This window comes from Pseudomonas gingeri, assembly GCF_013386115.1.
GTDB classification, from domain to species: Bacteria; Pseudomonadota; Gammaproteobacteria; order Pseudomonadales; family Pseudomonadaceae; genus Aquipseudomonas; species Aquipseudomonas gingeri.
Genome location: NZ_JACAOR010000019.1, coordinates 168,198 through 222,883, shown reverse-complemented (window position 1 = coordinate 222,883; position 54,686 = coordinate 168,198). Strand labels below are relative to the sequence as shown.

The 54,686-nt window shown below is 63.2% G+C and carries 56 protein-coding genes and 1 tRNA gene (2 of these 57 cut by a window edge); 36 read left to right on the top strand and 21 right to left on the bottom strand.

The annotated features are described in order from the left end of the window. Window positions 1-532, top strand: partial view of a quinolinate synthase NadA gene (nadA, locus tag HX881_RS32400; protein ID WP_017124588.1) — the 3' portion only. The gene continues 527 nt to the left of window position 1, outside the view; only the last 532 of its 1,059 coding nucleotides appear in the window; its start codon lies beyond the left edge, outside the window; the stop codon is at window positions 530-532. Between the two features lie 75 nt (window positions 533-607). Here nadA and HX881_RS32395 read toward each other — a convergent pair whose 3' ends face one another. Continuing rightward, window positions 608-2,041 carry a M48 family metalloprotease gene (locus HX881_RS32395; protein WP_017124587.1) on the bottom strand — a complete coding sequence of 478 codons (1,434 nt, stop codon included), beginning with the start codon at window positions 2,039-2,041 and terminating at the stop codon, window positions 608-610. Between the two features lie 128 nt (window positions 2,042-2,169). Here HX881_RS32395 and HX881_RS32390 point away from each other — a divergent pair, with 128 nt between their 5' ends. Together HX881_RS32390 and HX881_RS32385 are read left to right on the top strand one after the other, a co-directional pair. Further along, window positions 2,170-2,409, top strand: coding sequence for a sulfurtransferase TusA family protein (locus HX881_RS32390; protein WP_177088630.1), 240 nt, complete (start codon window positions 2,170-2,172; stop codon window positions 2,407-2,409). A gap of 43 nt (window positions 2,410-2,452) precedes the next feature. Further along, a complete protein-coding gene (locus HX881_RS32385) occupies window positions 2,453-3,523 on the top strand; it encodes an AI-2E family transporter (protein WP_017124585.1) in 1,071 nt (356 codons plus the stop codon). Window positions 3,524-3,697: 174 nt separating this feature from the next. Here HX881_RS32385 and HX881_RS32380 read toward each other — a convergent pair whose 3' ends face one another. Both HX881_RS32380 and HX881_RS32375 read right to left on the bottom strand, forming a co-directional pair. After that, entirely contained in the window at window positions 3,698-4,171 is a 474-nt protein-coding gene (locus HX881_RS32380; protein WP_177088628.1) for a peroxiredoxin, read from the bottom strand. A gap of 9 nt (window positions 4,172-4,180) precedes the next feature. After that, window positions 4,181-4,741 (bottom strand): glycine cleavage system transcriptional repressor, encoded by a 561-nt coding sequence (locus HX881_RS32375; protein WP_017124583.1) that lies wholly within the window; start codon window positions 4,739-4,741, stop codon window positions 4,181-4,183. A gap of 327 nt (window positions 4,742-5,068) precedes the next feature. Here HX881_RS32375 and dapA point away from each other — a divergent pair, with 327 nt between their 5' ends. The 7 genes from dapA (at window position 5,069) to HX881_RS32340 (ending at window position 10,098) form a co-directional block, all read left to right on the top strand. Continuing rightward, window positions 5,069-5,947, top strand: a complete 879-nt coding sequence (gene dapA, locus HX881_RS32370; protein WP_017124582.1) for a 4-hydroxy-tetrahydrodipicolinate synthase — start codon at window positions 5,069-5,071, stop codon at window positions 5,945-5,947. Window positions 5,948-5,964: 17 nt separating this feature from the next. Beyond that, window positions 5,965-7,077, top strand: a complete 1,113-nt coding sequence (bamC, locus tag HX881_RS32365) for an outer membrane protein assembly factor BamC (RefSeq protein ID WP_017124581.1) — start codon at window positions 5,965-5,967, stop codon at window positions 7,075-7,077. A gap of 5 nt (window positions 7,078-7,082) precedes the next feature. Further along, a complete protein-coding gene (locus HX881_RS32360) occupies window positions 7,083-7,841 on the top strand; it encodes an MBL fold metallo-hydrolase (RefSeq protein WP_177088626.1) in 759 nt (252 codons plus the stop codon). Window positions 7,842-7,869: 28 nt separating this feature from the next. Continuing rightward, window positions 7,870-8,580, top strand: coding sequence for a phosphoribosylaminoimidazolesuccinocarboxamide synthase (purC, locus tag HX881_RS32355; protein ID WP_017124579.1), 711 nt, complete (start codon window positions 7,870-7,872; stop codon window positions 8,578-8,580). An 84-nt stretch (window positions 8,581-8,664) separates the two neighbouring features. Beyond that, a tRNA-Ser gene (locus tag HX881_RS32350) sits at window positions 8,665-8,754 on the top strand. Between the two features lie 338 nt (window positions 8,755-9,092). Continuing rightward, on the top strand, window positions 9,093-9,572 hold the full coding sequence (locus tag HX881_RS32345) for a Panacea domain-containing protein (protein ID WP_017124578.1): 480 nt from the start codon (window positions 9,093-9,095) through the stop codon (window positions 9,570-9,572). Next, window positions 9,565-10,098, top strand: coding sequence for an ABC transporter permease subunit (locus HX881_RS32340; protein WP_146049258.1), 534 nt, complete (start codon window positions 9,565-9,567; stop codon window positions 10,096-10,098). Before HX881_RS32345 ends, HX881_RS32340 begins: the two co-directional genes overlap by 8 nt. 75 nt (window positions 10,099-10,173) lie before the next feature. Here the strand turns inward: HX881_RS32340 and HX881_RS32335 are convergent, their stop codons facing one another. Both HX881_RS32335 and HX881_RS32330 read right to left on the bottom strand, forming a co-directional pair. Continuing rightward, on the bottom strand, window positions 10,174-10,659 hold the full coding sequence (locus HX881_RS32335; protein ID WP_177088625.1) for a LasR-specific antiactivator QslA: 486 nt from the start codon (window positions 10,657-10,659) through the stop codon (window positions 10,174-10,176). 453 nt (window positions 10,660-11,112) lie between these two features. After that, the gene (locus HX881_RS32330; protein ID WP_017124575.1) at window positions 11,113-12,339 is read right to left on the bottom strand and encodes an MFS transporter; all 1,227 of its coding nucleotides are present in this window, start codon (window positions 12,337-12,339) and stop codon (window positions 11,113-11,115) included. Between the two features lie 263 nt (window positions 12,340-12,602). On the opposite strand from HX881_RS32330, the gene HX881_RS32325 reads away from it, so the two are divergent. Both HX881_RS32325 and HX881_RS32320 read left to right on the top strand, forming a co-directional pair. Then, complete coding sequence (locus HX881_RS32325; RefSeq protein WP_017124574.1) at window positions 12,603-13,526, top strand: LysR family transcriptional regulator; 924 nt, start codon at window positions 12,603-12,605, stop codon at window positions 13,524-13,526. An 86-nt stretch (window positions 13,527-13,612) separates the two neighbouring features. Continuing rightward, complete coding sequence (locus HX881_RS32320; protein ID WP_177088623.1) at window positions 13,613-13,972, top strand: 5-carboxymethyl-2-hydroxymuconate Delta-isomerase; 360 nt, start codon at window positions 13,613-13,615, stop codon at window positions 13,970-13,972. A gap of 52 nt (window positions 13,973-14,024) precedes the next feature. Here the strand turns inward: HX881_RS32320 and cynS are convergent, their stop codons facing one another. Both cynS and HX881_RS32310 read right to left on the bottom strand, forming a co-directional pair. Continuing rightward, window positions 14,025-14,495 carry a cyanase gene (gene cynS, locus HX881_RS32315; protein ID WP_017124572.1) on the bottom strand — a complete coding sequence of 157 codons (471 nt, stop codon included), beginning with the start codon at window positions 14,493-14,495 and terminating at the stop codon, window positions 14,025-14,027. Between the two features lie 34 nt (window positions 14,496-14,529). Further along, window positions 14,530-15,189 carry a carbonic anhydrase gene (locus HX881_RS32310; RefSeq protein ID WP_017124571.1) on the bottom strand — a complete coding sequence of 220 codons (660 nt, stop codon included), beginning with the start codon at window positions 15,187-15,189 and terminating at the stop codon, window positions 14,530-14,532. Between the two features lie 109 nt (window positions 15,190-15,298). On the opposite strand from HX881_RS32310, the gene cynR reads away from it, so the two are divergent. From cynR to HX881_RS32280, 6 genes are all read left to right on the top strand, one after another. Next, window positions 15,299-16,180 carry a transcriptional regulator CynR gene (gene cynR, locus HX881_RS32305; protein ID WP_017124570.1) on the top strand — a complete coding sequence of 294 codons (882 nt, stop codon included), beginning with the start codon at window positions 15,299-15,301 and terminating at the stop codon, window positions 16,178-16,180. A gap of 365 nt (window positions 16,181-16,545) precedes the next feature. Next, window positions 16,546-17,928: a glutamine synthetase family protein gene (locus tag HX881_RS32300; protein ID WP_017124569.1), complete on the top strand. Its 1,383-nt coding sequence runs from the start codon at window positions 16,546-16,548 to the stop codon at window positions 17,926-17,928. Window positions 17,929-18,126: 198 nt separating this feature from the next. Continuing rightward, on the top strand, window positions 18,127-18,804 hold the full coding sequence (locus HX881_RS32295; RefSeq protein ID WP_017124568.1) for a class I SAM-dependent methyltransferase: 678 nt from the start codon (window positions 18,127-18,129) through the stop codon (window positions 18,802-18,804). Between the two features lie 143 nt (window positions 18,805-18,947). Beyond that, window positions 18,948-20,081 carry a ribonuclease D gene (rnd, locus tag HX881_RS32290; RefSeq protein WP_177088621.1) on the top strand — a complete coding sequence of 378 codons (1,134 nt, stop codon included), beginning with the start codon at window positions 18,948-18,950 and terminating at the stop codon, window positions 20,079-20,081. Further along, window positions 20,078-20,371, top strand: coding sequence for a YcgL domain-containing protein (locus HX881_RS32285; RefSeq protein ID WP_042934650.1), 294 nt, complete (start codon window positions 20,078-20,080; stop codon window positions 20,369-20,371). Before rnd ends, HX881_RS32285 begins: the two co-directional genes overlap by 4 nt. A gap of 126 nt (window positions 20,372-20,497) precedes the next feature. Continuing rightward, window positions 20,498-21,430: a D-2-hydroxyacid dehydrogenase gene (locus HX881_RS32280; protein ID WP_017124566.1), complete on the top strand. Its 933-nt coding sequence runs from the start codon at window positions 20,498-20,500 to the stop codon at window positions 21,428-21,430. A 138-nt stretch (window positions 21,431-21,568) separates the two neighbouring features. Here the strand turns inward: HX881_RS32280 and HX881_RS32275 are convergent, their stop codons facing one another. Beyond that, the gene (locus tag HX881_RS32275) at window positions 21,569-22,162 is read right to left on the bottom strand and encodes a nitroreductase family protein (RefSeq protein WP_017124565.1); all 594 of its coding nucleotides are present in this window, start codon (window positions 22,160-22,162) and stop codon (window positions 21,569-21,571) included. A gap of 277 nt (window positions 22,163-22,439) precedes the next feature. On the opposite strand from HX881_RS32275, the gene HX881_RS32270 reads away from it, so the two are divergent. Together HX881_RS32270 and HX881_RS32265 are read left to right on the top strand one after the other, a co-directional pair. Continuing rightward, entirely contained in the window at window positions 22,440-22,889 is a 450-nt protein-coding gene (locus HX881_RS32270; protein ID WP_017124564.1) for a YcgN family cysteine cluster protein, read from the top strand. A gap of 25 nt (window positions 22,890-22,914) precedes the next feature. Then, a complete protein-coding gene (locus HX881_RS32265) occupies window positions 22,915-24,153 on the top strand; it encodes a hypothetical protein (protein WP_017124563.1) in 1,239 nt (412 codons plus the stop codon). Between the two features lie 21 nt (window positions 24,154-24,174). Here HX881_RS32265 and HX881_RS32260 read toward each other — a convergent pair whose 3' ends face one another. From HX881_RS32260 to HX881_RS32250, 3 genes are all read right to left on the bottom strand, one after another. Next, window positions 24,175-24,549 (bottom strand): YgaP family membrane protein, encoded by a 375-nt coding sequence (locus HX881_RS32260; RefSeq protein ID WP_177088619.1) that lies wholly within the window; start codon window positions 24,547-24,549, stop codon window positions 24,175-24,177. A gap of 82 nt (window positions 24,550-24,631) precedes the next feature. After that, entirely contained in the window at window positions 24,632-25,099 is a 468-nt protein-coding gene (locus HX881_RS32255; protein WP_095107241.1) for an RNA methyltransferase, read from the bottom strand. 48 nt (window positions 25,100-25,147) lie between these two features. After that, window positions 25,148-25,855, bottom strand: coding sequence for a glutathione S-transferase family protein (locus HX881_RS32250; RefSeq protein ID WP_177088617.1), 708 nt, complete (start codon window positions 25,853-25,855; stop codon window positions 25,148-25,150). Between the two features lie 105 nt (window positions 25,856-25,960). Between HX881_RS32250 and HX881_RS32245 the strand changes: the two genes are divergently transcribed. After that, window positions 25,961-26,542, top strand: a complete 582-nt coding sequence (locus tag HX881_RS32245; protein ID WP_177088615.1) for a TetR/AcrR family transcriptional regulator — start codon at window positions 25,961-25,963, stop codon at window positions 26,540-26,542. 25 nt (window positions 26,543-26,567) lie between these two features. Here HX881_RS32245 and HX881_RS32240 read toward each other — a convergent pair whose 3' ends face one another. From HX881_RS32240 to HX881_RS32230, 3 genes are all read right to left on the bottom strand, one after another. Beyond that, window positions 26,568-27,470, bottom strand: coding sequence for an HD-GYP domain-containing protein (locus HX881_RS32240; RefSeq protein ID WP_218171823.1), 903 nt, complete (start codon window positions 27,468-27,470; stop codon window positions 26,568-26,570). 145 nt (window positions 27,471-27,615) lie between these two features. After that, window positions 27,616-27,990: a YajD family HNH nuclease gene (locus tag HX881_RS32235; protein ID WP_177088613.1), complete on the bottom strand. Its 375-nt coding sequence runs from the start codon at window positions 27,988-27,990 to the stop codon at window positions 27,616-27,618. Window positions 27,991-28,040: 50 nt separating this feature from the next. After that, window positions 28,041-28,727 carry a spermidine synthase gene (locus HX881_RS32230; RefSeq protein WP_017124555.1) on the bottom strand — a complete coding sequence of 229 codons (687 nt, stop codon included), beginning with the start codon at window positions 28,725-28,727 and terminating at the stop codon, window positions 28,041-28,043. A gap of 162 nt (window positions 28,728-28,889) precedes the next feature. Between HX881_RS32230 and HX881_RS32225 the strand changes: the two genes are divergently transcribed. Continuing rightward, a complete protein-coding gene (locus HX881_RS32225; protein ID WP_177088661.1) occupies window positions 28,890-29,162 on the top strand; it encodes a hypothetical protein in 273 nt (90 codons plus the stop codon). Here HX881_RS32225 and HX881_RS32220 read toward each other — a convergent pair. Both HX881_RS32220 and HX881_RS32215 read right to left on the bottom strand, forming a co-directional pair. After that, complete coding sequence (locus tag HX881_RS32220) at window positions 29,159-29,632, bottom strand: cyclic nucleotide-binding domain-containing protein (RefSeq protein WP_017124553.1); 474 nt, start codon at window positions 29,630-29,632, stop codon at window positions 29,159-29,161. The genes HX881_RS32225 and HX881_RS32220 overlap by 4 nt on opposite strands. A gap of 88 nt (window positions 29,633-29,720) precedes the next feature. Continuing rightward, window positions 29,721-31,772 (bottom strand): S9 family peptidase, encoded by a 2,052-nt coding sequence (locus tag HX881_RS32215; RefSeq protein ID WP_177088611.1) that lies wholly within the window; start codon window positions 31,770-31,772, stop codon window positions 29,721-29,723. Between the two features lie 90 nt (window positions 31,773-31,862). On the opposite strand from HX881_RS32215, the gene HX881_RS32210 reads away from it, so the two are divergent. The 3 genes from HX881_RS32210 to HX881_RS32200 are packed head-to-tail and all read left to right on the top strand — an operon-like array spanning window position 31,863 to window position 33,717. Beyond that, window positions 31,863-32,363, top strand: coding sequence for an MFS transporter (locus HX881_RS32210; protein ID WP_218171822.1), 501 nt, complete (start codon window positions 31,863-31,865; stop codon window positions 32,361-32,363). Window positions 32,364-32,395: 32 nt separating this feature from the next. Then, a complete protein-coding gene (locus HX881_RS32205; protein WP_042934646.1) occupies window positions 32,396-33,172 on the top strand; it encodes a class II glutamine amidotransferase in 777 nt (258 codons plus the stop codon). Window positions 33,173-33,183: 11 nt separating this feature from the next. Continuing rightward, window positions 33,184-33,717 (top strand): DUF2937 family protein, encoded by a 534-nt coding sequence (locus tag HX881_RS32200; RefSeq protein WP_177088609.1) that lies wholly within the window; start codon window positions 33,184-33,186, stop codon window positions 33,715-33,717. A gap of 121 nt (window positions 33,718-33,838) precedes the next feature. Here the strand turns inward: HX881_RS32200 and HX881_RS32195 are convergent, their stop codons facing one another. Continuing rightward, window positions 33,839-34,756 carry a LysR family transcriptional regulator gene (locus HX881_RS32195; protein ID WP_177088607.1) on the bottom strand — a complete coding sequence of 306 codons (918 nt, stop codon included), beginning with the start codon at window positions 34,754-34,756 and terminating at the stop codon, window positions 33,839-33,841. Window positions 34,757-34,908: 152 nt separating this feature from the next. Between HX881_RS32195 and HX881_RS32190 the strand changes: the two genes are divergently transcribed. The 4 genes from HX881_RS32190 to HX881_RS32175 all read left to right on the top strand — a co-directional run bounded on the left by HX881_RS32190 (window position 34,909) and on the right by HX881_RS32175 (window position 38,626). Continuing rightward, entirely contained in the window at window positions 34,909-36,195 is a 1,287-nt protein-coding gene (locus HX881_RS32190) for an MFS transporter (protein WP_017124546.1), read from the top strand. Window positions 36,196-36,258: 63 nt separating this feature from the next. After that, complete coding sequence (locus tag HX881_RS32185) at window positions 36,259-37,011, top strand: 5-oxoprolinase subunit PxpA (protein WP_177088606.1); 753 nt, start codon at window positions 36,259-36,261, stop codon at window positions 37,009-37,011. Next, window positions 37,008-37,712, top strand: a complete 705-nt coding sequence (locus tag HX881_RS32180; RefSeq protein WP_177088604.1) for a 5-oxoprolinase subunit B family protein — start codon at window positions 37,008-37,010, stop codon at window positions 37,710-37,712. Before HX881_RS32185 ends, HX881_RS32180 begins: the two co-directional genes overlap by 4 nt. Then, on the top strand, window positions 37,709-38,626 hold the full coding sequence (locus tag HX881_RS32175) for a 5-oxoprolinase subunit C family protein (protein WP_177088602.1): 918 nt from the start codon (window positions 37,709-37,711) through the stop codon (window positions 38,624-38,626). Before HX881_RS32180 ends, HX881_RS32175 begins: the two co-directional genes overlap by 4 nt. Window positions 38,627-38,789: 163 nt before the next feature. On the opposite strand, the gene HX881_RS32170 is transcribed toward HX881_RS32175, so the two are convergent. The 3 genes from HX881_RS32170 to HX881_RS32160 all read right to left on the bottom strand — a co-directional run bounded on the left by HX881_RS32170 (window position 38,790) and on the right by HX881_RS32160 (window position 42,223). Further along, window positions 38,790-39,968 carry a vWA domain-containing protein gene (locus HX881_RS32170; RefSeq protein ID WP_177088600.1) on the bottom strand — a complete coding sequence of 393 codons (1,179 nt, stop codon included), beginning with the start codon at window positions 39,966-39,968 and terminating at the stop codon, window positions 38,790-38,792. A gap of 178 nt (window positions 39,969-40,146) precedes the next feature. Continuing rightward, window positions 40,147-40,992 (bottom strand): AAA family ATPase, encoded by an 846-nt coding sequence (locus HX881_RS32165; RefSeq protein ID WP_017124541.1) that lies wholly within the window; start codon window positions 40,990-40,992, stop codon window positions 40,147-40,149. 142 nt (window positions 40,993-41,134) lie between these two features. After that, window positions 41,135-42,223: a DUF748 domain-containing protein gene (locus HX881_RS32160; RefSeq protein ID WP_177088598.1), complete on the bottom strand. Its 1,089-nt coding sequence runs from the start codon at window positions 42,221-42,223 to the stop codon at window positions 41,135-41,137. Between the two features lie 129 nt (window positions 42,224-42,352). Between HX881_RS32160 and cysK the strand changes: the two genes are divergently transcribed. The 3 genes from cysK (at window position 42,353) to HX881_RS32145 (ending at window position 45,695) form a co-directional block, all read left to right on the top strand. Further along, window positions 42,353-43,327 (top strand): cysteine synthase A, encoded by a 975-nt coding sequence (cysK, locus tag HX881_RS32155; protein ID WP_177088596.1) that lies wholly within the window; start codon window positions 42,353-42,355, stop codon window positions 43,325-43,327. Window positions 43,328-43,535: 208 nt separating this feature from the next. Next, the gene (locus tag HX881_RS32150; protein WP_017124538.1) at window positions 43,536-44,474 is read left to right on the top strand and encodes an aspartyl/asparaginyl beta-hydroxylase domain-containing protein; all 939 of its coding nucleotides are present in this window, start codon (window positions 43,536-43,538) and stop codon (window positions 44,472-44,474) included. Between the two features lie 357 nt (window positions 44,475-44,831). Then, complete coding sequence (locus tag HX881_RS32145) at window positions 44,832-45,695, top strand: DMT family transporter (protein WP_177088594.1); 864 nt, start codon at window positions 44,832-44,834, stop codon at window positions 45,693-45,695. A gap of 162 nt (window positions 45,696-45,857) precedes the next feature. On the opposite strand, the gene HX881_RS32140 is transcribed toward HX881_RS32145, so the two are convergent. After that, window positions 45,858-46,769 (bottom strand): EamA family transporter, encoded by a 912-nt coding sequence (locus HX881_RS32140; RefSeq protein WP_177088592.1) that lies wholly within the window; start codon window positions 46,767-46,769, stop codon window positions 45,858-45,860. Window positions 46,770-47,005: 236 nt separating this feature from the next. Here HX881_RS32140 and aceK point away from each other — a divergent pair, with 236 nt between their 5' ends. The 4 genes from aceK to HX881_RS32120 all read left to right on the top strand — a co-directional run. Beyond that, complete coding sequence (gene aceK, locus HX881_RS32135; protein WP_177088590.1) at window positions 47,006-48,727, top strand: bifunctional isocitrate dehydrogenase kinase/phosphatase; 1,722 nt, start codon at window positions 47,006-47,008, stop codon at window positions 48,725-48,727. 106 nt (window positions 48,728-48,833) lie between these two features. Next, window positions 48,834-52,745 (top strand): ATP-dependent RNA helicase HrpA, encoded by a 3,912-nt coding sequence (hrpA, locus tag HX881_RS32130; protein WP_177088588.1) that lies wholly within the window; start codon window positions 48,834-48,836, stop codon window positions 52,743-52,745. Window positions 52,746-52,936: 191 nt separating this feature from the next. After that, window positions 52,937-54,058: a beta-ketoacyl-ACP synthase III gene (locus HX881_RS32125; RefSeq protein ID WP_177088586.1), complete on the top strand. Its 1,122-nt coding sequence runs from the start codon at window positions 52,937-52,939 to the stop codon at window positions 54,056-54,058. 168 nt (window positions 54,059-54,226) lie between these two features. Then, window positions 54,227-54,686, top strand: partial view of an RNA polymerase sigma factor gene (locus tag HX881_RS32120; RefSeq protein ID WP_017124532.1) — the 5' portion only. The gene runs 152 nt beyond the window's last position; only the first 460 of its 612 coding nucleotides appear in the window; the start codon lies at window positions 54,227-54,229; its stop codon lies beyond the right edge, outside the window.

Below are 54,686 nucleotides of genomic sequence, written 5' to 3'. Positions count from 1 at the left end.
GGCACCGGACAAGCACCTGGGACGCTATATCCAGAAGCAGACCGGCGCCGACATGCTGCTGTGGGACGGTGCCTGCATCGTCCACGAGGAATTCAAGTCCAAGCAGCTGGAAGACATGAAGGCGTTGTATCCCGATGCGGCGATCCTGGTGCACCCCGAATCCCCCGAGTCGGTGATCGACCTCGCCGATGCGGTCGGTTCCACCAGCCAGTTGATCAAGGCCGCGCAGACCTTGCCGAACAAGACCTTTATCGTCGCCACCGACCGCGGCATCTTCTACAAGATGCAGCAGTTGTGCCCGGACAAGGTCTTTGTCGAAGCGCCGACCGCCGGCAATGGCGCGGCGTGCCGCAGTTGCGCGCATTGCCCGTGGATGGCCATGAACACCCTCGAGCGCACCTTGCAGTGCCTGCGCGAGGGCAGCAACGAGATCTTCGTCGATCCTTCGATCGTTCCCCGCGCGGTTCGTCCGCTCAAGCGCATGCTGGATTTCACCCAGGCCGCGCGCCTGAAGCTGAGCGGCAACGCCTGATAACTGGCTGATCGTTCCCACGCTCTGCGTGGGAACGCGGCCCGTGACGCTCTGCGTCACCTGTGGAGCGGGTCGCTAACCGCCCATCATGTCCTTGACCATGCGTTCCTGGTCGATCATCTCTTTCTGCCGTGCATCGATGCGCGAGGCCAGCTGGAAGTTCGGCGCGCGGCGCTTGGCGAAGTCCAACTGCTGGATCGCCTGCTTGAAGTCGCCGACCAGGGCGAAATACTCGGCCCGGGCCTGGTGCAGGCCGATGATATTGCCGGCCTGGCCGCGGGTTTCGGCGATCTGGTACCAGATATCCGGATCCTCCGAGCGGGTCTTGAGCATGTCCACCAGGATCTTCTCAGCGTCGGCCGGCTTGTTCTGCTTGACCAGCAGATCGACCTTGACCTGTCTCAGCGGGTAGTTGCCCGGAAACAGCGCCAGCATGCGGTCGGTGCGTGCCACGGCATCGGGCAGGTGGCCGCTGCTGATATCAAGCTCGATCTGCGCCAGGTTGTAGATGACCTCGTTGGGGGACTTGGCCAGCAGCGGCTTGAGGTTCTCCCGGGCTTCATTCAACTGGCTGCCCTTGATCTGTGCGATGGCCAGGCCGTAACGGGCAATATCGGACTTGGGGTTTTCGTCCAGCTGGGCGCGGAAACGCTTGGCCGCCAGTCCCGGCGAGTCCTCGTACGAGAGCATCACGCGGGCGCGGATCAGTTGATAACGCAGGCTGTCCTCGATGCCGCCGGGCTTGGCCTGTTCGGCACGGTTGCGGGTGTCGGCGATCCGCGATTCGGTGACCGGGTGGGTCAGGAGGAATTCCGGCGGCTTGGCATCGAAGCGGTAGATGCGCATCAGGCGTTCGAACATGGTCGGCATGTTGCGCGGGTCGTAGCCGGCCTTCTCCAGGTTGAGAATGCCGATGCGGTCGGCTTCCTGTTCATTCTGCCGGGAGAAGCGCTGTTTCTCCTGGAAGGCGGCGGCCTGGGTCCCGGCAATGGTCGCGATGCCCGCGTCGCCACCACCGGCGGCGGCCACGATGATCCCGGTGAGCAGCGCCGCCATCATCGGCAGTTGCATGCGTTGCTGGGCTTCCACGCCACGGGCGAAGTGGCGCTGGGACAAGTGCGCGAGTTCGTGGGCCAGTACCGAGGCATATTCGCCTTCGGTCTGGGCATTGAGGAACAGGCCGCCGTTGATCCCGATGATCCCGCCGGGGGCGGCGAAGGCGTTGAGCTGGTTGCTGTCGATCAGGATGAATTCCAGGCGCCGGTCCTGCACCTGGCTGGTTTCCACCAGCTTGTAGACCGTGGTTTCCACGTAGTCCTTGAGCTGCGGGTCGTTCAGTTGCTTGACCTGGCTGCGCAGGAGGCTCAGCCAGGCGCGGCCCAGTTGATACTCCTGCTGGGGCGAGACGATGGAGGAACTGGCATCACCGAGTGACGGCAGGTCGTCGGCGAAGCCGGGGGAGGCGAGCAGGCAGGCGAGCGTCAACAGGGTGGGGCGCAGAAAAGTCATGCACAGGGCTCTAGTTCGGCAAAGCCCTTACTGTAGCCGCACACCACGCAGACGACCAGAGGTGGCACCGCTTGGGGTATCCTAGACGGCTCGAACAACCGACCCGGCGCGCCGCCAGGAGTGAAGCAATGACCGACGCTGTAGAGTATGACGCCGAGCTGGACGCCAGTGGCCTGAATTGCCCGCTGCCGTTGCTCAAGGCCAAGCTGGAGCTCAATCGCCTGGCCAGCGGCGCCGTGCTCAAGGTCATCGCCACCGACGCCGGCTCGCAGCGCGACTTCCGCACCTTCGCCAAACTCGCCGGGCATGCGCTGTTGCGTGAAGAGGAAGAGGCCGGGGTCTATCGTTACTGGCTGCGCAAGGCCTGATGGCGCGGTCTCAGCGTCGTCGTCGATTTTTTAAGGAATATTGATGTTCAAGGTGTTACGAGACTGGATCCAGCGCTATTTCTCCGATGAGGAAGCGGTGGTATTGGCGGTCCTGTTGTTCCTGGCGTTCACTGCCGTGCTGACCCTCGGCAAGATGCTCGCCCCGGTATTGGCCGGGATGGTCCTCGCCTACCTGATGCAGGGGCTGGTGTTCGGCCTGGAGCGCATGCGCCTGCCGGGCGCGGCGGCGGTTGGCCTGGTGTTCGCGCTGTTCATGGGCGGCCTGCTGCTGTTCATGCTGGTGGTGGTGCCGCTGCTCTGGCACCAGTTGATCACGCTGTTCAACGAACTGCCGGGGATGTTGGCCAAGTGGCAGTCGTTGCTGCTGTTGCTGCCCGAGCGCTATCCGCACCTGGTGTCCGACGAGCAGGTGCTGCAGGCGATCGAAGTGGCGCGCGGGGAAATCGGCAAGTTTGGCCAGTGGGCGCTGACGTTTTCCCTGTCCAGCCTGCCGTTGCTGGTCAATATCATGATCTACCTGGTGCTGGTGCCGATCCTGGTGTTCTTCTTCCTCAAGGACCGGGCGACTATCCGCGACTGGGTCCGTGGCTACCTGCCCCGGGAGCGGGCGCTGATCACCCGGGTGGCGGAGGAAATGAACCGGCAGATCGCCAACTACATCCGCGGCAAGGTGATCGAGATCATCATCTGTGGCGGGGTGACCTATGTCGCCTTTGTCGCCCTGGGACTCAACTACGCCGCCCTGCTGGCCTTGCTGGTGGGCCTGTCGGTGGTCGTGCCCTATGTCGGCGCGGTGGTGGTGACGGTGCCGGTGATGCTGATCGCGCTGTTCCAGTGGGGCTGGAGCGACCAGTTCATCTACCTGATGGCGGTCTACGGGATCATCCAGACCCTGGATGGCAACGTGCTGGTGCCGCTGCTGTTCTCCGAGGCGGTGAACCTGCACCCGGTGGCGATTATCTGCGCAGTCCTGCTGTTTGGCGGGTTGTGGGGCTTCTGGGGCGTGTTCTTCGCGATCCCCCTGGCGACCCTGTTCAAGGCGGTGCTCGATGCCTGGCCGCGCAAGGAACCGATGGTGGCGCCGCTGCTGTAGGGCGGCGTTTTCAGGGGGAGGGCCGTGGGCACTGAGCCTGCTGGAAAGCCCCTTTGTGGGAGCGGGCTTGCCCGCGAAGCTCTTCAGCGGTCTCAGGGGCCTCTTCGCGGGCAAGCCCGCTCCCACACAAGCCTGCTCCCACACACGCCCGACTCCTAAAGGGTAGGGCGTACTTCAGGCCTTGTTCAGCGCCTGTGCCGCGGCCAGCACCGCATCCACATGGCCCGGCACCTTCACGCCGCGCCATTCCTGGCGCAACACGCCTTTGGCATCGATCAGGAACGTGCTGCGGTCGACGCCCAGGTATTCCTTGCCGTACAGCTTCTTCAGCTTGATCACGTCGAACAGCTGGCAGATGGCTTCGTCCTTGTCGCTGATCAGCTCGAACGGAAACTCCTGCTTGCCCTTGAAGTTCTCGTGGGACTTCAGGCTGTCGCGCGAAATACCGAAGATCTCGGTGTTGGCGGCCTGGAACGCGGCGTACTGGTCACGAAAGCCCTGGCCTTCGGTGGTGCAGCCGGGGGTGCTGTCCTTCGGATAGAAGTAGATCACCACCTGCTTGCCCTTGAGATCGGCGAGGCTGACGGTCTGCCCGTTGGTGGCCGGGGCCTGGAAATCGGTTACGGCTTCATTGATGACAACGGCCATGCTGGCTCCTTACATGGGGTTTTGTGGGCGCCACGGTTCGATCAGCGCGTCGAGGTTCATCGCGTCGGCGAAATCCAGGAACTGGTCGCGCAACCAACTGATCTGCACGCCGGCCGGCAGGGTCACGGTAAAGGTGGCATTGAGCATGGTGCCGCCGGTCTGCGGTGCCAGGTAGGTATCGCAGGTGAGGTTCTCCAGCTCGACGTTGTGGTCGATGAAGAACTGGCACAGCTCGTTGATGATGTCCGAGCGGTAGGCCGAACTGACATAGGCGACGTACGGCAGTGCCTGGGGACGGCTTTCCAGGGCGCCGCTGCGGACCACGCTGACGATGAAGGCATGCTTCTTCGCCAGGTTCGGCAGGCCGGCTTCGAGGCGGGCCAGGGCATCCCAGCTGCCGGAAATCTGCAGGACCAGCGCACTGTACTCGCCGTGGCGGGTCAGGCGTGAGGTCACGACGGCGCAGCGATTTTCATGGCTGGCGCGGCACAGGACGTTGGTCAGCTCCATGGGGTTGGCGCCGAGGGCACTGATGACAAGGAATTGTTCGCGGACTGTGGGGGTGGACATGCAGCATTCCTAAAGCGATGAGCGGTCGGTACGACAGGGGCGTCGCGGGTCGGGTTCTGGTGTTCGCCGATCATTGACCTAGCCGCGGATCGAACGCTTGCGCCGGGCTCAGGCACGGGCGAGAGCGGGCAATGGCAAGGCTGGATCGGGTTTCGGGCAGCGAAAAGGGAGGCTGGAACCCGGCACGTGACTGACTCAGTACCGATCAAAGTCTGAAGGGTAGCGAAAAGCAGCGCCAAGGGGAATGCTCATGGCGAGTACTTCGCTTGTACAAGGCTGATGGCGCCAGTACCATTACCGCTCTCTTTTTCCGGCAGGAGCGGTTGCATGATTGCGGGCAGTATGGTGGCACTGGTCACACCCATGGATGCACAGGGTCGTCTTGACTGGGACAGCCTGAGCAAACTGGTGGACTTCCACCTGCAAAACGGCACCAACGCCATTGTCGCGGTCGGCACCACAGGTGAGTCGGCTACCCTTGACGTACACGAACACATCGAAGTGATTCGTCGCGTGGTCGACCAGGTGGCCGGGCGCATCCCGGTGATCGCCGGCACGGGCGCCAACTCGACGCGTGAAGCGATCGAACTGACCACCAACGCGAAAACCGCCGGCGCCGACGCCTGCCTGCTGGTGACCCCGTACTACAACAAGCCGACCCAGGAAGGCCTGTACCAGCATTTCCGCACCATCGCCGAAGCCGTCGATATCCCGCAGATCCTCTACAACGTGCCGGGCCGTACCGCTTGCGACATGCAGGCCGAGACCGTGATCCGCCTGTCGACCGTGCCGAACATCATCGGGATCAAGGAAGCCACCGGCGACCTGGACCGTGCCAAGGCGATCCTGGCCGGCGTGAGCAGCGACTTCCTGGTCTATTCCGGCGATGACGCCACCGCGGTCGAGCTGATCCTGCTCGGCGGCAAGGGCAACATCTCGGTGACCGCCAACGTCGCCCCGCGTGACATGAGCGAGCTGTGTGCCGCCGCGATGCGTGGCGATGCCGTCACCGCCCGGGCGATCCACCAGAAACTGATGCCGCTGAACAAGACCCTGTTCATCGAATCCAACCCTATCCCCGTGAAATGGGCGCTGCATGAGATGGGCCTGATGCCGGACGGTATCCGTCTGCCGCTCACCTGGCTCAGCACCCCGAGTCACGAACCGCTGCGGCAGGCCATGCGCCAGTCCGGCGTCCTGGTTTAATTGAGGAAATACACCGCATGAAGCGATTGGCCGGACTTTCCGCACTTGCCTTGATTATCTCCAGCACCAGCGGTTGTGGCTGGATCTGGGGCCCGGAAGGTTACTTCCGCGACCGCGGCAGCGATTACCTGGAGGCGCAACAGACGCCAGCCATGCAGTTGCCGCCGGATGTCACCACCAGCAAACGCCTTGACCCGCTGCTGCCGATTCCACGCAACGTCGCCACCGAAACCGTCAAGGGCGAGTACGAAGTCCCGCGTCCGCAGCCGTTGCAGGCCGCGGCCAGTGCCAGCGACTACACCTTGCAGAAAAGCGGCGACTCGAGCTGGATCATGGGCCAGCACGCCCCGGCCGAGGTCTGGCCGGTGGCCATGCAGTTCTTCCAGGACAACGGCTTCCGTATCGACTCCCAGCGTCCGCAGACCGGTGAATTCACCACGGCCTGGCAGCCTGCCAGCGAGCTCTCCGCGAACATGGCCAAGCGCCTGGGCACCGGCAACTCCGCCGATACCGAAGCGCGCGTGCGGGTTCGTATCGAGCCGGGCGTGCAGCGCAACAGCAGCGAAATCTACGTCGTCAGCGCCGAGCGTCCGGCTGGCAGCACCGCGAACGTCGACTTCACCGCGCGTTCGGTCAATATCGGTCGCGACTCGATCCTGATCGACGAAATGCTGTCCAGCATGAGCCGCAGCGCCGAGAAGGGCGGTTCGGTGTCCCTGCTGGCAGCCCGCGATTTCGACACCCCGAGCCGTGTCAGCCTGAGCCAGGACGGCAGCGGCAACCCGGTGCTCAACGTCGGCGAAGACCTCGACCGTGCCTGGTCGAGCGTCGGCCGCGCGCTGGAGCAGGGCGAATGGCGCGTTGAAGACATCAACCGCAGCCTGGGCCTGTACTACATCAACCTGGCGGAAAAAGCCGAGAAGAAAAACGAAGAGCCTGGCTTCTTCGGCAAACTCTTCGGCAGCAAGCCGGCCAAGGAAGAAATCGAAGCCCGTGCCGAGCGTTACCAGGTTCGCCTGAGCAAGGTCGGCGACAACGTGCAGGTGACTGTCGAGAAGGACATCAACACCGTGGCGCCGGCCGATGTCGCGCGCAAGGTGTTGGGCGTGATTCAAGACAACCTGGGCTGATTGCCATGCGTTTTGCCGTTCTCGGCAGTGGTAGCCAGGGGAACGGCACGCTGATAGCCAGTGGCGATACCTGCGTGCTGGTCGACTGCGGTTTCTCCCTGCGTGAAACCGAGCGGCGCCTGGCACGCCTGGACATGAGTCCGGCGCAACTGAGCGCGATCCTGGTGACCCACGAACATGCCGACCACGTGCATGGCGTGGGTTTGCTGTCTCGGCGCTACAATCTACCGGTGTATCTCAGTCGCGGGACCTTGCGCGGGATGCGCAAGCCCATCGAGCCCGCGGGTTTCGTGGCGGGCGGCGAGCGGTTGCAGGTCGGCGCGCTGGCCATCGATGTGGTTGCCGTGGCCCACGACGCCCTGGAGCCGACGCAGTATGTGTTCGATGACGGCCAGCGGCGTTTCGGCCTGCTGACCGACCTGGGATCGTATTGTGCAAGCGTCATGGACAGCTACAGTGGCCTCGATGCGTTGATGGTCGAGGCCAATCATTGCCGGGACCGCCTGGCGCGGGGGCATTACCCGACCTTCCTCAAGCAGCGGGTCGGTGGTGAACTGGGACATCTGAACAACCACCAGGCCGCAAGCCTGGTGGCCGAGTTGGGCTGGCAAGACCTGCAACACCTGGTGCTGGCCCACCTGAGCAGCAAGAACAACCTGCCGCAGCTGGCCCGGCAATGTTTTGTCGACACCCTCGGGTGCGACCCGGACTGGCTGCAACTGGCCGATCAAGATTCAGGGCTCGACTGGCGACATATCGCCTAGCCCAACAACTTAACAAGCGGAGCCCATCATGGAAAAACGTGAAGAACTCTACCGCGGCAAAGCCAAGTCGGTATACAAGACCGACGACGCCGACCGCTTGATCCTGCTGTTTCGCAACGACACCTCGGCGTTCGACGGCAAGCGCATCGAACAGCTCGACCGCAAGGGCATGGTGAACAACAAGTTCAACGCCTTCATCATGCAGAAACTCGAAGAAGCCGGCGTGCCGACCCAATTCGACAAGCTGCTGGGCGACAACGAGTGCCTGGTGAAGAAGCTCGACATGATCCCGGTGGAATGCGTGGTGCGTAACTACGCGGCCGGTAGCCTGGTCAAGCGCCTGGGTGTCGAGGAAGGTCTGAAGCTCAACCCTTACACCTTCGAGCTGTTCCTCAAGGACGACGCCAAGGGCGACCCGTTCATCAACGAATCCCACGTCGTGGCGTTCGGTTGGGGCACCGCCGAGCAACTGGTCCGCATGAAGGAACTGTCGCTCAAGGTCAACGAAGTGCTGAGCAAGCTGTTCGACGACGCCGGCCTGCTGCTGGTGGACTTCAAGCTGGAGTTCGGCGTATTCCACGGCCAGATCGTCCTGGGTGACGAGTTCAGCCCGGACGGTTGCCGCCTGTGGGACAAGGAAACCCGCAAGAAGATGGACAAGGACCGCTTCCGCCAGGGCCTCGGTGACGTCATCGAAGCCTACGAAGAAGTCGCCAATCGCCTGGGCGTACCGCTGTAATCGACGCAAGCATCTGATAGCACGTAATTTTTTTGCAATTGGGGCTTCGCTTCCGGCAAAAGTGTTGTTATGATGCGCGCCGTTGGAGAGATGCCAGAGTGGCCGAATGGGACGGATTCGAAATCCGTTGTACCTTCACCGGTACCTAGGGTTCGAATCCCTATCTCTCCGCCATTATTGAATACGACTAAGCCCCTGAGAACGTTAAAGTTTTCAGGGGCTTTTTCGTTTTCGGCGTTTTGTTCAGGGCATTTTCAGGGCATTTTCAGGGCGCCAAGGCGGCCCCGCAGACCTCCCGTGGTCCATCAGGGAGGGGGCTGTGCCAGTGCAACCGGTATGCCGGGGGAGCAGGTGAAATCGGTTGAAAACGTCGCTTGAATCCCAATTGTAAAAGGCTGATACCGTCCTTGCTTGAACGCATCAAGGGGGTGTACCTTCGGCCAATCAGGGGCTTGTATTGGTATGATTTTGCTTTAGAATTCCGCGCCCCAAAAAAACCAGAGGACAGGCATATGACTTCAGCAATCGCTGTCGCACAAGCTTTCCTTGACTTGGCAGCCAAGGAGAGGCGGTCTCTCACGAACATGCAACTGCAGAAACTCGTGTTCTTCTCGCACGGGATTCATCTCGCTGCATTTGGTGATTCGCTTATTGAGGAACCTGTGAAGGCATGGGATTTTGGCCCTGTCATTCCCGCTCTATATGAGAAGCTTCGCAGGTTTGGTCGGGGGGATGTTTCAAGAGACCTGGCACCGGAAACAAGAGGTACCCTTGATCCATCCGGTAAAGAGTTTCAGGCTATCCGCGCTGTCTGGAAAGCCTACGGGAATCGTGACGGCTGGTCCCTTTCCGAGATTTCCCATCAGGAGGGATCTCCTTGGGATGCGGTTTGGAATAAACGCCGTATGCACTACTGCGATATTCCAAACGACCTGATCCGTAGTTATTACTCTGACCGAGTGAAGCACACAGGGGCGTCACAGGTTGCCTGATCAGGACCCCTCTCCCTCGCCACAGGATGTATTGGCGGCAAGCCTCGAAGGTTTGCCGCCTCTCGACATTGAAGTCATTCCGGAGGACTTCACGCCCTCATCCAGGCTGACTTCTATCGTTCAAGAAGACCCAGCAGCCAGCCTTGACGATTACAAATTCAAGCGACTTCAAACAGAGATTGATGACTTATCACAACAATTGTCTGAACGGCGCGACCTCCATTCGATCCGTACCAAGCATGCATGGCTTTTGTTTGGGTTGACTGTTGGATGGGTGGGGGTGATTTGGTTGGTGGTTCTTTTGCAAGGATTTGGGCAATGGTTTTTACCTTTTCCGGCTCCGGGACCTGACGAGAAGTATCTCCGGTTCGCTCTGTCCAATACGGTGATAGTCGCGTTCATGACGTCAACTACAGCCACTGTTCTTGGCTTATATGGTATTGCTGCCTACTGGCTTTACGGGAAAAAGCCACCGTTGAAGTCCGATAAGAGCGACAGGCAGAAGAGGGATGATGCAAAAGATTGACCAGGCAGCTCAGCAAGTACGGTCTTGTCCTGCCAAAACCCGCCAGACCAAGACCGCTTTCCAAAAGCACAGGGTTCAGGCCTTCAGATAGCCTTGAATCCGTCGCAGAAACCCTGCTTCGAAGGCCTCTCGGCACTGTTTCTTCAGATAAAGTCGGCGACGTTGAGCCAGTTCGGTCCACAGCGGCGATGTGCCGTGCCCGTTCAGCCATCGCTCGGCCTCGCGGGCACCATCGGCGAGCTCCCGGGCGAAGTGGGTGTCCCAGGGCGTCGGGCCTTCGTTGGCATCGTTGGCGGCGCGGCGTGTCGCCGGAATCGTGATGGGGCGGGGCGGTGGCGAGTCGAACCGCTGGAAGGCCAGGGTGTAGAGCGCGATGGCGTCGGCGATCAGGCGATGGGCCAGGCGCTCCTGTTCCGGGTCACGAAAGGCCACGCAACGGGCACCGTCCAGGCAGAATCTGGCCGCGACACGGAAATGAGCGGCTGCCTCGCTGGGATGCAGGGAGGCCAACCGGATCAGGTCGGGCGGTGGCAGACGGGACAGTAGCGAGCGATCAATCATGGAGGGGACCTCCGTGATCGCGGTGCGGCAAGGCTGGACGTAGCGGGCGGTGCCCGTGCGTAAAAGGGGGGTAAGCCATTCTCCTTGTCTCCTCGGACGATTGAGGAACTGACTCCCACCGTTGTCACGCGGAGTAGGGAGGCAGACCGTGCGAGGGTGACAAACCGGCGTCCGAGGGAACCGGCCAGGCCGAAGCCTGCCCCACACGGTCCGCCATAGGTGTACTAACCGAGCGCAATAATGCGGCAGCCAAACAGCCATGACGCGATACCGCGCCTCGAACACTTTCAGGTTGTCACACCCGGCCACAGGATTGACTGTGGCGGGACTAGGCTAGTGGCGGCGCTGCCAATCTAATAGTCAGGCATGGACTAGGCAATAGAGGCCTGGGTCTTATTATCTTGTAGGCTTTTTCCTGCCAGATAGTTTCAGACAGCGCCTGAACGCTACCGGTCAGCCGGGTTGGGCCACCAGGCTATTGCTGACGTTGCGCCCCAGCACCAGCACCGTGGCAAAGCCGCAGCCCACCAGGGCCGTGGCCAGGCTCAGCAGCACCGAGCTGCCCAACTGGTCGACGATTCGGCCGCCGAAGAACGAGCCCAGCGCGATAATCACTTGGAACAGAGCGACGAACAGTGGCATGCCACGTTCGACATCCTTGGGCGCCACGACAAACATCCAGATACTGGCGCAAGCCGGGAATGCGCCGAAGGCGAAGCCCCAGAGCGCAATCAGCATCACCGCGCCGGTCATGCCGGTGGCGAAGTAGGGGAACAGGGCGGTGCTGGTGCCGATCATCAGCGCGACCAGCAACAAGGTGTAGCGTACGCTGCGGTTGGCGGCGAAACCGGCAAAAATATTCCCCAATACCCCGGCCACGCCAAAGAGCAGCAGCAGTGAGCCAATAGTCGGTCCGTCGAAGCCGGAACTATTTTTGAAAAACGGTGCGACATAGGTGTAGGCGGCAAAGTGCGCCAGACCGATGAGCAATACCGCGATCAAGCCGATCCGGGCGCGTGGATTGATAAACAAGGCGGGCAGGTCTCTGACGAGAATGGCCTTTTCCGGGTTGAGCCGCGGTAGCAGGAAGACCTGTGCCAGGAGCACCGGTACACCCATCAGCGCGGTGATCAGGAAGGTCATGCGCCAGCCCATCAGGCCACTGAGCCAGGTGCCCGCGGGCACGCCCAGCACGGTGGCCAGGGTCACGCCGACCATGATGATCGAGGTGGCCTGGGCCACGCCCACTCCTCTGGGGGCCAGTCGGCCGCTGAGGGCGATGGCGGTGGCCCAGAAGCCACCGATACTGATGCCCAGCAATACGCGACCGAACAGCAGCAGGCTGAAATCGCTGGCGAAGGCCACGACCGAGTTGGCGACGATCATGATCAGCGTCAGGCCGATCAGCAGGTAGCGACGGTCCATGGCGCCAATGCCGATGGACAGCAGGGGAGCGGCGAGGGCGGCCATGATGCCGGGCAGGGTGACCATCAGGCCGGCGTGGCCGGCACTGATACCGAGGTCGGTGGCGACGTCGTTGAGCACGCCCACCGGGAGAAATTCACTGGTAACCAGGGCGAAGGCTCCCACGGCGACCGAAAGAATCGCCAGCCACTGCTGTTTGACGCTTTGCTGATTATGTTCGGGTAGGCCGCGAGGGGCCTGGCTGACGCTTGGCATGGTGTGGTGTTCCAGGGTGCATGTCGCCTGAAGCCAGGCGAAGGGGGAGAGTTTGGCGGCGATTATATGAATGGGTTTCGACAATCAGGCAGGCGGTCGTTTCGATAGTCATCATCAGCGCAATCAATGCAACGCTTCAGGCCGCAATGGGTTGCTCCGAGTCCGGGGGCTTCGGCCAAAAGGTCTTGAGTTGACTGATCGTGTAGACGTCGATGGCGACGCCTTTCTACACTGATAGCGTTTTTGGGGAGCGGGGGCAACGGATGAATCGTAACGAATTGCGCAAGGCCGACATCAACCTGATGGTGGTCTTCGAAACACTGATGCTCGAACGCAATGTGACGCGGGTGGCGGAGAAGCTGTTTCTCGGCCAGCCGACCATCAGCTCGGCGCTCAATCGCCTGCGGGCGATGTTCAACGACCCGCTGTTTATCCGGGTCGGGCACCGCATGGAACCGACCGCGCGGGCCGAGGAAATCATCCAGCACCTGTCCCCGGCACTGGACTCGCTGTCCAACGCCCTGAGCCTGACCCACGATTTCGATCCGACCAGCAGCACCATGACCTTTCGCATCGGGCTGTCGGACGATGTCGAGTTCGGCCTGTTGCCGAACCTGCTGCGGGCCCTGCGCCAGGAGGCGCCGAACGTGATGATCGTGGTCCAGCACGTCGACTACTGGCGTATCCCGGACCTGCTCGCCTCGGGCGATATCACCGTCGGTATCAGCCAGACCCGCGGCCTGCCGGCCAATGCCAAGCGCAAGCTGCTGCGGCATATCCAGCCGATGATCCTGCGTGCCGACGCCTCGTCGAGCCCGATGACCCTGGATGAATACTGTGCCCGCCCGCATGTGCTGGTTTCCCATACCGCCAATGTCAGCAGCCTGGCCGACGAGTGGCTGGCGGAGATCGGGCGCAAGCGTCATGTGGTGCTGTCGGTGCCGCAATACAGCGCCTTGCCGGCCCTGCTGGCGGGAACCGACCTGATCGCCGGCCTGCCGGACTACACCGCCCTGGCGATGGCAGCGTCGGGCGCCTTGTTCGCCGAGCCGTTGCCCTTCAAGGCGCCGACCCTGGACCTGTCGATGGTCTGGCTCGGCATCGTCGACACCGATCCGGCCGAGCGCTGGCTGCGTTCGCGGCTGGAGAAATTCATGAGTGACCGGCTGCCCCTCCAGGCCCCCTGAGCGTGGCGCCAGAGTTTCATGGTCTTTGTCGAAAGCTGCGTGTTATACCTATGGGCATCTTTCCCCCGACGTTTCGGAGCCCGTCCATGCCTCACGTTTTTCTGGAGTACACACCAAACCTGAGCGACTTCGACGCCGACAAGGCGTTGTTGCGCATCAACCATGCCCTGGTGGCGTCCGGGCAGTTCGCCGCCGAATCCGATATCAAGAGTCGGGCCACGCGGTTGACCACCTTTCGCGTGGGCACCGGCCTGGGCGAGCGGGGCTTCGTGCATGTGAAGCTGGAGCTGTTCGGCGGGCGTTCGGTAGAGGTGAAGAAGCAACTGTCGGAGAGCATCCTGAGCAGCCTGAAGGACCTGGATGGCTGGCCGTCGACGGTGGAAGTGCACCTGTCGGTGGATGTGGTCGACATGGTGCGCGAGACCTACCTCCAGACGATTCTCTGAAGCGCATATGACAACGCCCTCCCGGGTCGTCCGGGAGGGCGTTGGCGTTTTTTCAGAACGGTTTGGTCGGCAGGTATTTGCCGTCGAGGGTGATCACCGCGCGGGAGCCGCCTTCCGGGTCCTCGACCTTCTTGATATCCAGCTTGAAGTTGATGGCGCTGATGATGCCGTCGCCGAACTGTTCGTGCACCAGGGCTTTCAGGGTGGTGCCGTAGACCTGGATCATTTCGTAGAAACGGTAGATCGTCGGGTCGGTCGGGATACCGGCCGGGATGCTGCCACGCAACGGCACGCTTTGCAGCAGCCGGCTGGCATCCTGGTCGAGGCCGAGCTTGGCGCAGACCACCTCGGCGGCCTCGGCCGGCAGCGGATGCTGACCGAGCAGGGCGGCGGTGACAAAGGCCAGGCTCAGGCCGGTGCCGTCGGTCAGGTCCTGCCAGGACAGGTTCAGGCGCTGCTTGGCGTCGATGATGGTGTCGGCCAGGGCCAGGCGTGGGGTCTGTGCGAATTGGGACTGCAGCATGGTGATTTCCTCTTTTACGGGATGAGTTGGCGAGTCAGGCAACGTGTTGTGGTTGAGTCGACAGCGCGCAGGCTTGTGGGTGTTCGGCAAGGGAGACAAAGCGCCCGGTGCGGCCGTCGAGGGTGGCAATCGAGCCGCTTTCGATGTCGTAGACCCAGCCATGCAGGTTCAGTCGGCCTTGTTCCAGCGCCAAGGCGACCGAAGGATGGGTCTTCAGGTTGGCGAGTTGGGCGACCACGTTTTCCCTGACCAGAGCGTCGAGGCGTGCTTCGGGCGAGGCATGGACGCGGGCGGCATTGATGACCTTGGCCGACTCGGCATGGCGCAGCCAGTTGGCGACGGCCGGCAGGTGGTCAAGGCATTTGCAGGTGGAGATGGCGGTCATCGCGCCGCAGTCGGAATGGCCGCAGATAACGATATCGCGCACCCCCAGCACGGCGACTGCATACTCGACGGTGGCCGATACGCCACCGGGTTCCGGCCCGTAGGACGGCACGATATTGCCGGCATTGCGAATCACGAACAGATCGCCGGGCTCTTGCTGGGTCAGCAGTTCCGGGACCACCCGGCTGTCCGAGCAGGTGACGAACAGCACATCGGGGTTCTGGGTCGTGGCCAGTTGCTTGAACAGTGCGCTGCGCCCCGGAAAGGCTTCGCGCTGGAACTTCAGGACGCCGTCGATAATGGCTTGCATGGGCTTTCTCCTTGCGTGGCTGATGGGGCAAGGATGGAAGTTTTCAGTCATAGCGTCCAAGACCGGCTTATTATGGTTTCCATAAGTCAGGCCTATAGTTGGATGTCCGATGCTCCTACGTCATGTGCGTTATCTGCTGGCGGTTGCCGAACACGCTAATTTCACCCGCGCCGCCGAGGCGCTGCATGTTTCCCAGCCGACGCTTTCGCAACAGATCAAACAGCTGGAAGAATCCCTGGGCGCGCCGTTGTTCGATCGCTCCGGACGCACCGTGCGCCTGACGGATGCCGGTGCGGCCTATGTGCGATTTGCGCGACTGGCCTTGCAGGACCTGGAGGCGGGTAAGCGGGCGATGCATGATGTCCAGGACCTCAGCCGGGGAACCCTGCGCCTGGCGATGACCCCAACCTTCACCGCCTACCTCGTCGGACCGCTGCTCGAACAGTTCAACCGCTGCTATCCGGGCATCACCCTCAGCGTCGAGGAACTGACCCAGGATCGTCTCGAAGCTGCCCTGGCCGAGGATCTGCTGGACATCGGCATTGCCTTTGCCGGCACGCACCTGGCGGATATCGACAGCCAGGTGCTCTTCACCGAAACCCTGAGCCTGGTGGTCGGCGCGGCTCACCCGCAGGTCGGACGCATTGCTCCCTTCAGTCTCCAGGACCTTGAGCGCCAGCCCCTGGTCCTGCTCAGCAGGGATTTCGCCACCCGCCAGCACATCGATCTGTATTGCCGCCAGCAAGGCATCGGTGCCCAGGTCGCGATCGAGGCCAATTCCATCAGTGCGATCGTCGAGATCGTCCGGCGCGGGCAACTGGCGACGATCCTGCCGAGTGCGATTGCCCGCGAGCAGCCGGGCCTGGCGGCCTTGCCCCTGCAACCGTCGTTGCCCACCCGCAGCGTGGCCTTGCTGAGGCGCCAGGGCGCCTATCGCAGCGCCGCCTCCCAGGCGTTTGTGCAGACCATGCTGGCGTGGGGGAATGTTTAGTCGCCGTGCAACCAAGCTTTGTAAAAGCTGGATTTAACGACTTATTGCATCGTGTGAATCTGCGGGTCTTTGTCTATTGCGGCAGCTCTATGGACGGTTGGATCAACGGCAACAAGCATGAAGCTTCGACGGGCGCCCAGGCGCCGGGCGTCGTTTCGTCTCGCCCGTCGATCACCGTTCCCAGTCTGGTCGCCCTCCCTTCCGAACTGGCCTTCTGGGCGTTGTGGCATTGTCGTCATGCGCGCCCGCCGGATCCGCGTCATTCCCGTTGAGTCATTTCACTGATCGCAGGCGGCCCGTGCCGGTCGCCTGGTTCGAACCGGTGGGCGCCCGAGCGCCCGCCTGACGCGGAATACGAGAAGCCCATGAGTGTCGCCTGCCAGTCCTTTGCTGCCCCGGAAGAAGCCCGGTCGTTCCTTGAACAGAACCCCGATATCGAGATGTTCGAGTTGTTCATCGTCGATAACAACGGTGTGCCCCGTGGCAAGTTGTTGCACCGCGATGAATTGCTGGCGGTGTACGCCAGTGGTCGCCCGCTGCCGAGCACCATTCTCGGCCTGACCCTCAATGGCGACGATGTGGAAAACTCCGGGCTGGTCTGGGAGGTGGGCGATATCGATTGTCGTGCCTACCCGATCAGCGGCAGCCTGCAACGCATGCCCTGGCGCCTGATCCCGACGGCGGCGGTGCAGGTCAGCATGCACCCCACCGAGGGCTTGCCGGCCACCGTGGCCGATCCCCGGCAGTTGCTGGCGCGGGTGATCGGGCAGTTGCAGGCCGACGGTTATTATCCGGTGATGGCGGCGGAGCTGGAGTTCTACCTGCTGGACCAGCAACGCGACAGCAATGGTCGCCCGCAGCCTGCCCGCGATGCCGATGGCGGACGTCCGCGTTCCACCCAGGTCTACGGCCTGCGCGAGCTGGAGCAGATCGAACCGTTTCTCGCCGACCTCTACAACGCCTGCAAGCTGCAGGGCATTCCCGCCCGCACGGCCATTTCCGAATACGCCCCCGGCCAGGTGGAAATCACCCTGGAGCATCGTGGCGATGCCTTGCAGGCCATGGACGAAGCCGTGCGCTACAAGCGGTTGGTCAAGGGCGTGGCGCACAAGCATGGAATGATCGCCTGCTTCATGGCCAAGCCTTTCGATGACCTGGCCGGCACCGGCATGCATATGCATGTGAGCCTGGCCGACAAGGATGGCCACAACCTGTTCGCCAGCGAAGCCGTCGACGGTACGCCGCTGTTGCGGCAGGCGGTGGGTGGCATGCTCGCGACGCTGCTCGATTCGTTGCTGCTGTTCTGCCCCAATGCCAATTCCTATCGGCGTTTCCAGAGCAACAGTTATGCACCGCTGGCGGCGACCTGGGGTGTCGACAATCGCACGGTGAGCCTGCGGGTGCCCGGCGGACCGGCTGATTCGCGGCACATCGAGCACCGGATCTGCGGTGCCGATGCCAATCCCTACCTGGCCGCCGCCGCGATCCTGGCGGGAATTCATCACGGTATCCGCCAGCAACTGGACCCGGGAGCGCCCATCGAAGGCAACGGTTATGCACAGGCCGGCGAGCGTCTGCCCACCGACTGGCTGACCACCCTGCTCGCGCTGGAAAGCTCCAGCTGGGCCCGCGAAACGTTCGGCGGCGAGTTCCTCGGTGTCTATCTGGCGGTCAAGCGCGCCGAGTACCGGCAGTTCATGGGCGAGGTCGGCGAGCAGGACTGGCGCTGGTACCTGCATCAGGCGTGAGTCCCCGGTAACAAGGCAATTGGGGGCCGGAAGTGCCTTCTTGAGCGGCAGCGGCATTTTTTTCACGAAATATTGATGCACGCCTGACTAAGGTTCGAGTGCAGTCGGGAGATGCATCGTGTTTCCCGGCTGCTCCCCCGGTCGGCCTGGTGGTCCAGGTAGAACCGGCACCGGCCAATGCACCAGAGTTCGTCAGACATGTCAGCGCAGCCACCCTCACTCGTCGAGCTTGAATTCGCCCGCCAGCATGCGCGCGAACATGCACGGGTGTGCCGCGAGGTGGCTCCCGGCGGCCTGCTGCGCCGCCTGGGGCACTGGCGCGAGAAGCAACTGATGCGCCATGCGCTGAAGGTCGCCGGCGAACCGGGCCTGGTCCTGGATCTGCCCTGTGGCGTGGGGCGGTTCTGGCCGGTCCTGGCGGAGCGGGGCAATCGTGTGGTGCTGGCGGCCGATTCGTCCCAGGACATGCTCGATCATTGCGCGGTCCATCATTCTCTCGAATTGCTCAAGCGGGTCCGGACCTTCCAGAGCTCGGCGTTCGCCATCGGCTTGCCGGAAAACGCGGTGGATTGCATCTTCTGCGTGCAGTTGTTCGCCTATGTCGCCGATAAGGCGCAGCGCCTGGCGATGCTCCGGGAGTTTCACCGGGTCAGCCGCGACACAGTCATTGTCTCGCTGTGGGTGGACGGCAATGTCATGGCCTGGCGGCGCCGGCGCCTGGCGGTTCGCTCGGGCCTGGACAGTCAGCGCGTGGTCCTGGGCAAGGCGCTGATCGAAGCCGAATTCCAGGAGGCCGGCTTCGAGATCGTCGGTCATCGGGATTTCCTGCCGGGCTATGCCATGCGTCGGGTCTATGTCCTGCGCAAGGACAGTTGATATCTCCTTGGCCGGGCTGAACCTTATGAGTAGGACTATTCTTTTTTCGCAGCGAGCCTTTTCACTCATGCTGTTGCAGAGTGAATGCTCGGAAATCGCCTGTGGCGATATATACTGCGCGCCATTCTTCAAGGGAGAGCCGTGTGGCCATCGATATTCACTGGATTCGCGACAACGATAGCCTCGGTCAGCATTGCACTGAATGGCAACAATTACCCTTCGTTGCCCTCGACACCGAATTCATGCGGGTCGACACCTTCTATCCCATCGCGGGGCTGATCCAGATCGGTGACGGCGTGCGCGCCTACCTGATCGACCCCTTGACCATCGACAACTGGCAACCCCTGGCCGCCTTGCTGGAGAACCCGGCGGTGGTCAAGGTGGTGCATGCCTGCAGTGAAGACCTCGAAGTCCTGTTGCGCCTGACCGGCAGCCTGCCTGCGCCGCTGTTCGACACCCAACTGGCCGCCGCGTACCTGAACCTGGGGTTCTCCATGGGGTATTCGCGCCTGGTCCAGGAAGTGCTCGGTATCGAACTGCCCAAGGGCGAGACCCGCTCGGACTGGCTGCAACGCCCGCTGTCGGAAACCCAGATCAGCTATGCCGCCGAGGATGCGCTGCACCTGGCCGAGGTCTACACCCGCCTGCGCCCGCAACTGTCGGACGACAAGTACGCCTGGGTCCTGGAGGACGGCGCCGAACTGGTTGCCAACCTGCGCCGCGAGGTCGACCCCTACGAGGTCTATCGCGAGGCCAAGCTGGCCTGGAAGCTGTCCAGGGCACAACTGGCGGTGCTGCGTGAACTCTGCGCCTGGCGCGAGCGCGAGGCCCGGGCCCGTGACCTGCCGCGCAACCGGATTGTCCGCGAGCATTCCCTGTGGCCACTGGCCAAGAGCCAGCCGGATAACCTGGTGACCCTCGCCCGCATCGAGGACATGCATCCGCGTACCGTGCGCCAGGACGGCGAATTCCTTCTCGAACTGATCAAGCAGGCCGGCAACGTGCCGATGGACCAGTGGCCGCCGGCGGTGCCCGAGCCGCTGCCGATCGAAGCCGGGGCGCTGGTCAAGCGCCTGCGGGCGGTCGGCCAGGCCGAAGCCGAGCGTCTGAACATCGCGCCGGAACTGATGCTGCGCAAGAAAACCCTGGAAGCGCTGATCAAGAGCGGATTTCCTGACGGACCTTATCAATTGCCCGATTCGCTGCGTGGCTGGCGCCGCGAATTGATGGGCCAGGCCTTGCTCGATAGCCTGGCGACTGCCGGAGAACAGCCTTGAAACGTATTTGCTCCATCTACCGAAGCCCGCGCAAGAACGAGATGTACCTCTATGTCCTCAAGAGCGACGCTCTGGAGCGCGTGCCGGAAAACCTGCTGCTGGCGTTCGGCAAACCGCAGCATGCCTTCGACCTGGTGCTGACCCCGGAGCGCAAGCTGTCACGCGAAGATATCCACAAGGTGCTCGAAAACCTCGAGACCCAGGGCTATCACCTGCAGATGCCGCCGGCGGAAGACGAGTACATCGAACACTTGCCCGAAGAGCTGTTGCGGCGCAATGATCCGGTCTGACGGATATCTCTGAATGCCCTGTCCAGGGCATTCGACTCGAATGGAATGTATTTTCTGGCGGTGGCCGAGCACGATGGAGAGCGCTTCGTCGGCGGCCGCCTGCACCGTTTTTGAAAGGTTTGAACCATGCGCGTTCTGATTGCCGAACACGACCACGCCCTGTATGCCCGCCTGCTGCGCCAGGCGGCACCCGAACTTGAAGTGATGACCAGCGGCGATTCGGCCACGTTGTCGAACCTGGCGGCCGATTGCCCGATCTGGCTGGGCCAGCCGGACCTGTTGGCAACCCTGTTGCGCCAGGGCCACCAGCCGCAATGGTTGCAATCGACCTGGGCCGGCGTCACGCCGCTGCTGGCCGAAGGGCTGCCGCGCCACTACCGGCTGACCCGCGCCGTGGGGATCTTTGGCCAGGTGATGGCCGAGTATGTGCTGACCTACATGCTCGGTCACGAGCGCGAGGTGCTGGCGCGGCTGGTCAGCCAGGTCGAGCGCAAGTGGGACAATCGCATGGGGCAGAGCCTGGCGGGGCGCAAGGTGCTGATCGTCGGCGCGGGCGATATCGGCCATAGCGTGGCGCAGTTTCTGCAACCGTTCGGGGTCGAGCTGTACGGGATCGCCAGCGAGGCCCGGGAGCAACCGCCGTTTATCCGCGTGGATGCCCTCGAGGCGCTGGGTGAGCGGGTCGGCGAGGTGGATTACGTGATCAACCTGTTGCCCAACACACCCAATACCCATGACCTGTACGACGCGGCGCTGTTCAAGCGCTTCAAGCCGACCGGCCTGTTCATCAATGCCGGGCGCGGCGTGGCGGTGGTCGATGCGGACCTGGTGGAGGCCTTGAAGGAGGGGCATCTGGCGGGGGCGGTGATCGATGTCTGCCGCCAGGAGCCGTTGCCGCAGCGCCATCCGTTCTGGACGGCGTGGGGATTGTTGCTGACCGGCCACAGCTCGGCGCCGACTTCACCGACCATGATGGTGCAGTTGTTCGTCGATAACCTGCGGGCCTATCAGGCCGAGACCGCGTTGCGCGGGGAAGTGGACTTCGATCGCGGGTACTGACGATCCTGTTTGGCAGGGCTGGCCACAATCCCTGTGGGGGAGCGTGACTTGCCCGCGAAGAGGCCTTCGAGATCGCTAAAGGCTTCGCGGGCCAGCCACGCGCCTGCAGGGGGCGCGCAGTGCTGCGGTACCGGGCGATTACAGGCTGAAATCACCTTCGGCCGCCAGCGCGCTCAACGGCTCGCGTGGGCTCGGTACTTCGCGGGCCTGCAGGTAGTCGGCCAGGGTCGCCTTGTCGCCCAGCTTGCCCACCGCCACCGCCGCGTGCAGGGCATAACCTTCTGGAATCTTCAGTTCCTGGCGGGTCAGTTCCTGGTCGAAGCCGGCCATGCCGTGGGTGTGCCAACCACTCTTGCTGGCCTGCAGGGCCAGGTAGCCCCAGGCCGAACCGGTGTCGAAGGTGTGCCACAGGGCCGGGGTTTCCTCGGCGGCGCCGGGGACCTTGAAGGTGGTTTTCGAGATCACAATGATCAGCGCCGAAGCGTGTTGCGCCCAGCCACGGTTGAACTCGTTGAGCAGGCCGAGGAAACGTTGCCAGTTCGGCGTGTCACGGCGCGCGTAGAGGAAACGCCACGGTTGCGAGTTGTAGGCCGACGGCGCCCAGCGGGCCGCTTCGAAAAAGCTCAGCAGGGTTTCTTCCGGAATGGCTTCGCCAGTGAAGGCGCGGGGCGACCAGCGTTGGGTGAACTGGGCATCGATCGGGTAATCGGCGACACGTGGGTTGGCGCTCATGGGAAATTCCTGAACTAGAGTCTGGGATGAAGGGTGTGAGTCGAGCCGGGCCGTTGCCGCGGTGTCCGGTCGTGATGCCTGGCCCGTGTACGTCTGCTTCGTGCGGCGCGGTGGAGCGCTAATGGCAGTTGGCTAGGGGCTTTCGCGACGATCAAAGCTACTGCGCGGCGTGCCGGCTGACAAGCCTTCTTCAACCGACAGTCGCCAATGCTTGGCCCTTTGCGGCGCGGGCACTAGACTGGCGGCCTTTTCACTACCCGATGCAGATGTTTGAGCCATGGCCGCAAGAGTCGAACCCTTCTGGATACGCAAGACCCTCGATCAACTCGATCAGGAGGAGTGGGAGTCGCTGTGCGACGGTTGTGGCTTGTGCTGCCTGCAAAAGCTCGAGGATGAGGAGGACAACAGCGTCTATTACACGCGGATCGCCTGCAAGCTCCTCGACCTGAAGACCTGCCAGTGCACCGACTACGGCAATCGTCGCGATTCGGTGCCCGACTGCATCCAGCTCACGCCGGGCAAGGCCGACCAGTTCAAATGGCTGCCACCGACCTGCGGTTATCGCCTGGTCAGCGAGGGCAAGGACCTGCCACTCTGGCACCATCTGGTCTGTGGCGATCGCGATGCGGTGCACCATGAGCGGATTTCCCAGTCCGGACGCATGCTGGCCGAAGGCAGCGTGCCCGAGGACGATTGGGAAGATCACCTGATTTTCCGCGCCGGTTGAGTCAGGCGGGCCCGAGGGAGTGTGTATGCCGGTGCATTGCCGACTGTTGCTGGGGTTGCTGCTGCTGATGCTGGCCGGTCCCGGTTGGGCCGGGAAAAAAGTCGACCTGGATTATCATGTGCGCCTGCTGCCCCAGAGCGATCAGGCCGAAGTGCGCCTGACCCTGGCCCAGGGCTCGGCGGTACGCAGCCTCGACTTCGACCTGGGCAGCCAGGGTTACTACACCGACTTCAAGGCCGACGGCCAGTGGTTGCAGGCACCCGACCAGGCCGGCAGCGCCAGTCGCGGGATCTGGCGGCCGGCTCCCGGCAAGGCCAGTCTCAGCTATCGGGTGAGCATCAGCCATCCGCGCAAGAACGGCACCTTCGATACCCGCATGACCGCCAACTGGGCCCTGTTGCGCGGCGAGGAACTGGTCCCGCCGGCACACCTGGACCAGCAGGACGGCACGGAGCTGGTGGCGCGCCTGGAGTTCGAGCTGCCCACCGGCTGGAAAAGCGTCGAGACCGCCTGGCCCCGGATCGGCAAGAACCGCTTTCGCATCGATAACGTCTCGCGCCTGTTCGATCGCCCGACTGGCTGGATGCTGGCCGGCAATCTCGGCAGCCGGCGCACGCGCCTGGGGGAAACCGAAGTGACGGTCGCCGGTCCCCGGGGCGAAGGCATGCGGCGCATGGATGTACTGACGCTGCTGACGTTTGTCTGGCCCAAGGTGCAGGAAGTCTTCCCGCGCAATCCGCCGAAACTGCTGGTGGTCGGGGCGGGCGAGTCGATGATGCGCGGCAGCCAGGCGGCCCATGACTCGATCTACCTGCACACCACCGGGCCGCTGATCGGTGAGTCGGGGGCCAGTCCGCTGGTGCGCGAGCTGGTGCACGTCTTCGGGCGGATCAACGACAGCCATCGCAGCGACTGGATCGGTGAAGGCCTGGCGGAGTATTACGCCATCGAGCTGGTGCGCCGGGCGGGGGGCATGAGCGAGGAACGCTATCAGGCCCTGCAGGCGAAGCTGGCCCGCGTCAGCCACAAGGTCACCGGTCTGCGTGGCGACCAGGTCAGCGGGCCGACGGTGGCCCGTGCGGTGTTGTTGTTGCAGGAACTGGATCGGGAAATTCGCCAGCGCACCGGCAACCAGCACTCGCTGGATGATGTGAGCCGGGCGGCGATGCGCCTGGACACGGTGACGACCCACGAATTCATCCAGCTCAGCGAGAGCGTGATGGGTGGGTCGTCGAAGGTACTGGCCAGTGATCTGTTGAAGTAGGCTCGGGTTCCCGCCTCAGGATCAGGCTTTGGGCGTCTTCAGCAAGTCATTGCCGGTCACGGTCGCGGTGCGGGTGGCCGCGTCGGCATTGGCCTTCATCTGCTTCAACTCATCCGCGGCCCGCTCGATCGTCGTGCGCACGCCGTGCAGGTCCTGGCGACCTTTTTCCAGCAGGCTCTTGGCCGAGCTGTGGCCGGTGATGCCGCGGGCCAGCGCCACGCCGCCGATGGCCACCTGGATCAGGCCGAACACGCCGCCACGGCGCAGGCCCTTGCCCATCATCACCACGCCGCCGGCCAGCGAGCCGATACGCTCCCAGCCCTGGACGTTCTGGCGCGGGTCCGGGGACTGGAACGGGGTGGATTCGATGCGCTGTACGATTTTGCTGTCGCTCATGGTCTGTCTCCTGGACGGTCAATCGATAGACGGCTGATGGATAGACTGCAGACTGCGGGCGGCCGTGCGGGTTCCGACAATCTCAGAACTTGGGGCCCGAGCGGGTGTTGTTGCCCTTGGCCAGGCGGTCGTAGAGCACCACGTTGACGGTGGCGGCGAGGTTCATGCAACCGGTGGTGGGGATGTACACCACATCCTCGCACCAGTCGCGGATTTCCTTGTCCAGCGAGCCGTCTTCCGGGCCGAAGATGTACAGCGCGCGGTCCGGGTGGGTGTACTCCGGCAGCGAGCGGGCGCCTTCCACCAGCTCGACGGCGACCGGGATGCAGCCCAGGGGCAGGATCTTCTTCAGGTCGTCGATGCCGATCAGCGGAATGTCCTGATGGACCTTCTTGGTGTCGGTGACGAAGTCCCGGGCCCGCTCATAGCGCTTGCCGGTATAGAACACCGAGGCCACGCCGTAGCAGCCAGCTGCACGCATCACCGAACCGACGTTTTCCGGTGACTTGGGGTTATACAAACCAATGCAGCTGTACCTTTTGTTTGCCACGAGCCGGGTGCCTTCCAGGAAAAAGACGCGATTATACCGGCATCTCCGTCAGGCCGTGGTGTCGGGATAGTTCGAAGGGAACAGCGCCCGTCGGGTTTGTTCGTCGTTGACCTGCTTGAAGGCATGGCTCTTGCCGACCTGGCGGGCACGGGCCACGGCCGGGCGGGCATCGATACGCTGGAACCAGGCGGACAGATGGGGGTAGGCCGCCAGTGGCGACTCTTCGCCCTTCAGCACGCGCGACGCCCGGTCGATCCAGCCCCAGGCCGAGATATCGGCAATCGAGTAGCTGTCCCCGACGATATGGCTGCGCCCGGCCAGATGGCGGTCCAGCACCCGGTAGTGCCGCTCGGTTTCGCGGCGATAGCGGTTGATGGCGTACGGAAGACTCTCCGGGGCCGAATGCTGGAAGTGCACCGCCTGGCCGGAAAACGGCCCGAGGCCGGTGCCGATAAACATCATCCACGACAGCAGTTCGCCGCGATCAGCGGGATCGCCACCGAGCAGCCCGGTCTTTTCACTCAGGTACAGCAGGATCGCGTTCGAGTCGAACACCCGTACTTCGCGACCGTCCGCACCTTCGGTATCGACGATGGCCGGTACCTTGCCATTGGGGTTGATCGCCAGGAACTCCGGGCTGTGCTGCTCGCCCTTGCTGGTATCGACGGGGACCACTTCGTAGGGCAGCGCCGTTTCTTCAAGAAACAGGGCGACTTTGGCCGGATTGGGGGTCGGGTGGAAAAAGAAACGGATCATGGCGAAGGTCCAGGCTGAAGTTTTAGATCGAGTGTTATAAAATAGATCGAAACCCGGGTGTGTGACAATCGCCGTTCGACTTCAATTTGAATCAATGTGTGAGTTATGGCGCGACCAAGAGAATTTGACGAGGCCGGTGCACTGGAGGCGGCGATCCGCTGCTTCTGGATCCGCGGCTACGAGGCGACCTCGGTGCGGGACCTGGCGCAGGCCATGGGCATCACCGGGGCCAGCCTGTACAACGCCTACGGCGACAAGCGTGCGCTGTTCGGCCGGGCGCTCGATCATTACATCCAGAACGGTTTCTGCGAGCGTTCCGCGCGTCTGGAGCAACAGTTGCCGCCCCGCGAAGCGGTGCTGGCGTTCTTCGACGAAATCATCGAGCGCTCCCTGAGCGACCCTGAGCACAAGGGCTGTTTTATCGTCAACGCGGCCCTGGAGGTGGCGCCCCACGATCCGGAGTTCAAGGCGCTGCTGGCCAAGGTCCAGGAGGGGATGGAGGGCTTTTTCCTGCGCTGTATCCGTGCCGGCCAGGCCCAGGGCAGCATCGATGCGGCGCAGTCGGCGGACGATCTGGCGCGCCTGTGCCTGGGCGTGCTGATGGGGCTGCGGGTGCTGGCCCGCTCCAGACCCGAACGGGCACTGCTGGAGGGGCTGGTGCGCCCGCTCTTCGCCTTGCTGAAATAGCCCGTCCTGATTGCAGGCATGGGGCCTACAGCGCCTGGGCGAATTGCTGCCGGACCAGCCGTCCGATCAACTCGATGTCGGCCTGGGGACTGAGGTCCTGCGCGCTGCCGGCGCCACCGGTGGCCTGCAATGCCAGCGCGCTTCCCGGTTCCTGCTGTTGCAGCAGGTAGTCGGCGCCGCAATTGCCGCAGAACACATGATCGCCCGCGCGGTGCGCGCGCCTGAGCACCACGGTCGGCCCGCACATGCCGCAATGGCGCAGGGGAATGCCCTGGTCGGTATGCCCGATGATCGGGCTCAGCGCCCCTGATTCCCCGAGCTGGATGAACAATGCCCCGAAGTGCGCGTCGAACTGCGTCCCCAGGTGCTTGCCGATGATCTGCAGCGCCTGCTCCTGCGGCATGCCGGCGCGATAGGGGCGGGTACTGGTCATGGCATCGAAGGCGTCGCAGATGCCGACGATGCTTGCCAGGTGCGGAATTTCGCCGGCCTTGAGTCCCAGCGGATAACCCCGGCCGTCGGGCATCTCGTGGTGCAGGCGCACGGCGTCCTCGACCAGCGTCGCCAGCGGATGGGCATGCAGCAGCCGATAGCCGATGTCGGGGTGGGTCTTGATCACCGCGTACTCTTCGTCGCTCAAGGGCCCGGCCTTGCGCAGCACCGCGTCGGGAATGCCGACCTTGCCCAGGTCGTGGACAAAACCGCCGAGGGCAATCCGCGCCACTTCCCCGGCTGCAAAGCCGGCCTTTTGCGCCAGCAGTTCGCAGAACTGCGCCACCCGCCACAGATGCCCACCGGTGTAGGGATCGCGCGCCTCCACCACCCAGGCTATCACCAGCAGGCTGGACAACAGCTCCTGCTCCGGGCTCGGGGACTGTGGGATCTGGCGGCCGCGCAGGAGGTTTTGCATCCAGTGGTTCAGCTTCATCGACGATGTTCTCGGCACAGGGTCAAAGGGAAAGGTCGCAGGTGCTAGCACTTTGCCCTGTTGAGTGGCGGCCAAGTCTTAAATTACAGGCGAGGGGAAAAAATCTGACACTGCCCGTCGCGGGGGCGGGCAGGGGAGGGACGGCTTACTCGCCTTTCTTCATCAACCCGGCCAGGGCGGCGAACGGGTTGTGGGTGGCCTTGGCGATCTTCGGGCTGCTCAGGGAGCTGTCGCCGAAGTACTGCTGGTCGGTGTAGCGCGAGTGTTCGTTGTCATGGCAGAACAGGCAGAGCAGTTCCCAGTTGGAACCGTCCTGCGGGTTGTTGTCATGGTTGTGGTCGCGGTGATGCACGGTCAGCTCGCTCAGGCGCTTGCCGGAAAATTCGCGGGCGCAACGGCCGCAGACGTGCGGGTACATTTTCAGCGCCTTGTCGCGATAGCCCATCTCTTTATCGCGTTTCGCATCGGCAAGAATGCGATCCAGCTTGGCGGTATGGGAGGGTGGGTTGGCCGAACTCATGGGTTCACCTTGTCGAGTGGGTTAATGACGGTTATGCGGCAAAGTCTAGCTCAGTTCTTGAGCTTCTCGGCGATCCAGATGGTGTGGCGCGTGCCCTTGTTGCCGTGGGCATAGACCTGGACTTCTTCGGCCTTGAAGCCGGCCTTGCGCAGTTTGTCGGAGAAATGGCTGTCGGCACTGGCCGACCACACGGCCAGCACGCCCTTGGGCCGCAGGGCCTTGGCGCAGGCGCTCAGGCCACCGGCCGAGTAGAGCCAGCTGTTGGCCTTCTGGGTCAGGCCTTCGGGGCCGTTGTCGACATCGAGCATGATCGCGTCGAAGCCATTGGGCTCGGCCTGCAGCACCTTGGCCACATCTTCCAGGCGGATCACCGTGCGTGGATCGGCCAGCGGCCTGCCGGCTTTTTCACCGAGCGGGCCGCGGTTCCACTCGACCACGCCCGGTACCAATTCGGCGACCACCACTTCGGCCGTCTTGCCCAGATGCTTGAGCGCCGAGGCCAGGGTAAAGCCCATGCCCAGGCCGCCGATCAGCACCCGCGACTGCGGCCGGCCGGCGACCTTGCGGCAGGGGATCTCGGCCAGGGCATCTTCGGAGCCGTGCATGCGGGTGTTCATCAACTGCCCACCGTCGCCGCCCTGGATCTTGATCACGAAGTCCTCGCCATACTCGAACAGGCACAGGGCACCGCCGTTTTCGGGAATCGGTGTGGTGTCGAGCAGAACGAAACGTTTCATGGAAATCTCATTGAGGAGGGCAAAATGGTCGCGTTGCGAGTAGCCTGATAACAGACGGATCGGTGTGACGGCGCCGCTATTGGATAAAAGGCGCGATTCTATTGAAAGGCATTATTTTATGATCAAAGGCACTATTTTCATGATCAAGAGCATTATTTTATGATCAAGGGCACCATTCTAACGGCCATTGTCCTGTCCGCGCTGACCTTTACCGCGGTGCAGGCCGAAGAGCTGTCGCCGGTACCGGTGACCCCGACCCCGGGCTCCCCCGGCACGGCGACCCCCACGCCTTACCCGCAAGTCACGCCGCGTACGCCACCCAAGCCCGGCGAGCCGCTGCCGAGCATCGAACTGCCGTCACCCCCCAAGGACCAGACGCTGCCGGGCCTGGAGCAGAACGACAAGAACGACAAGGCCAAGCCGATCTCCAGCTAGATCTGCTGCGAGAGCAACTGCCCATCGGCCATGCGCAGGCGTTTCGACAGCGCGATGGCGATGGCGCGAATGATCTTGGCGGCGATCTTCGGCGCGTCGTTGAGCATTTTTTCCAGGGAGTCCTTGCCCAGGTTCAACAACTGGCAGTCGCTGGCGGCGACGCAACTGGCCGAGCGCCGCTCGCCGTCAAGCACCGCCATCTCGCCGAAGGCCCGGCCGGCACGCAGGGTGGCAATCACCACGGGCTGGCCGGCGTCATTGTTCTTCTGCACATTGACGCTGCCGTAATGGATGATGCACATGAACGTGCCGGCATCGCCCTCGTGGAAGATGGCCTCGCCCTTGCCAATGGTGCTGATGCTGAAATAGCCGGCCGCCGCCTGGCAGTCCGCCGGCAGCAGTTGGTTGAACAGGCCGCAATCCATCAGCATGTCGCGAATTTCGTTATTCAGTAAGGTCGGTTCTGGCATGGTCCACGATCTGTTCTTGTTGCTTGTTCTTTCCGGGGTTCGAGGCCCGGCGGCCCAGAGTTAAGACAAGGCCGTCGGGCAGAGTTCCTCAGGCAATGCCGAGAACCTTGAAGACAAAGCCATATTCGAGCGCTACGTCACGTAATCCCTGGTAACGCCCGCTCATGCCGCCATGGCCGGCGCCCAGTTCGGTCTTGAGCAAGAGTAGATGCTCATCGGTGCGGGTGGCCCGTAATCTTGCCACCCACTTGGCCGCTTCCCAGTACTGCACGCGGCTGTCGTTGTAGCCGGCAATCACCAGTGTCGCCGGATAGGCCTGGGCGCTGACGTTCTCGTAGGGCGCATAGGCCTTGATCCGTGCGTACACCTCGGGCTCCTGCGGATTGCCCCACTCATCGTATTCGGTGACGGTCAACGGCAGGTCGGGGTCGAGCATGGTGTTCAGCACATCGACGAACGGCACTTCGGCAATCGCCGCCTGGAACAGCTCCGGACGCTGGTTGAGCACGGCGCCGATCAACAGGCCGCCGGCGCTGCCACCGCTGATCACCAGTTGCCGGGAGGTGGTCAGGCCCTCGGCGATCAGGTGTTCGGCGCAGGCGATAAAGTCGCTGAAGGTGTTCTGCTTGTGTTCCTGCTTGCCGGCGCGATACCAGGCCTCGCCCAGTTCGCCGCCGCCGCGCACATGGGCGATGGCAAAGGCCACGCCGCGCTCCAGCAGGCTCAGGCGGGCATGGGAGAACCACGGGTCGAGGCTTTCGCCATAGGCACCATAGCCATAGAGATAGAGCGGGGTGGCCTGGCCCAGCAATTCGCGCTTGACCACCAGGCTGATCGGCACCTGCGTGCCGTCCGGCGCAGTCGCCCACAGGCGCTGGCTGACGTAGGCGTCGGCATCGAACGGGCCGAGCACCGGGGTTTGCTTCAGTACCTGCTGTTCGCCGCTGGCGAGGTTCAACTGGCGGACCTGGGCCGGGCGATTGAGGGCTTCGTAGCGCAGGCGGATCCTGTCGCTGTTGAACTCCAGGCTGTCCTGCACGTAGAGGCTGTAGGCGGCATCCGGCAATTGCACGCGGTAGGCCGGCAACCCCTTGGGGTGCACCTCGATGATCGGCAGGCCGCCTTCACGCAGGCTCAGGCACAGGGCCTGGGCATTCAGGGTCAGGCCTTCGAGCATCACCTGGTCATTGTGCGGGACCAGCCGTTGCCAGTCTTCGCGACGGGGAACGCCGTCGTCCGCGGCCTGGAACAGGGCGAAGTTGATGCCGTCCTGGTTGCTGCGGATAAACCAGCGCCACTGATCCTGGTACTGGCCGTGGTCGACGAAATACTCATGGCCTTCGACCCTGGGCGCCAGGCAGGTGAAGGCCCGGTCCGGCGTATTGGCGTCGAGTACCCAGGCTTCGCTGGTGGTCTTGCTGTTGAGCAGCACCACCAGTTGCCGTTCGGAGCTGGTGCGATAGCAATGCAGGAAAAACCGTCCGTCAGGCTCGTGCAGCACGGCTTCGGCACCCTGTTCGCCGAGTCGATGGCGATACAGCTTGTGCGGGCGGTGGGTGTCGTCCAGTTCGCCGAAGAACAGCGTGCGGCTGTCGTTGGCCCAGGTCATGCTGCCGTCGCAGTCTTCGAACGGCAGTTCGATCAGGTTGCCGCTGGCCAGTTCCTTGACGTACAGCTGGTAGACCTCCTCGCCGGTGGTGTCGAGGCTGTAGGCCAGGCGCTGGTGGTCCGGGCTGATGCTGAAGGTGCCGAGGGAAAAGAAGCCGCCATTGGCCAGCACGTTGGGATCGAGCAACAGCTCCTCGGCGCTTTCGTCCACCGTCAGGCTGTCATCGGCCGGGCGTGGGCAGCGATAGTGGCGGGCGTACTCGTCACCGGCGGTGGTGCGGGTGTAGTAGAGAAACGGACCCCAGGGCGAGGGCAGCGACAGGTCGGTCTCGAGAATCCGCGCCTTGATCTCCTGGAACAGGCTTTCACGCAGCCCGGCCTGGTCGGCCAGCTGCGCTTCCTGGTAGCTGTTTTCGGCCTTGAGGTAGTCGAGCACCGCCTCGCTGTCGCGCTCCTGCAACCAGGCGTAGGGATCCGGGCCCGGGCCTGTACGGGCAATCGGGGCAGTGCTGACGGTGGCTTTGCGGGACATGGGCAACTCTCTATCTTGAGGATCGCTGACGGCGGTGCAGCCGGGCCGGCGAAAAGCCGTTATCATAAGCCTCTCATTGCCAGCCATGCCATGGACACCATGACCGAGAACGACTATCTGATCGCCTGGGGTTGTTACGCCTTTGCCGCCTTGGGCTGCCTGTTGGTGTGGTTTCGCCTGACCCGCTGGACCTGGCGCTGGTTGCGCGAACCGCTGCGCCTGGTGGGGGCGGTGCTGCTGTTCAGCCCGACCATCCTCGATCCGGTGAAAGAGCGTTTCGCCCCGGCGGTCGCGATCACTGCCCTCGACCTGTTGTTCAAGGTCGGCAACAACGCCTGGCGCGCGGTCTCCGATCTGTTCATGTACCTGATCATCGCCCTTGGCGTGTATGCGGTCTTCGTGCTGATCCGCTGGCCGATCGAACGCTCCAGCAAGGCCCGCAAGCTGCAGTCGGAAGCCGCCGCCGCCGCGGCTCGTGCTGACGTCGAGGCGGATGACCAGCCTTTCGCCACGCCGGATCGCCAGGAGCGCCCGCGTCGTCCGCCGCCCCCCGCCGCTGCCGGTCGTCCACGGGTCGAGCCGCGTTTGTAAGCGTGTTCCTGCATTGAAGCGAGAGTCCGAGCATGTGTGAATTGTTGGGCATGAGCGCCAATGTGCCGACCGATATCGTTTTCAGCTTTACCGGGCTGATGCAGCGCGGCGGACGTACCGGTCCCCACCGCGACGGCTGGGGCATCGGTTTCTACGAAGGTCGCGGGCTGCGCCTGTTCCAGGACCCGGCCGCGAGCTGCGAGTCGGAAGTGGCGCAACTGGTGCAGCGTTACCCGATCAAGAGCGAAGTGGTGATCGGCCATATCCGCCAGGCCAATGTCGGCAAGGTCTGCCTGTCCAACACCCATCCTTTTGTCCGTGAACTGTGGGGGCGCAACTGGTGTTTCGCCCATAACGGCCAGCTGGCGGATTTCCAGCCGCCGGGCAGCTTTTATCGCCCGGTCGGCGATACCGACAGCGAAGCGGCCTTCTGCGACCTGCTCAACCGCGTGCGCCAGGCCTTTCCCGAGCCGGTGGAGGTGGAAGAGCTGCTGCCGTCGCTGGTCCAGGCCTGTGCCGAGTATCGCGGCAAGGGGGTGTTCAACTGCCTGCTCAGCGACGGCGACTGGCTGTTCTGCTATTGCTCGACCAAGCTGGCGCAGATCACCCGCCGCGCGCCCTTTGGCCCGGCACGGCTGAAGGATGTCGATGTGATCGTCGACTTCCAGGCCGAAACCACCCCCAACGACGTGGTCACGGTGATCGCCACCGAACCCCTGACCGAAAACGAGACCTGGACCCGCTACGAACCGGGCCAATGGAGCCTGTGGCGGCGCGGCGAATGCGTCAGCCAGGGCCAGACTGAATAAGGACGTCCGTTATGTGGTTGAGTTACCTGCGGTTGATACTGTTTACCCTGGGGCTGCTGATCGGCGTCCAGGTGCCGGGCTTCATCAACGACTACTCCAAGCGCGTCGAGGCGCATCTGATCGAGGCGCAGACCGGGCTGCAGGGCTTCCAGAAGACTGCCGAGCAGTTCTTCAAGGGCGACCTGCAGGCGCTGGTGGCGCACTATCGCGCCAGTGACGACCCGGTCTTCCGCAGCGATGCCGACAGCCTCGGCACCTTGCTCAACCGCCAGCGCCTGCTCGATGACCAGTTCCAGGCGATGCAGGGCCCCTGGTACAAGCGCGCGTTGCAGGTGGCGTATGCGGCGGACCCGGCGATCCGCCAGGAAACCCTGCAGGGCTACACCTACCAGGTGCTGCTGTCGCCGGAAGCCATCGGCTGGGCCATGGGCGCGGCGCTGCTGTTCTCCTTCGTCATCGAAGGTTTCTTTCGGCTGGTGGATTGGGTCGTGCTCGGCGGCAAGCGCCAGCGTGAGCGCCTGGCGCGGCGGGAGCGGGGCTGGTAACCGCCCGGTCGCCGGGGATGGGCCTGATCCATCTGTGGGAGCCGGCTTGTCGGCGATGGCGTCCGCAAGATCGACACAAGACCTCAGGGCCTCTTCGCGGGCAAGCCCGCTCCCACAAGAGCTAGGCTTTGCTCAGCACCACGTACTGTTCCCCGACCTTGCTGGCATAGCTGTGCAGGACCTTGCGGCACAGCGCGACAATCTCCTCCACCAACTCCACGCCGACCCGCCAGGACACCACTACTTCCAGGTTCGGCGGACGCACTTCCAGCGCCAGCAGGGTCAACTCGCCCCGCGCCAGTTCCTCGCTGACCAGTGCCGGAGGGAAAGCGCCGATGCCGAAGCCATCGCGAATCAGCCGGGTAATCGCCGACACCGAGTTCACGCAGTTCAGGCGTGGCGCCGGGACCCCGTGGGTCTGCATCAGGCCGAGGATTTCCTGGTGCGGCCGGGAGTTCTTGGAGAAGGTCACGATGCGTTCCCGGGCGATCTGCGCCAGGCTCGCGTACTCGCGGTTGTAGATCGAGTTGCTGGCCACCACCCAACCCATCGGGTAACTCGCCAGTTCCAGGCTGCGGATGGACTCCTGGCGCAGCAGGTCGGTCTGCAGGATCAGGTCAAGAAAGCCTTTTTGCAGCTGATCGCCGAGGTTCAGCGCGGTATCGGCCACCAGCTCGATTTCCACCAGGGGAAAACGGTCCATCATTTCCGCCACCAGGGGACTGAGCCAGGTGTGGATCACCGAGTCCATGACCCCGATGCGCATGCGCCCGACCTTGGTCGAGCTGATCTCGATGGAGTGCTTGAGGGCCTGCATGGTGTCGATCATCTGCTCGGCATAATCGAGCACCTTGAGCCCTTCGGGGGTCAGGCTGACACCTCGTGAATCGCGCAGGAACAGTTTGACCCCGAGCTCGCTTTCGAGCACCGCGATCCGGCTGGAGATGGAGGCCTGGGTGGTGAACAGCTTGTCCGCGGTCAGGCGAAAGCTCTTGAGCCGGGCGACCCAGACGAAGGTTTCGAGAAACTTGAGATTCATGCAATCAACTTTTTCTTATGCCTGGGGACGGCTTTTATTAGTTGGACGCAGAGGGCGGGTGCAACCAAAAATGGCCCTCGACCGGTGAATCACGATAAGCGTCGCCGGCCGCCAGAACAATACCAATAAGTTTGCTGTGGAGAATTTCCCCCATGAGTACGCCCGACTCGCTGGATGTTGCCAAGCCCGAGGGACCACCCGGTCCGTTCGCCTGGTATCGCCATATCAATCAGCAGGAACGTCGGACGTTCTGGAGTTGCAAGATCGGCTATGGCCTCGACGGCATGGACACCCAGATGCTCAGCTTTGTCATCCCGACGCTGATCGCCCTGTGGGGTATCACCACCGGCCAGGCCGGGCTGATCTCCACCAGCACCCTGATCGCCTCGGCCCTCGGAGGCTGGATCGCCGGGATCCTCTCCGACCGCATCGGCCGGGTGCGCACCCTGCAGTTGACGGTACTCTGGTTCGCCTTTTTCACCTTTCTCTGCGGTTTCGCGCAGAACTACAACCAGTTGCTGGTGGCGCGGACCCTCATGGGTTTCGGCTTCGGCGGCGAGTGGACCGCTGGCGCGGTGCTGATGGGCGAGGTTATCCGTGCCCAGGATCGCGGCAAGGCGGTGGGCATGGTGCAATCCGGCTGGGCCCTGGGCTGGGGGCTGACAGCGATCCTGTATGCCCTGCTGTTTTCCTGGCTGCCGCCGGAAGACGCCTGGCGGGCGCTGTTCCTGCTGGGCATCGTGCCGGCGATCTTCGTGATCTTCGTCCGCCGGCTGGTCAAGGACCCGGAAATCTATCGCCAGGCCAAGGCCAGGGAGGTACCGAGCAACCCGGCGCGCTTCTACGAGATCTTCGCCCCGGGGATGCTCAGCATCACTGTCCGTGCGTCCTTGCTGACCACCGGTGCCCTGGGCGGTTACTACGCCATCACCTCCTGGCTGCCGACCTTCCTGAAGAACGAGCGCGGCTTGAGCGTGCTGGGCACGGGCGGCTATCTGGCGATGGTGATCATCGGCTCCTATGTCGGCTACGTGATCAGCGCCTATCTGACCGACCTGCTGGGGCGCAAGAAGAACTTCATCCTGTTTGCCGTCGGCTCCTTCACCATCGTCCTGCTCTATACCCAGTTGCAGGTCAGCAACGAAGTGATGTTGTGGCTGGGCTTCCCGCTGGGTTTCTTCGCCTCGGGGATCTTCAGCGGCATGGGCTCGTTTCTCACCGAACTGTTTCCAACCCGTATCCGCGGTTCGGGCCAGGGCTTCTGCTACAACATCGGTCGCGCGCTGGCCGCGCTGTTTCCCCTGCTGATCGGCCTGCTCAGCCAGACGGTGCCGTTGAGCGTGGGGATCGGCGCCTTTGCCGCCGTGTCCTACGGCGTGGTGATTCTCGCGGCCCTGAGCCTGCCGGAAACCCGTGGCAAGCAACTCGAAGCGCAGTAATCTGTGGGGCGCGGGTACTGCGCCCTGAATCAAGTCGATAAAAAGCCCACAGGAGCACCTACCGTGAGCCGCCTGTTACTGAATTGCGATATCGGTGAAAGCTATGGCAACTGGACCATGGGTCTGGATGCGCAAGTCATGCCGTTCATCGATTGCGCCAACGTCGCCTGCGGTTATCACGCGGGGGATCCGAGCATCATGCGCAAGACCGTCACCCTGGCCCTGGCCAACGATGTGCGGATCGGCGCCCATCCGGCGTATCCGGACCTGGTAGGCTTCGGTCGTCGTTCCATGGCCTGCACCCCCCAGGAAATCAAGGACCTGCTGCATTACCAGATCGGCGCGCTGGACGGTATCTGCCGGGCCCAGGGCGCGCGGGTCAGCTATGTCAAACCCCATGGGGCGATGTACAACGACATGATGGCCAACCCCGAACAGCTGCGTTCGGTGATCCAGGCGATTGCCGCCTATGACCGCGAATTGCCGCTGATGCTGCTGGCGATGCGCGACAACAGCGTGGCCCAGGCGCTGGGCGACGAGTACGGCGTGACCCTGTGGTTCGAAGCTTTCGCCGACCGCGCCTATGATAGCGCCGGGCGCCTGGTTTCCCGGCAACTGCCGGGGGCGGTGCATCACGAACCGGAGCGTATCGTCGAGCAGGCCCTGACCATCGCCCGTGGCGACGACCTGGTCGCCAGCGATGGCAGCGCCCTGCGCCTGCAGGCCAACACCCTCTGCGTGCATGGCGACAACGCCAGTTCGGTGGAGGCCGTGCAGCGCATTCGCGAGGCCCTGGACCGGCAGTCGACTCCATGAAGCCACGGATTGAAGTGGTGGCGATCGACTGCCTGATGGTGCGCCTGTTCGATGCGATCGCCGAAGAAAACATGCCGTGGATGCTTGCCGCCAGCGAGCGTCTGCGTCACGCGTTTGCCGGGCACCTGATCGACCTGGTGCCGTCCTACACGACCTTGATGGTGCACTACGACCTGATGACCCTGAATCCGGGCCAGGCCCGGGAACTGATCGCCGAGGCCCTGGACGGGCTGGCGCCGAATGCCCGTGCCGCCGGCCAGTGCCATGTGCTGCCGGTCTGGTACGACCCGAGTGTCGGCCCGGAGTTGAGCCTGCTGGCCGAACGCAGCGGTTGGTCGATCAGTGACGTGATCCGCCGTCACAGCGAGCGCGAGTACCAGGTGTTCGCCCTGGGCTTTGCCCCGGGTTTCGCCTTCATGGGGTTGGTGGAGGAGCCCCTGGCGGCCCCGCGCCTGAATACGCCGCGCAAGAAAGTCGCGGCGGGCAGCGTCGGTATCGCCGAGCGGCAGACCGCCGCCTACCCGGTGGTGTCACCGGGCGGCTGGAACCTGATCGGGCGCACCCCGAGCAAACTTTTCGACCGCGAGCGCGACGGCTACAGCCTGATGCAGCCGGGCGATACCGTGCGGTTTGCCGCGGTCGACCACGCCGAGTTCATCAAGTTGGGTGGCGACGACACGCCGCTGGAGGCCCTGGCATGAGCCATCTGTTGATCGAGGCCAGCACGCCGCTGTGCCTGCTGCAGGACCGCGGACGGTTCGGCGTGCGCCATCTCGGGGTCACCCAGGGCGGTGCGCTGGACTGGGTATCGATGTCCTGGGCCAATCGCCTGCTGGGCAACCCGGTGGATGCGCCGGTAGTGGAAGTCACCCTCGGCGGCGTCACGCTGCTGGCCCTGGAAACCTGCTGCCTGGCCCTGGCCGGCGCCGACCTGGGCGCGCAAGTGGATGGCCAGGCCCTGGCGCCCTGGCGCAGCTTTGTCCTGAACAAGGGACAACGGTTGCAGTTCACCCAGCCCTTGCTCGGTGCCCGTGCCTATCTGGCGGCCCCGGGCGGTTTCGATGCGCCCAGGGTGCTGGGCAGCAGCGCCTGCGTGGTGCGCGAGGAACTGGGTGGCCTTGACGGACTGGGCCGGCCCTTGCAGAAGGGCGGCAGCCTGAGTTATCGGGGCGCGGCGGTGGCACCGCGAGTACTGCCGACGGCGCAGATTCCCGACTTCCACGCCAGGGCGCCGTTGCAGGTGGTACTGGGCGCGCAGATTGGCGAGTTCAGCGGACAAAGCCTGTTCGATGCGTTCAACAGCGCCTGGACCCTCGACAGCCGTGCCGATCGCATGGGCATTCGGCTGCTGGGGCCGGAGTTGAAGTACCAGGGCGAGCCGATGATTTCCGAGGGCATACCCCTGGGGGCGATCCAGGTGCCGCCGGACGGACAGCCAATCGTCCTGCTCAATGATCGGCAGACCATCGGCGGTTATCCACGCCTGGGCGCGTTGACGCCGCTGTCGCTGGCGCGGTTGGCGCAATGCCTGCCGGGGACACAGGTAAGACTGGTGCCGACGGTGCAGGACAGCGCCCATCGGCAGCAGGTCGAGTTCATGCGCAGGTTTGCGTAGGGCCCAAAGGAGCCGCTGATCGTTCCCATGCTCCGCGTGGGAATGCCCCTCTGGACGCTCTGCGTCCGCTTTTGTGACGCGGAGCGTCACGGGCTGCATTCCCACGCGGAGCGTGGGAACGATCAAGCGGGCTTGCCCGCGAAGAGGCCCGCGAAGGCCCCCATCATTTGGAAAGAAACCGCATCCCTTCTTCCAGCCCGCGCAGGGTCAGCGGGTACATCTGGTCCTCGATCAGGTCCCGGACGATATTGGTCGATGCCGTATAACCCCAGGTATCCTTCGGATACGGGTTGATCCAGATAAGCTTCTTGTACTTCTCCATGAACCGCTGCATCCACACATAACCCGGTTCTTCGTTCCAGTGCTCGACGCTGCCGCCGGCCTGGGTGATTTCATACGGGGCCATCGCCGCGTCACCGACAAAGATCACCTTGTAGTCGGCGCCGTACTTGTGCAGCAGGTCCTGGGTCGAGGTCCGCTCCGAACCCCGGCGCAGGTTGTTCTTCCACACCGATTCATAAACGAAATTGTGGAAGTAGAAGTACTCCAGGTGCTTGAACTCGGTCTTGCAGGCCGAGAACAGCTCCTCGCAGATCTTCACATGGGCATCCATCGAGCCGCCGATATCGAACAGCAGCAACAGCTTGATGGTGTTGCGCCGCTCCGGGCGCATCTGGATGTTCAGCAGGCCGGCGTCGCGGGCGGTGTGGTCGATGGTGCCATCGATATCCAGCTCTTCCGCCGCGCCCTGGCGGGCGAACTTGCGCAGGCGGCGCAGGGCCACCTTGATATTGCGCGTGCCCAGTTCGACCTGGTCGTCGAGGTTCTTGTACTCGCGCTGGTCCCAGACCTTGACCGCCTTGCCCTGGCGCTTGCCGGCATCGCCGACGCGGATGCCTTCCGGATTGAAGCCGCCGGAGCCGAACGGGCTGGTGCCGCCGGTGCCGACCCACTTGTTGCCACCGGCGTGACGTTCCTTCTGTTCTTCCAGGCGTTTCTTGAACTCCTCGATCAGCTTGTCGAGGCCGCCGAGGGACTGGATCTGCGCGCGTTCTTCGTCGCTCAGCGAACGTTCGAATTCCTTGCGCAACCAGTCTTCGGGAATCAGCGCCTGCAGGTGATCGTCGAGTTTTTCCAGGCCGTTGAAATAGGCGCCGAATGCCCGGTCGAACTTGTCGAAATGGCGTTCGTCCTTGACCAGGATCGCCCGGGCCAGATAGTAGAACTCGTCCATGTCGGCGAAGGTCACGCGCTGTTTCAGCGCGTTGATCAGGTCGAGCAATTCACGCACCGAAACCGGAACCTTGGCCGCGCGCATTTCATTGAACAGGTTGAGCAGCATGGCAATCGCCTCGGATAAACTGGAGGGTCTGTTTGAAAGCTCGCCGAGCGACGATCAGGCAAGGCAAAAACAGGCGAGGAACGGCTGGGGTCGCGCTCGACTTTAGCCCGCTAAATGAGCATTCCGAGCCTGTTTTTAACGCAGCCTGATCGACGCGCAGGCAGCTTTCGGACAGAGCCTAGCGGGTGCCACGACGGCTCATGAAGGCCAGGCGTTCGAGCAGTTGCACGTCCTGCTCGTTCTTCACCAGGGCACCGGCCAGTGGCGGGATGGCCTTGGTCGGATCGCGCTCGCGCAGGACCGCTTCGCCGATGTTGTCGGCCATCAGCAGTTTCAACCAGTCCACCAGTTCCGAGGTCGAAGGCTTCTTCTTCAGGCCCGGCACCTTGCGCACGTCGAAGAATACATCGAGGGCTTCGCTGACCAGGTCTTTCTTGATGTCCGGGTAATGCACGTCGACGATCTTCTGCAGCGTGTTGCGATCCGGGAACGCGATGTAATGGAAGAAGCAGCGGCGCAGGAAGGCGTCCGGCAGTTCCTTTTCATTGTTGGAAGTAATGATGATGATCGGGCGCTTCCTGGCCTTGATGGTTTCATCGATCTCGTAGACGTAGAACTCCATCTTGTCGAGTTCTTGCAGCAGGTCGTTGGGGAACTCGATGTCGGCCTTGTCGATCTCGTCGATCAGCAGGATCACCCGTTCATCGGATTCGAAGGCTTCCCAGAGCTTGCCCTTCTTCAGGTAGTTGCGCACGTCGTGGACCTTGTCCACGCCCAGCTGCGAGTCGCGCAGGCGGCTGACCGCGTCGTACTCGTAGAGGCCCTGGTGGGCCTTGGTGGTGGACTTGATGTGCCAGGTGATCAGCTTGGCGCCGAAGGACTCGGCCAATTGCTCGGCGAGCATGGTCTTGCCGGTCCCGGGCTCGCCCTTGACCAGCAGCGGACGCTCCAGGGTAATTGCGGCGTTGACGGCCAGCTTCAGATCATCGGTGGCGACGTAGGCCTGGGTGCCTTCGAACTTCATCTGTCATTCCTCGAACGGTAACGCCGGCCTGGCGGACAGGGCGGCGGGAAAATCCCATGCCCGACTATAACGCGGTGCCCGGTCGAGTGTGAACGCAGACGGCTTATTCAGTCTCTGAATGGAGCGTCACATCCTGACCCGGTCAGCTCTTCGGATCGCTGGACGGTTTGGGCTGTTCATAGCGGGCATTGAAGGCCTGGATGAAACCGTTGCGCAATATCTGCAAAAACGCCTGGAACGCGCTGATATCTTGCTGGTGAACGTTGCCGCTGAGTTCAACCCGGGTGGCGAACTGGTTTTTCTTCTGGTTTTTCAGCACGGTTTCGCTGGCCCCGACAATGGCTTCCCATACCGAACGCAGGATGCTCTTGTTCTGGTTCTCGACGTCCTGTTGCCAGTCGAACACCTCGACATCGTGCAACAGCGGCTTGATATAGCCGGTGAGCTGGCCCTTGCGGGCCTGGGCCTCGATCACGACATCACCGCTGCCGCCGTTGAAATCGAACTTGCCGTAGGCCGAGGCGAAATCGTTGACACGCCGTAACTCGATGCCGGTGGCCCGCAGGCGGAACTCGAAGTCCTCGAAGTTGCTCAGCGGGTCGAAGGTGGCGCTGGTCTGCAGGGGCGCCTGGCCGAACAATTGGGCCTTGCCTTCGAAACGGGCATCGCGGCGGCCTTCGAGGTCGACCACATTGGTCAGGTTGTAGAGGCTGGCATTGACCTGCGTGGCCTGCAGGTTGACCGCCGGCTGCGAGTTGAAGTTGCGGAAGGTGATGCGCCCGTCGTCGATCCGCACCTCGTTGAGGGTGATGGGCAGCAGCTTGCCCAGCTGTGCCCGCCAGTCGGTGCCCTGGCCGGTCTGGGACGCCTGGCGGTTATTGGCGCCACCGTCGACGAAGTTCAGCTCCGGCTTGACGAACTGCACCTCGGCCACCACCGCGTGGTTGTCCCACAGGGATTTCCAGCTGACCGACAGATCGATCAGCGGCGCCTTGACGAAGGGTACGGGCACCTTGCCGCTGACCTTGACGATCTGCAGCCCGTTGATCCGATAGGCGCCGCGCCACAAGGCCAGGTCGACATCGGTCACCTGGCCACGGTAATCGCCCATGTCCGCGAGTTTTTCATTCAGGTAGTGGCGCACCAGGTAAGGCAGGGCCAGGTCCAGCACCACCAGCAGCAGGACCAGGCCTGCCAGGCTCCACAACGGCCAGCTGTAACGACGTTTCATCGGCGTGCCCCGAAGGCTGTCTATAGGCGATGGACCCCCGGCAGCGCTATACGTTCGCCATGACTGGACGCCCGACATCCCGGGGCATACCCTTGAAAGCCAACTCACCGTTGCCCAAAGGACCCCGTCATGAGCCGTATTTTCGCCGACAACGCCCATTCCATCGGTAATACGCCCCTGGTTCAGATCAACCGCATCGCCCCTCGCGGTGTGACCATCCTGGCCAAGATCGAAGGGCGCAACCCGGGGTATTCGGTGAAGTGCCGGATCGGCGCGAACATGATCTGGGACGCCGAAAGCAGCGGCCGGCTCAAGCCGGGCATGACCATCGTCGAGCCGACCTCGGGCAATACCGGGATCGGCCTGGCCTTTGTCGCCGCCGCCCGCGGCTACAAGCTGCTGCTGACCATGCCCTCGTCCATGAGCATCGAGCGGCGCAAGGTGCTCAAGGCCCTGGGGGCCGAACTGGTGCTGACCGAGCCGGCCAAGGGCATGAAAGGCGCGATCGAGAAGGCCGCCGAGATCGTCAACGGCGATCCGGCCCGGTACTTCATGCCGGCGCAGTTCGACAACCCGGCCAACCCGGCGATCCACGAGAAAACCACCGGCCCGGAAATCTGGAATGACACCGATGGCGCGGTCGATGTGCTGGTGGCGGGCGTGGGCACCGGCGGCACCATCAGCGGTGTGTCGCGCTATATCAAGCTGACCCAGGGCAAGCCGATCCTGTCGGTGGCGGTGGAACCGGTATCGTCGCCGGTGATCACCCAGACCCTGGCCGGACAGGAGGTCAAGCCGTCGCCCCACAAGATCCAGGGCATCGGCGCCGGTTTCGTGCCGAAGAACCTCGATCTCTCGCTGGTCGACCGGGTCGAGCTGGTCACGGACGACGAATCCAAGGCCATGGCCCTGCGGCTGATGCAGGAGGAGGGGATCCTCTGCGGCATTTCCTGTGGCGCGGCCATGGCCGTGGCCGTACGCCTGGCGGAAACCCCGGAAATGCAGGGCAAGACCATTGTCGTGGTGCTACCGGACTCCGGCGAGCGCTATCTGTCGAGCATGCTCTTCAGCGATCTGTTCACCGACCAGGAGATCCAGCAGTAAACCGCCACGGGCGGCGCCCGCGGGACTGACTTGCATCAGTCCCGGTTCAGGCGGGACGTGCTACATAAAGGCTGTGTTGCGCGACCGGTCATGCGGAATGTGCGGGCCGATGGGTTTTTCCCGAGGCCGGTAATGTTTATCATGGCCGGCTGCCACGTCGGGTGAATATCACCTTGCCCGGACGTTGCCCATTTTCAAGGAGTGCTGAATGACCTTTTCCTTTGCCGCCAAGGCCGCCGTGTTGCTGCTGTTCCTCGGCAGTACGCTTTACGTGCATCTGCGCGGCAAGGCGCGTTTGCCGGTGCTGCGCCAGTTCGTCAACCATTCCGCGCTGTTCGCCCCGTACAACGCCCTGATGTACCTGTTTTCCGCCGTGCCGTCCAAACCGTACCTGGACCGCAGCAAGTTTCCCGAGCTGGATGTGCTCAAGGACAACTGGGAAGTGATTCGCGAAGAGGCCATGCACCTGTTCGACGAGGGCTATATCCGTGCCGCCGAGAAGAACAACGATGCCGGTTTTGGTTCGTTCTTCAAGAAGGGCTGGAAGCGTTTCTACCTGAAGTGGTACGACAAGCCGCTGCCCTCGGCCGAGCTGCTCTGCCCGAAAACCGTGGCGCTGGTCAGCAGCATCCCCAACGTCAAGGGGGCGATGTTCGCCCTGTTGCCCGGTGGCAGCCACCTGAACCCGCACCGCGACCCGTTCGCCGGCTCGCTGCGCTACCACCTGGGCCTGTCGACGCCGAACTCCGACGACTGCCGGATTTTCGTCGACGGCCAGGTCTACGCCTGGCGCGACGGCCAGGACGTGATGTTCGACGAGACCTATGTGCACTGGGTCAAGAACGAAACCGAGCAGACCCGGGTGATCCTGTTCTGCGATATCGAGCGGCCGTTGAGCAACCGCCTGATGACCTCGATCAACCGCTGGGTCAGCGGCCTGCTGGGACGCGCCACCGCGCCGCAGAACCTCGATGACGAGCGCGTCGGCGGCATCAACCAGGCCTACGCCTGGAGCAAGAACTTCAGTGATCGCTTCAGTGGCGTGGTCAAGCAGTGGAAGCGCAAGCATCCCAAGGCCTACCGCATCATGCGTCCGGTACTGGCGGTGGTGGTCCTGACATTGCTGGGTTACTGGTTGTTCGGCTGACCTGTTGCAATCTGTGTCGGGCGCTGGTTATAGTCAGCGCTCGGTGCATCGCCTGATCCACCGTTTATCCTCTTTCGAAGAAGACCTGCGCATGCCAGCTTCCCCCATCAACGCGGTAGTCGATTCAGCGGTCAACGCTGGCGTAGTGCCGTGCGGGAACCAGCAGCCTGTGCAGATCAGTCATTACCCACCACCTGTCAGTAGCACGCCGGTGTACGTAGTCGTATCACCGCCGGGCGTTGGCATCCGGGTCTGATCAGCAACCGTTGCTGTCGCCCCCTGCCTGCCTGAAAAAAACCTACTGAATCTTCAGCTTCCCAGCTGAGTTGGCATTTGCCTGAATCACAGGTGGTATCCATGTTGGTCATTTCGAAACAATCCGCGACCGCGGCGGCTTCGACGAGTCTGTTTGTGCTGCTCTGGAGCAGCGGGGCGATCTTCTCCAAGTGGGGCCTGGCCCATGCTTCGCCGTTCGCCTTTCTGCTGATCCGTTTTTCCATTGCCCTGCTGGGGCTGTTGCTGTTGATCCCGCTGCTCAAGTTCAAGCTGCCCCGGGGTGGCAAGCCGATGCTGTACGCCGCGGTGACGGGCATGGTGTTGCTGGGCGCCTACCAGATCTTCTACCTGCTGGCGCTGGACCTGAAGGTCACTCCCGGCGTCATGGCGACGATCATGGGCGTGCAGCCGATTCTCACCGCGGTACTGATGGAGCGGCGGCGCTCCTGGAGCCGGATGTTCGGGCTCGGGCTCGGGCTGGCGGGGCTGATCCTGGTGGTGTACCAGGGCATCGGCCTGGCGGGCATGTCCCTGGCCGGCATGCTCTTCGGCCTGCTGGCGCTGGCGAGCATGACCTTCGGCTCGATCATGCAGAAACGCATCACCGACAATCCCTTGGGCACGCTGCCGGTGCAATACCTGGCCGGCTTGTTGTTGTGCGGGATCTTCGTGCCGTTCCAGCCGTTCCACTTTGAAACCGGTGTCGGCTTCGTCGTCCCGGTACTGTGGATGGGCCTGGTGGTGTCGGTGCTGGCGACCTTGCTGCTGTACCGTTTGATCGCGCGGGGCAACCTGGTGAATGTCACCAGCCTGTTCTACCTGGTGCCGGCGGTGACAGCGGTGATGGACTACCTGATCTTCGGTAACCGCCTGGCGGCCCTGAGCATGCTGGGCATGGCGCTGATCATCGTCGGGTTGGTATTCGTGTTCCGCAAAGCTGCCTGAATGGCGGCGATGGGCGCAGTGGCGGGGTGCCGCTGCGTCTGGGCCGGCCTCTTCGCGGGCAAGCTCGCTCCCACAAGTTTTCGGTCCTACACAGATCCTGCGTACGGCTCGAACATTGTGGGAGCGGGCTTGCCCGCGAAGGGGACCTAAACCACCCGATAACTACCGCTCGCCCACCGTGGCGGCCTTCACCACCGCCGCCGGCTTCAACACCAGCCACAACGCCACCGCAATCAGCACCCCGCCATACAAATGGGCCATCGACAGCGGCTCATCGAGAAACAGCGCGCCCCACAACACCCCGAACGCCGGGATCATGAAGGTCACGGTCATCGACTTGACCGGGCCGATGCTGCTGATCAGCTTGAAATACATGATGTAGGCGAATGCCGTGCACACCAGCCCCAGGCCCAGCAGCGAGCCCCAGACACTGATTCCACCCCAGCTGGCCGGCGGGTGGGCGATGGCGCTGTAGGCGAAGAACGGCAGGATCACCAGGGTCGCGCCGAACATGCTGCCCATGGCCGACAGCCGTGGATCCAGGCCGCCCTGGTGGTCGAGCCAGCGACGGGTGAGAAAACCGGCGAAGCCATAGCTGGTGGTTGCCAGCAGGCACGCCGCCGCGCCCATCAGCAATTCCAGGTTGAAGGTCACCGGCCCGGCACGGGTCAGCACCGCGACGCCGAACAGGCCGAGGAAGATCCCCAGCAGCTTGTTCAGGCTGAGTTTTTCGTGGAAGAACAGGCCGCCGATCAGCACGCCCATCAGTGGCGTGGTGGCGTTGAAGATCGACGAGTAGCCGGCCGGCAACACCTGGGCCGCGACCGAGTAGAGCGTTGCCGGCAGCCCGGAGTTGATCACGCCGAGCATCAGGCAGACCTTGAACTTGCCCTTGAAATCCCAGCTGATGCGCATCAGCGACAGGATCACCAGCAGTCCGACGGCGGCGATGGAGACGCGAAAGAAGGCGGTGGGAAAGGCCCCCAGCACCGGGGCAATGATGCGCATGAACAGGAAACTGGCGCCCCAGACGGCGGCCAGGCTAAACATGCGCACGATATCGACGGGTTTCACGGGAAGCATCCTTGGCAGGGTAGGCGGGCAAGTGTCCCCGGATGTCACGGGCAAGGCAACGTTTGCGTAACGCGATAATTGACCTCCAGGCCCTGTACGAAAACGTCCTGCGCGACGATCATGCTGCGTTGAAAACAGGCGCGCCTGATCGCCGCTCGACGAGTTTTCGTACGGAGCCTAAGCTCCAGTGACGCGCGATCAGAATAATGTCCGAACAATCCCGCAGAGGTTTGACTATGCCGCAGCAATGGCCGGCCGCCGATATCGCCCGCATGATCCTCGATGGCTTCGACAATTACCGCGAGCACTTTCGCCAGATCACCGACGGTGCCCGCGCCCGTTTCGAAGCGGCCCGCTGGCAGGAAGCCCAGGCGGCATCGGCGGCGCGGATCAATCTCTACGAAGAGAAAGTCAGCGAGGTCAACGCGCGGCTGCGGGCCGGTTTCGATGCCGAGGCGTTGCTCGACGTCAACCTCTGGCCCCTGGTGAAAAGCGCCTACATCAGCCTGATCGACCTGCGCTTCGACGATGAACTGGCGGAAACCTGGTACAACTCGACCTTCTGCGGGCTGTTCAGCCACGACCTGATCAGCGACGGCTGCATGTTCATCCACACCACCCGGCCGTCCCTGCGGCGGGCGCGGGCGGCGCAGACCCGGACCTATCGACCCCTCGGCGAGCTTTCGGGCATGCTCGAACAGATCTTTGCCGACTACAGCTTCAGCGAGGCCTATGCCGACCTGCCCGGCGACCTGCGGCGGCTCGAAGCGCAGTTGCGCGAAAGCCTGCCGGACTGGGTCTGCAAGGACCCCGAGCTGAGTGTCGAACTGTTCTCCTCGGTGCTCTACCGCAACAAGGGCGCCTACCTGGTGGGGCGCATCTACACCCATGAGGAACAATGGCCGCTGGTGGTGCCGCTGTTGCACCGTGAAGGGCGCGGGATCCAGATCGATGCGCTGATCACCGACGAAGCCGATGTCTCCATCATCTTTTCCTTCACGCGTTCCTACTTCATGGTCGATGTGCCGGTGCCGGCGGAGTTCGTCGGTTTTCTGCGGCGCATCCTGCCGGGCAAGCATATCGCCGAGCTGTACACCTCGATCGGCTTCTACAAGCACGGCAAGTCCGAGTTCTACCGGGCGCTGATCAATCACCTGGCCAATACCGACGACCAGTTCATCATGGCGCCAGGCGTGCGCGGGATGGTCATGAGCGTGTTCACCCTGCCGGGGTTCAACACCGTGTTCAAGATCATCAAGGACCGTTTCTCGCCGTCGAAGAACGTCGACCGGGCGACGGTGATCGAGAAGTATCGCCTGGTGAAGAGTGTCGACCGCGTGGGGCGCATGGCCGATACCCAGGAGTTCGCCGACTTCCGTTTTCCCCTGGGCAAGTTCGATCCGGCCTGCCTGGAGGAACTGCTGGAGGTGGCGCCATCCACCGTCCAGGTCGAAGGCGAGACGGTGCTGATCCGCCATTGCTGGACCGAGCGCCGCATGACCCCGCTGAACCTCTACCTGGAGAACGCCAACGAAGCCCAGGTGCGCGAGGCGCTGGAGGACTATGGCCTGGCGATCAAGCAACTGGCGGCGGCGAATATATTCCCCGGCGACATGCTGCTGAAGAACTTCGGCGTGACCCGTCACGGGCGGGTGGTGTTCTATGACTACGACGAGATCTGCTTCCTGACTGAGGCCAACTTTCGTCATATCCCCGCGCCGCGCACCCCGGAAGACGAGATGGCCTCCGAGCCCTGGTATTCCATCGGGCCGCTGGACGTCTTTCCCGAGGAGTTTCCGCCGTTCCTCTTTGCCGATATGGCGCAGCGCCGGTTGTTCGACCAGTTGCACGGCGAGTTGTACAACGCCGATTACTGGAAGGGGCTGCAGGAGGCGATTCGCGCCGGCAAGGTCATCGATGTGTTCCCGTATCGGCGTCGTACCCTGGACACTGAATGAGCGTGGCCGGACCAGGTCCGGCCACAATGCTTTTCAAGGTCGTGTTCTGTTGTGCAAATCTGCGACAATCCGCCCCCTGCATACATAGACGACCCTTGCGCACCTGATGACTGACGAATCGCCTGCTATCGAGCAACTGCTGAAAAACCTCGACCTCGCCATGATTGCCGACCGCCACCGGTTGCGGCGGCAATTGCACGAGCTGCGCAAGAAGCCCGATGAGGCGAAGCTGGCGCAGTGGGCGGAGAAGGTCCAGGTGTCCTGTGCCCAGGTCACGGCGCGGCGCCAGAGCGTGCCGCTGATTCGTTATGACGACAGCCTGCCCATCGCCGCCAAGCGCGACGAGATCAAGGACGCGCTGCTCAAGCACCAGGTGCTGATCATCGCCGGCGAAACCGGCTCGGGCAAAACCACCCAGTTGCCGAAGATCTGCCTGGAAATCGGTCGCGGCCAGCATGGCCTGATCGGCCACACCCAGCCCCGCCGGATCGCTGCCCGCAGCGTGGCGAGCCGGGTGGCCGACGAACTGGCGACCCCGCTGGGGGCGCTGGTGGGCTATCAGGTGCGCTTCGAGGACCAGAGCGATTCGAACACCCTGATCAAGCTGATGACCGACGGTATCCTGCTGGCGGAAACCCAGAATGACCGCTACCTCGAACGCTACGACACGATCATCGTCGACGAAGCCCACGAGCGCAGCCTGAACATCGACTTCCTGCTCGGCTATCTGAAGACCCTGCTGCCGCGGCGCCCGGACCTGAAAGTCATCATTACCTCGGCGACCATCGACCTGGAGCGCTTTTCCCGGCACTTCAACGACGCACCGATCGTCGAAGTCTCCGGCCGGACTTTCCCCGTGGAAACCTGGTATCGCCCGTTGACGTCCGAGCAGGACGAGGAAGGCAACAGCGTCGAGGACGACCTGACGGTCGACCAGGCGATTCTCGCCACCCTCGACGAGATCGCCGCCTTCGAGCGCAGCGAACGCAAGAGCCCGGGCGATGTGCTGGTGTTCCTGCCCGGCGAGCGGGAGATTCGCGACGCCGCGGACATGCTGCGCAAGGCCCAGCTCAAGCACACCGAAATCCTTCCTTTATATGCACGGCTGTCACCGGCCGAGCAGCAGCGGATTTTCCAGTCCCATCCAGGGCGGCGCGTCGTGCTGGCGACCAACGTCGCGGAAACCTCGCTGACCGTGCCGGGCATCCGCTATGTGATCGACAGCGGCACCGCCCGCATCAGCCGCTACAGCTACCGCGCCAAGGTCCAGCGCCTACCCATCGAGGCGGTTTCCCAGGCCAGCGCCAACCAGCGCAAGGGCCGTTGCGGGCGGGTCGAGCCGGGGATCTGCGTGCGCCTGTACAGCGAAGAGGATTTCAACGGCCGGCCGGAGTTCACCGATCCGGAGATCCTGCGCACCAACCTGGCGGCGGTGATCCTGCAGATGCTTCACCTGCGCCTGGGCGAGATCACGGCGTTCCCGTTTATCGAGCCGCCGGATGGCAAGGCCATCAGCGACGGTTTCAACCTGCTGCAAGAGTTGTCGGCGGTGACCCGCGAGAACCAGCTGACCCCGCTGGGTCGGCAGTTGGCGCGCCTGCCGGTGGACCCGCGCATGGGCCGCATGTTGCTGGAGGCGGCCACCCTCGGCAGCCTGCAGGAAGTGCTGATCGTCGCCAGTGCCATGTCGGTGCAGGACCCGCGCGAGCGGCCGCCCGAGCGTCAGCAGGCGGCCGACCAGGCCCATGCGCAGTGGAAGGACGTGGATTCGGATTTCGCCGGCCTGATCAATGTCTGGCGCGGGTTCGAGGAACAGCGCCAGGCCCTCGGTGCCAGTGCCCTGCGCAACTGGTGCCGGAAGAACTTCCTCAATTACCTGCGCATGCGCGAGTGGCGTGATTCGCACCGGCAGTTGGGGCTGATCTGCCGCGACCTGCAGTTGAGCATCAACAAGGAGCCGGCGGATTATCCCAAACTGCACAAGGCGGTATTGTCCGGGCTGCTCAGCCAGATCGGCCAGAAGACCGAGGACGGCGATTACCTGGGCGCGCGCCAGCGGCGGTTTTGGGTCCACCCGTCCTCGGGCCTGGGCCGCAAGCGTCCGCAATGGCTGATGGCCGCCGAGCTGGTGGAAACCACCAAGCTCTATGCGCGCATGGTCGCCAAGATCGAGCCGGACTGGATCGAACCGCTGGCCGGGCACCTGATCAAGAAGAATCACTTCGAACCCCACTGGGAGAAGAAGCGCGGCCAGGTGGTGGCTTTCGAGCAGATCACCCTGTTCGGCCTGATCGTGGTCGGACGGCGTCCGGTGCATTTCGGCCCGGTCGATCCGGTCGCTTCCCGCGAGCTGTTTATCCGCGAGGCGCTGGTGCGCGGCGAGATCCAGTCGAAGGCCCGCTGCCTGAGCGCCAATACCCGTCTGCTCGAACAGCTCGACGAACTGGAGGCCAAGGCCCGGCGCCGGGATATCCTGGCTGACGAGGAAACCCTGTTCGCCTTCTACGATGCACGCCTGCCGGCGGAGATCCACCAGACCGCGACCTTCGACAGCTGGTACCGGGTCCACAGCCAGAAAGACCCGCAGTTGCTGATCATGCGCGAGGAAGACGTGCTGGCCCGCGAAGCCAGTGAAGTCACCGCCGCGCATTACCCGGACACCCTGCACCTGGGCGACCTGGCCCTGGCCTTGAGTTATCATTTCGAGCCCAACCATCCCCGTGACGGCGTGACCCTGCGCGTGCCGGCGCCGCTGTTGCCGGTCTTGCCCGCCGAACGCCTGGAATGGCTGGTGCCCGGCGTGATCGAGGCCAAGTGCATCGCCCTGGTACGCAACCTGCCCAAGGCCCTGCGCAAGAACTTCGTGCCGGTGCCGGACTTCGTCAAGGCGGCGCTGCAACGGATCGAGTTCGCCCAGGGCTCGCTGCCCCAGGCGCTGGGACGCGAATTGCTGCGCATGACCGGGGCGCGGGTCAGCGACGAAGCCTGGGCCGAAGCGGCGCAGCAGGTGGAAAGCCATCTGAAGATGAACCTGGAAGTGGTCGATGCCCAGGGCAAGTTCCTCGGCGAAGGCCGCGACCTGGCGGAACTGACGGCGCGATTTGCCCAGGCCAGCCAGGCCGCGTTGGCCGTACCGCAGACCGCGAAGAGCCAGCAGCCGGTGGAGGCCAAGGTCTTCGCCGCCGTTGCCGAGACCACCCAGCAGAAGATCGCCGGGCTGTCGATGACGGTCTACCCGGCGCTGGTGGAGGAGGGCGGCACCGTCAAGGAAGGGCGGTTCTCCACGCCGGCTGAGGCCGAGTACCAGCATCGCCGCGCCTTGCAGCGGTTGCTCATGCAGCAACTGGCGGAGTCGGCGAAGTTCCTGCGCGGCAAGCTGCCGGGCCTGACCGAACTGGGCCTGTTGTATCGCGAACTGGGGCGCATCGAGGCGCTGGTGGAAGACATCCTGCTGGCGAGCCTCGACAGCTGTGTCCTCGAAGGGGAAGACCCGCTGCCCCGCGACGGTGCCGGCCTGGCGTCCCTGGCCGAGCGCAAGCGTGGCGGCTGGACCGAACATGCCGAACGCCTGGCACGCCTGACCCTGGAGATCCTCAAGCTCTGGCACGGTTTGCAGAAGCGCTTCAAGGGCAAGATCGACCTGGCCCAGGCCGTTGCGCTCAATGACATCAAGCAGCAACTGAGCCAGCTGGTCTATCCGGGATTTGTCCGGGAAACCCCGGGAGCCTGGCTCAAGGAGCTGCCGCGCTACCTCAAGGCCATCGAATTGCGCCTGGAGAAGTTGCCCGGCCAGGTACAGAAAGACCGGGTCTGGAGTACCGAACTGGCGGGGCTGTGGAACCAGTACCAGACCCGTGCGGCCAAGCATGCCCAGGAAGGCAGGCGCGATCCGCAACTGGAGCTGTACCGCTGGTGGCTGGAAGAGTACCGGGTGTCGTTGTTCGGCCAGCAACTGGGGACCAGGGTGCCGATCTCGGACAAGCGCCTGGGCAAGCAATGGAGCCAGGTTGACGGCTAGCCGTTAATCTCGGCGCTGCGGCGAAATCCCCGCGTTTATGGCACAATTCGCGGTTATAAATGCCCGGTTCAGCGGCTGGACCGGAAAAAAGCCACGCCAGGCGTCATCCCTGCTGTCAGGGGGTGGCCCTTTTATGTATTGGTACGACGGTGCCAATGCTTTCTGCCTGAACAGAATATAGAGGAACGACCGTGCATAACGTCGTCATCAGCGGCACCGGCCTGTACACCCCGGCCAACAGCATCTCCAACGAAGAGCTGGTGCAGTCTTTCAATACCTATGTACAGCTGTTCAATGACGAAAATGCGGCAGCTATCGAACGCGGTGAGGTTCAGGCCTTGACCGAGTCCAGTGCGGCCTTCATCGAAAAGGCGTCCGGTATCAAGAGCCGCTTTGTCATGGACAAGGACGGCATTCTCGATCCCCGGCGCATGAAGCCGCGCCTGCCCGAGCGCAGCAACGACGAGTGGTCGATCCTCTGCCAGATGGCCATCGGTGCCGCCGAGCAGGCCCTGCTGCGCGCCGGCAAGACCGCCGCGGATATCGACGGGGTGATCGTCGCCTGTTCCAACCTGCAGCGGGCCTACCCGGCCGTGGCGATCGAGGTCCAGGAAGCGCTGGGCATCCAGGGCTTCGGTTTCGACATGAACGTGGCCTGTTCCTCGGCGACCTTCGGCATCCAGGCTGCGAGCAACAGCATACAGTTGGGCCAGGCGCGGGCGATCCTGATGGTCAACCCGGAAATCTGCACCGGTCACCTGAACTTCCGTGACCGCGACAGCCACTTCATCTTCGGCGATGCCGCGACGGCGGTGGTGATCGAGCGTGCGGACCTGGCGACCTCGCCCTACCAGTTCGATATCGTCAGCACCAAGCTGCTGACCAAGTTCTCCAACAATATCCGCAACAACTTCGGTTTCCTCAACCGCACCGCGGAAGAGGGCGTCGACGCCCCGGACAAGCTGTTCGTCCAGGAAGGCCGCAAGGTGTTCCGCGATGTCTGTCCGATGGTCGCCGAACTGATCGGCACCCATCTGCAGGAGAACCAGTTGAATGTCGGCGACGTGAAGCGTTTCTGGCTGCACCAGGCCAACCTCAGCATGAACCACCTGATCGTCAGGAAGCTGTTGGGGCGCGAAGCCTCGGAAACGGAAGCGCCGGTGATTCTCGACACCTACGCCAACACCAGTTCGGCCGGTTCCGTGATCGCTTTCCACAAGAACCAGGACGATCTGGCGTCCGGCTCCCTGGCCGTACTCAGCTCGTTCGGCGCCGGTTATTCGATCGGTAGCGTGATCCTGCGCAAACGTTGATCGGCGCCTTCGCGTCTGGCATCGTGTGCGCGCCAGACGGGAGGGACGCTGTCCCTGTTCCGATGCGTTTCAGGGATAGATCGCTATTCTCGTGTTGAACATGGGCATAGAGCAGCGGCAAAAACTGATGCTCCATGATGTCCCGGAAATCCGAACTCGAGGTTGTGAATGGCGGCGATGGACGATACTCAACTGCTTGAGCGACTGCTGGCAGGCGACCAGCGGGCTTACAAGGAGTTGGTCAGTACCTACCAGAGTGCGATGCGCGCGGTAGCCTATGCCATCGTCGGCAGTCGCCAGGCCGATGAAGCCGTACAGGACGCCTGGCTGGCGGTGGTGCGCAACCTCTCGGGATTCCAGGGCCGTTCGAGCCTCAAGACCTGGTTGCTGACCATCACCGCGAACGCGGCGAAGAATCGCTACAAGCAGAATCGCCGGGAAGTCCTGCTCGACGACCTGCCTTCGCCCCATGGCACCATTGGCGACGAGCGTTTTGCCAGTGACGGGCACTGGGCGCTGGCGCCGTTCTCCTGGCATGAGGACACCCCGGAAGCCCTGCTCAGCGAAGACGAACTGCGTGAATGCCTGGAGCATACGCTGTTGAGTCTTTCCGAATTGCAGAGCAGTG

What these genes read in the sequence shown, in the direction of transcription:
- HX881_RS32395 (WP_017124587.1), bottom strand. Translation starts at nt 2,041, where the DNA reads ATGACTTTTCTGCGCCCCACCCTGTTGACGCTCGCCTGCCTGCTCGCC.
- HX881_RS32390 (WP_177088630.1), top strand. Translation starts at nt 2,170, where the DNA reads ATGACCGACGCTGTAGAGTATGACGCCGAGCTGGACGCCAGTGGCCTG.
- HX881_RS32385 (WP_017124585.1), top strand. Translation starts at nt 2,453, where the DNA reads ATGTTCAAGGTGTTACGAGACTGGATCCAGCGCTATTTCTCCGATGAG.
- HX881_RS32380 (WP_177088628.1), bottom strand. Translation starts at nt 4,171, where the DNA reads ATGGCCGTTGTCATCAATGAAGCCGTAACCGATTTCCAGGCCCCGGCC.
- HX881_RS32375 (WP_017124583.1), bottom strand. Translation starts at nt 4,741, where the DNA reads ATGTCCACCCCCACAGTCCGCGAACAATTCCTTGTCATCAGTGCCCTC.
- dapA (WP_017124582.1), top strand. Translation starts at nt 5,069, where the DNA reads ATGATTGCGGGCAGTATGGTGGCACTGGTCACACCCATGGATGCACAG.
- bamC (WP_017124581.1), top strand. Translation starts at nt 5,965, where the DNA reads ATGAAGCGATTGGCCGGACTTTCCGCACTTGCCTTGATTATCTCCAGC.
- HX881_RS32360 (WP_177088626.1), top strand. Translation starts at nt 7,083, where the DNA reads ATGCGTTTTGCCGTTCTCGGCAGTGGTAGCCAGGGGAACGGCACGCTG.
- purC (WP_017124579.1), top strand. Translation starts at nt 7,870, where the DNA reads ATGGAAAAACGTGAAGAACTCTACCGCGGCAAAGCCAAGTCGGTATAC.
- HX881_RS32345 (WP_017124578.1), top strand. Translation starts at nt 9,093, where the DNA reads ATGACTTCAGCAATCGCTGTCGCACAAGCTTTCCTTGACTTGGCAGCC.
- HX881_RS32335 (WP_177088625.1), bottom strand. Translation starts at nt 10,659, where the DNA reads ATGATTGATCGCTCGCTACTGTCCCGTCTGCCACCGCCCGACCTGATC.
- HX881_RS32330 (WP_017124575.1), bottom strand. Translation starts at nt 12,339, where the DNA reads ATGCCAAGCGTCAGCCAGGCCCCTCGCGGCCTACCCGAACATAATCAG.
- HX881_RS32325 (WP_017124574.1), top strand. Translation starts at nt 12,603, where the DNA reads ATGAATCGTAACGAATTGCGCAAGGCCGACATCAACCTGATGGTGGTC.
- HX881_RS32320 (WP_177088623.1), top strand. Translation starts at nt 13,613, where the DNA reads ATGCCTCACGTTTTTCTGGAGTACACACCAAACCTGAGCGACTTCGAC.
- cynS (WP_017124572.1), bottom strand. Translation starts at nt 14,495, where the DNA reads ATGCTGCAGTCCCAATTCGCACAGACCCCACGCCTGGCCCTGGCCGAC.
- HX881_RS32310 (WP_017124571.1), bottom strand. Translation starts at nt 15,189, where the DNA reads ATGCAAGCCATTATCGACGGCGTCCTGAAGTTCCAGCGCGAAGCCTTT.
- cynR (WP_017124570.1), top strand. Translation starts at nt 15,299, where the DNA reads ATGCTCCTACGTCATGTGCGTTATCTGCTGGCGGTTGCCGAACACGCT.
- HX881_RS32300 (WP_017124569.1), top strand. Translation starts at nt 16,546, where the DNA reads ATGAGTGTCGCCTGCCAGTCCTTTGCTGCCCCGGAAGAAGCCCGGTCG.
- HX881_RS32295 (WP_017124568.1), top strand. Translation starts at nt 18,127, where the DNA reads ATGTCAGCGCAGCCACCCTCACTCGTCGAGCTTGAATTCGCCCGCCAG.
- HX881_RS32280 (WP_017124566.1), top strand. Translation starts at nt 20,498, where the DNA reads ATGCGCGTTCTGATTGCCGAACACGACCACGCCCTGTATGCCCGCCTG.
- HX881_RS32275 (WP_017124565.1), bottom strand. Translation starts at nt 22,162, where the DNA reads ATGAGCGCCAACCCACGTGTCGCCGATTACCCGATCGATGCCCAGTTC.
- HX881_RS32270 (WP_017124564.1), top strand. Translation starts at nt 22,440, where the DNA reads ATGGCCGCAAGAGTCGAACCCTTCTGGATACGCAAGACCCTCGATCAA.
- HX881_RS32265 (WP_017124563.1), top strand. Translation starts at nt 22,915, where the DNA reads ATGCCGGTGCATTGCCGACTGTTGCTGGGGTTGCTGCTGCTGATGCTG.
- HX881_RS32260 (WP_177088619.1), bottom strand. Translation starts at nt 24,549, where the DNA reads ATGAGCGACAGCAAAATCGTACAGCGCATCGAATCCACCCCGTTCCAG.
- HX881_RS32250 (WP_177088617.1), bottom strand. Translation starts at nt 25,855, where the DNA reads ATGATCCGTTTCTTTTTCCACCCGACCCCCAATCCGGCCAAAGTCGCC.
- HX881_RS32245 (WP_177088615.1), top strand. Translation starts at nt 25,961, where the DNA reads ATGGCGCGACCAAGAGAATTTGACGAGGCCGGTGCACTGGAGGCGGCG.
- HX881_RS32240 (WP_218171823.1), bottom strand. Translation starts at nt 27,470, where the DNA reads ATGAAGCTGAACCACTGGATGCAAAACCTCCTGCGCGGCCGCCAGATC.
- HX881_RS32235 (WP_177088613.1), bottom strand. Translation starts at nt 27,990, where the DNA reads ATGAGTTCGGCCAACCCACCCTCCCATACCGCCAAGCTGGATCGCATT.
- HX881_RS32230 (WP_017124555.1), bottom strand. Translation starts at nt 28,727, where the DNA reads ATGAAACGTTTCGTTCTGCTCGACACCACACCGATTCCCGAAAACGGC.
- HX881_RS32220 (WP_017124553.1), bottom strand. Translation starts at nt 29,632, where the DNA reads ATGCCAGAACCGACCTTACTGAATAACGAAATTCGCGACATGCTGATG.
- HX881_RS32215 (WP_177088611.1), bottom strand. Translation starts at nt 31,772, where the DNA reads ATGTCCCGCAAAGCCACCGTCAGCACTGCCCCGATTGCCCGTACAGGC.
- HX881_RS32210 (WP_218171822.1), top strand. Translation starts at nt 31,863, where the DNA reads ATGGACACCATGACCGAGAACGACTATCTGATCGCCTGGGGTTGTTAC.
- HX881_RS32205 (WP_042934646.1), top strand. Translation starts at nt 32,396, where the DNA reads ATGTGTGAATTGTTGGGCATGAGCGCCAATGTGCCGACCGATATCGTT.
- HX881_RS32200 (WP_177088609.1), top strand. Translation starts at nt 33,184, where the DNA reads ATGTGGTTGAGTTACCTGCGGTTGATACTGTTTACCCTGGGGCTGCTG.
- HX881_RS32195 (WP_177088607.1), bottom strand. Translation starts at nt 34,756, where the DNA reads ATGAATCTCAAGTTTCTCGAAACCTTCGTCTGGGTCGCCCGGCTCAAG.
- HX881_RS32190 (WP_017124546.1), top strand. Translation starts at nt 34,909, where the DNA reads ATGAGTACGCCCGACTCGCTGGATGTTGCCAAGCCCGAGGGACCACCC.
- HX881_RS32180 (WP_177088604.1), top strand. Translation starts at nt 37,008, where the DNA reads ATGAAGCCACGGATTGAAGTGGTGGCGATCGACTGCCTGATGGTGCGC.
- HX881_RS32175 (WP_177088602.1), top strand. Translation starts at nt 37,709, where the DNA reads ATGAGCCATCTGTTGATCGAGGCCAGCACGCCGCTGTGCCTGCTGCAG.
- HX881_RS32170 (WP_177088600.1), bottom strand. Translation starts at nt 39,968, where the DNA reads ATGCTGCTCAACCTGTTCAATGAAATGCGCGCGGCCAAGGTTCCGGTT.
- HX881_RS32165 (WP_017124541.1), bottom strand. Translation starts at nt 40,992, where the DNA reads ATGAAGTTCGAAGGCACCCAGGCCTACGTCGCCACCGATGATCTGAAG.
- HX881_RS32160 (WP_177088598.1), bottom strand. Translation starts at nt 42,223, where the DNA reads ATGAAACGTCGTTACAGCTGGCCGTTGTGGAGCCTGGCAGGCCTGGTC.
- cysK (WP_177088596.1), top strand. Translation starts at nt 42,353, where the DNA reads ATGAGCCGTATTTTCGCCGACAACGCCCATTCCATCGGTAATACGCCC.
- HX881_RS32150 (WP_017124538.1), top strand. Translation starts at nt 43,536, where the DNA reads ATGACCTTTTCCTTTGCCGCCAAGGCCGCCGTGTTGCTGCTGTTCCTC.
- HX881_RS32145 (WP_177088594.1), top strand. Translation starts at nt 44,832, where the DNA reads ATGTTGGTCATTTCGAAACAATCCGCGACCGCGGCGGCTTCGACGAGT.
- aceK (WP_177088590.1), top strand. Translation starts at nt 47,006, where the DNA reads ATGCCGCAGCAATGGCCGGCCGCCGATATCGCCCGCATGATCCTCGAT.
- hrpA (WP_177088588.1), top strand. Translation starts at nt 48,834, where the DNA reads ATGACTGACGAATCGCCTGCTATCGAGCAACTGCTGAAAAACCTCGAC.